The following is a 53,850-nucleotide window of genomic DNA, read 5'->3' on the forward strand; positions in this document are numbered from 1 at the left end:
GTTTCGTCTAGAGCGGTTTCGGCTACGTCCCGGGGTCTCCCTTCTCTCTGGGAAGTTTCTAGGTCGGAGGGAGGAACGGGGGGAACGGGGGATAGAAGCCCTTGGAATAGCTGCGCTTTTGGGCGTTCCCTCAGGGAGGGATCGACAGGAGGAACGCGGGAGGAACGGCTGCGGAAGCTGGTCCGATTGGCCTTCCGGCGCGCGCACGCCGATCTGTCCTCCGCCTTCGACAAAAAGGCTGCACCGAGCAGGCCAGTTAAGTCGAAATCGACTGCCTGCGCGTCGCAACCCCAAGCATTCCAATCGCTTAACCCCGCCGAGCGCAGCCGAGTAAGGGCGGCGTAAGGCTTGAACAGGAAAGGACACCACGAATGACCACCCTCCCGCTCGATCCCCTCGATTGGCTTGCCCGCGATCCCGACGAAGACCTTGGCGTGGACCTCCCCGACGGTCGCCGCCACGAATGGCCTGCGCTGTGGGACGACAACGGCGGTGCCGAGCTACGCCGCCGCGCCACCTTCGTTCGCCGCGTCCGGGATGATGCTGAGCTCCCCCGGGGCGTGACGCCACCCGCCGGTCGCCTCCTCGATGCCTTGGGCTTCCTCCCGGGCATTCCGCTCCCGGTCCTGCTCGATCTAGCCGATTGGGTCAACTATCGGCTGAGCCTCGCCATCGCCCACGGCGGCCCGATTCCGGAGGCCCCGCTGACCTTCCTACAGGAGCTGGGCGACCTCGCGAAGGTCTCGGCCAACAACATCCTCGAAACGGTCCCGACCGATGACCAAGGCTAAGCGCACCCTTGTCCTCGCGACCCGGGGCCGGGGCAACAAGCCCTCGACAGTCACCGCCCCGGGCCGGGAGTTCGCCGAGAAGATGCTTGCCAACGGCTGTTCGCGCGAGACTGTCGCCGCCACCCTCGGGCTGTCGTCCTCCGCCCTCAAGACCGCCGCCGACAACGATCCGCTCCTTGCCGAGGCGATGGCCCGGGGCGACGGGGCGCTAGAGACCGAGCTTGTCGGGCATCTTCTCCAGCACGCCCGCGAGGGAAACGTCACGGCAGCGATCTTCTTGTTGAAGGCCAAGCGCGGCTTCCGCGATAGCACGCCGGTCGAGCCGAAGGACGCACAACCGAACATCACCATCAATCTCCCCGGGGCAGCGTCGCCCGAGGATTACCGCCGGATGATCGACGTGACGCCCGATCCGACCCAGCAAAGGAACAAATCATGAACAAGCCGACTGCAATCCCGAAGAACATCGACGGCAAGCCGAAGCAGCCCCGAGTTCCGCAACCCGATCAGGAGGCCGCTGGGCTCGATGCCGAGGGCAACCAGACCTATCGGCGCAAGGCGTCGGCGATCCCCGGACCCCGCGCGGGCAAGTCCTCGGAGGACATCGTGAACGGGCAGAGGAGGGGGCGCACGTGAAAATCGCCCCGACGCAATACCAAGGCCAGGTGCTGGCCGTCCCGGAGACGTTCAATCTGTTCCTCGGCGGCGGTCGGGGCGGCGGCAAGTCCTATGGCGCGATGCTGCTCGTTCTCCGCCACGTCGAGCAATACAAGGATCGCGCCCGCCCGCTGATCGTCCGCGAGACCTACAAGGCCGCGTCCGAGCTGGCCGAGACGCTCCATATGTTGCTGGTCGCGGCGTATGGGCGGCGGGCGGTCCGCTATAACAAGGCCGACAACGTTTTTCGCCTCGCCAACGGGGCGGTGATCGAGGTCGGCCAGCTCGACGGTCCGACCGCATACAGCAAGTATCAGGGCCGGTCCTTCACGCTTCTTGTTGTCGATGAGATCGGGCTCCTGCCCAACCTCCGATACGTCAAGATGCTCCGGTCCAACCTCCGGGCGGCGGAGGGCGTGCCGCTGCGGGAGGTCCGCACGGCGAACCCGGGCGGCACGCAGCACGCGACCCTCGCCCGCGAGCACGTGAACCGCGCTCCGCCTTGGGCACCCTATGCGACCGAGGACGGCGAGACGTGGGTGAACGCGCCCAGCACCTACGTCGACAATCCGCACCTCGACGGCGACGCCTACCACCGACGGCTTCGGGCGGCGACGGCGGGCGACACCGAGCTGCTCCGGGCTTGGGTCGAGGGCGACTGGAACATTGCCCGGGGCGCGATGTTCGGCGACGTATGGGACCCGGAGGTGCACGTGCTGCCCGCCGACTTCCGCCCGCCGTTCCGCCTTCGGGGCCACCGCACTGCGTTGGGCGTGGACTGGGGTAGCTCAGCCCCGGCGGTCGCGCTGATCGGCGTCGAGACCTCGGGCGAAGATGGGCTGTTTCCGAAGGGCTCGCTGATCGTCCTCGATGAGATCCACACGGCGGACCCGGCGGACCTCAGCCAAGGTCTGCGCTGGCCTCCCGGGAAGCTCTGCGACTCGATCCGGGAGCGATGCGCCCACTGGAACATCCGCCCGCACGGCGTCGGCGACGATGCCGCCGGGCTCGATGAAAGCCTGCTCGCAGTCTTCCGCCGTGAGGGCGTCTACCTGACGCCGCCCCGCAAGGGTCCGGGCTCCCGGATCGCGGGCTGGCAGAGGCTTCGACAACGAATGCTCCACGCGGTCGAGCGGGACGGCCCGGGGCTCTACGTGACCGGGCGGTGCGGTCTCCTTTTGGAAACGCTGCCGACCCTCCCGCGCGATCCGAACCGGCCCGAGGACGTGGACACCGGCGCGAACGACCACGCCGCCGATGCCCTTCGCTACCTCGAAGGCTTCATCTCGACCTCCCGGCGCTACGGCTCCGGGCGGGTTGAAGGACACTTTGGTTGAAAGGAGAAGACCAATGACTGCACTTCCGATCCGGGCCGACGTGCCCATCAACATCCACCCCGACGTGCTGAGCCCTCTGGCGGAGGCGCTCGAAGCCAAGCCCGGGGCGCTTGCCTCGGCGCAACAAGCCCTCGGCGACGCCTACCGCTTTCTCGGCGCGGTCGAGGACGCGGAACGGGCGCTAGTGGCGCTGGCCGCCTCGGAAAGCCCCGCCCGCCGCCGCCAGACCCCGGACGGGCGGTCGGAGTATCTGGGCGACCTCCGGCTGGCCTCGAATGGGCTGCGGCAATTCTCGGGCCGCGAGGAGGAACTGGCCGAAGCCGCCGCCGTTCGCCTCGAAGCCGTCACAAAGCGGCTGGACGCAACGCGGGCCTCCCTACAGGAGACAGCCAACACCCTCGACAAGGCGGTGGACTTCGCCCTCACCGACGACAACCCGGCCACGCGGGCGCTCGCCGCCGAGGTCCGGGCCCACGTCAAGGGCCTACCTGCGAAGGAGAGGTTTGGCTTCCTGCAGAACGCCACCAAGGAGGGCGATCACGCGACTGTCGCGGCGGTCCTCGGCGGTCAGCCCTTCTTGTCTGGGCTCAAGACCGAGGAGTGGGCCCAGGTGCGGATCGCCGCCGCCCGGACCTTCGCCGCGAAGGCTGTGGCCGAGCGCGAGGCGGTGGGCAAACTCCTCGATGCTATCGACGGCGCGGGCAGCGCCGTGATCGCCCGCTTCCAGAAGGTGCAGGCAGGCAAGGACACGCCCCGGGCGAAGGCGAACCGCGAGCTTGCGGCGCTGAAAGGAGGCAAGGCATGAGCGGTTCGATCACGACATGGAAGAACGGGCGTGACCGATCCCGGGAGGCGGAGCGCCGCGCGGCTGAGGCAGCCCGTGAGCGGAACGCCCGAGAGCAGGACCGGCGGCTGGCGGAGAATGAGCGCGAGCTGGCGAAACTCACCGGCTACAGAGAGGCGACCGTCGCGCGGGCTCTCGCTGACGAGCGGCTGCGGGAGGCAGCGCGTGACACACTCCTCGCCCGCCGGGGCGGTCTGGCGGCGGAGTATCGGGACGGGCAGCCGGTCTTCTCGCCCAAGGCCGGGACCTCGATCCCGACCGACGGGGAGATTGATGCCGAGGTCCGCCGCCTGCTTGGGCTCCCGGAGGATGGCTGAGGAGGAGAACCCCAACAAGTGGGGCTACACGCCCGGGCCTCGGATGCCGGACGAAGCGGAGACGAAGCCGGGGGAGGCGAAGGAGCGGCGCTGTATGCGATGCCGCCGACCGTTCTGGTCGCAGCATCGAGGTGTCCGCCACTGCGATTACTGCCGCAGCAAGATCACCGAGGCTGCGGCGTGAGCGTCGCCCGAGGTCGAGACGGACGAAGGCCCCGGGGGATGAAACCCGGGGCCTTCTAGGGCGCGGCTCCCCGCACCCCACGGAGACCAGCGTGGGGATACTCTACCCTGCGTTGTGCTGGTCGGTCGAGGGCGAGTTATTGTTGCGCGAGCCTCTCCTCAAGGTCGGCGCTGAGCCTCAGGATTGTTTCGAGCTTCTCGTCCACTTCTGCGTCTTCCTGATCGCCGCACCACGGGGCGACGATAAAGGCGACCGAGTAGAAGAACTGGGACATGACCTCCCTCTGCGAGGCGCTACCTTCCTGCCTTTCCCGGATGAGCCACTGCGTCAGGTCCGCCATCGCGAAAGCCGGAATGTCGGCCTCGATGTTGCTCGGGGGATCGTACTCCCCCATGAACTTATGGGCCCGTTGCAGTTCCTCGATTAGGTGTTCCCAGTCGGGCTCTTCAAGTTCGGGCTCCGCCGAAACTGGGAACGGTATGATGTTGTCGAGCATGTCGCTCTCCTTGAGCTAACGCCGACCGCCGGGACGCACTTCGGGCGCACGCGGGATAAGTCGGCAGGTTTCAGGGGAGCGCGTCTTGGTGTTTACCGGCGATTTGTTGCGGGGGCTCGCCAACCCCACCTTCGGCGCACGATCTGGGTGCCACGCGGACGGCGGCGAGTCAATCGGGAGCCCAACGCTCCTCCATTCCCTCTTTTCGCTCTTTATGTTTGACAGAGAGGGAAAAGAGGAGCATATACCCTCCAGAGCTAATGGAGGAACCCATGACGATGCGAACAATTGAGATCGACTTCGAGGTGCACAAGGCAATCGAGCTTGAGCGTAGGGGCTTCGATGAGGCGCCGAACACGGCACTTCGCCGCCTGCTCGGGATCGCGCCCGCCGAGAACGAGGAGAGTATAGAGCCCGAGACGGTCGCCGCACCGTCGGCTGCCGGTCGCCCGTGGGTGGGCAAGGGGCACTCTACCGGACTGACGCTGCCGCACGGAACCGAGTTGCAGATGGACTACAACGGCCAGCGGTTCACGGGGCGCGTAGACAACGGCGCTCTTGTGTTCGAGGGACAGAGTTTCTCCAGCCCGTCGGGGGCTGCAGACGAGCTGTGCCGGACGAAGGATGGGCGGAAGACGAGCCTTAACGGCAAGGAGCTGATTAGCGCCCGCCTTCCGGGCGAGACGGATTGGGTGCTGCTGAAGGCACTGGAGCGGCGGCTGAAGGGGGCGACGTGATCGCCCCTCCGGACAAAGGAGGGGGTACGCTAGTGACGACCGAGTAAAAAGTGCTTGCAATGGAATTGGTGCATAATATCATGCACTCAGATCAATAGCGATAGTGGAATATTGAAATGAGTGATGAGGCGACGGAACCAGACCAAGAGTTCGCTGCTATGCAGGCCGTGTTCTCGGCCCTCAGCCCACTAGATGAGGGGGCGAGGCAGCGCGTCGTTGACTACGTGTCGTCTCGACTTGGTCTCGCTGCAACTGTCGCCCGAAAGTCGTCCTCGGGGAAGCAAGGCGTAATAGCCGATGAGGGATATGACGAAGTTGAGCAGGAGATGTCCGCTCAAGTCGGCGGATCGCCCCGGACGTTCGAGCATTTTGCTGAGGTGTTCGATGCCGTCGATCCGCAGACCGACCGCGACCGTGCTCTTGTCGCAGCCTATTGGCTCCAGACATCAACGGACGCGCCATCGGTCGATGGATTCAGTATTAACAAAGAGTTGAAGCATCTTGGTCACGGGCTTGGTAACGTCACCCGGGCGATCGATGGCCTAAAGGCGACGAAGCCCGCGCTAATGATCCAGTTGAAGAAAAGCGGCAAAAGCCAGCAGGCGCGCAAAGAGTACAAAGTTACGGCTGCCGGGGTGAAATACATTGAAGGAATCCTGAATGAAAAAGGATGAACTTTCTGCGGCGCTGAGCAGTCTCGTTGGCAACAAGTTGGCCGATGAGATCGCGGAGGATTTTGTTCGGCTTCGGGGCGATGCCTCCACCCGAACCCTCAGTACCTCCTCGGTGGGAAAGTTCGTGGAGTCCTTTGTCCAGTGCCTCCAGTATATGGCGACGGGAAAGTGGGATGAGAAACCGAGCGTTGACGCCTACCTCGATAAGGTCGCCGAAAACCAGCTGGCAATCCCGGAGGGGCTGCGTGTCTGCGCGCCACGGATGGCCCGGGCGATGTATACGTTGCGGAACAAAAGGAACATCGCCCACAAGAACCCGGTGGACGCGAACTCTCACGATCTGGTCACTGCCCATCAATGTGGGGCTTGGATCATGTCGGAGATGCTGCGCGAGGCGACTGGCTTGAGTATGGAGCAAGCCGGGGTGCTGGTCGGCCAAGTCCAGGCCCCGGTAGGCGTCTTGGTCGAGGAAATCGAGGGGGTTAGGTTGGTCCACGCGAGCGTCTCGATCAAGGAGGAGACGATCATTTTGCTGCACAGCCACTACCCTGAGAAGGTCGCCAAGTCGCAAATATTGGCGACTATGTCGGCCCGCAGTCCAAAGTCGGTTGGGAACGATTTGGCCGCCCTCGTCCGTGACAAAGTGATCTTTGGCAACCCGAAGGACGGATACCGCCTGACTCAGGAGGGAATGGTGCGCGCCGTTGGGCTGGTGAGGAAGCTGGCCGACTCGAAGCAGGCTGCCGCTTGAGTAGTGTAGGAAACGGGTAGATTCAGCGCATCCAACCCTTACGCGTCCCTTACTTGGCGTAAGGATTGGGCCGCGAAACCCTGCTAAGTCTTTGGAAAGATGGCTCCGGCGGTAGGGATCGAACCTACGACCAATTGATTAACAGTCAACTGCTCTACCGCTGAGCTACGCCGGAACACTGTGGGGGGCGATGTAGCAAAAGCGATTCCGCTCGTCCAGAGGGTTTCGGCAGAAAAGTTCCGCTTTCTGCCCTCAATCCGGCGTGACCCGTTCAAAGACCGCGCGCGCCGACAGCGCGCTTTTCGCAGAGACGCGATTTTTCTGAACCAGATCAACGAGATGGGCGAAGACGTTGCGTTCGGCCGCGGGCAGCAGGGCGGCGGGCGTGTCGGTATAGATGGTGCGGGTCAGCGTCGCGGCATCCGCCGGGCCGGCGGCCAGTGCGGCAAGGATCGCGGCCTCTCGACCGCGCCGGTGGCCGGTCAGCCAGTCGATGCGCGCCGCCGGGTCGGTCACCGGTGCGCCGTGGCCCGCGTGCAGGATGCGCAGCCGCTCGGCCCGAAGCCGGTCGCAGGAGGCCATGAAATCGGTCAGGTCGCCATCGGGGGGCGAGACCAGCGAACTGGCCCAGCCCATCACCAGGTCGCCGGAAAACCCGACATCGCCCCAGAGAAACGCCAGATGGTTGCCGAAATGCCCCGGCGTCCAGAGCGCGCGAATCTCCCACCCGTCGCCCTGCACGGTGTCGCCGTCGGCCAGCGCGATATCGGGGGCAAAGCCCGCATCCACCCCTTCGCCGCCACCGGCAAGGCCGTTGACCTCCAGCATCTCCATCACCGCGCTGCGGCCGGCGCGCGCGTTGCCATAGGCCAGAACCGGCGCGCCGGTGGCCTGCGCCAGTCCCCGCGCCAGCGGCGAATGGTCCAGGTGGGCATGGGTGACGAGGATATGGCTGACATGCTGGCCCGGCCCCACCGCGTCCAGAATCGCCTGCTGGTGGCCGGGGTCGTCCGGGCCCGGGTCGATCACCGCCAGCCCGGTTTCCCCGACCAGATAGGTGTTGGTGCCGCGCCACGTCATGGGCGAGGGATTCGGCGCCACGATCCGGCGCAAACCGGGCTCCAGGTCCTCGGCGGTGCCGGTGGGCGGGTCGAAATCTTCTGGCAGGTCCATGGCGCTTTCTCTTTCTTGCGGTCACGGCTAGGTTTAGCGCATGTCGTTCAAATGGCTCAAACCTTATATGCCTCGCGGGCTTTACGGCCGGGCCGCGCTGATCCTGGTGCTGCCGGTGGTCGTGGTGCAGCTTGTCGTGTCGGTGGTGTTCATCCAGCGCCATTTCGAGGACGTATCGGTGCAGATGGCGCAGGAGGTCGCGCGCCAGATCGAACTGTTGCAGGACCGGACCGATCCGCGGGAACGCGTGGCGCTGGCGCTGGCGCTCGATCTCGGGCTGCGGCCGGCGCAGCCCGGCAGCGTCGATGACAGCCGCGTCTGGTACGACCTGACGGCGGGCAACGTGATGCGCGCGCTTCATGCCGAACTGTCCACGCTGGACGCGGTGGAACTGCCCGATACCCGCCACGCCATCCTGACGCTGCGCCCGCCCGGGCAGCCGGCATTCGCGGTCACGCTGGACCGGTCGCGCCTGTCGGTGCGCAATCCGCACCAGCTTTTCGTGAACATGGTGTTCTTCGGCGGGCTGATGACGCTGATCGCCTTCATCTACCTGCGCAACCAGCTCCGCCCGATCAAGCGGCTGGCCCGCGCGGCCGAGGCGTTCGGGCGCGGCCGCCACGTCGCCTACAGCCCCTCGGGTGCGCTCGAGGTGCGGGCGGCGGGCAACGCCTTTCTCGACATGCGCGCCCGGATCGAGCGGCAGATGGAACAGCGCACGCTGATGCTGTCGGGGGTCAGCCACGACTTGCGCACGCCGCTGACCCGGCTGAAGCTGGGCCTGTCCTTCCTGGACGATGAAGAGCGCGAGCCGCTGGAACGCGATGTCGAGGAAATGCGCCGTATGATCGACGAGTTCCTGTCATTCGCCAAGGGCACGTCCGAGGGCGAGCCCGAGCCGACCGATCCCATCGCGCTGATCGGGGCGCTGGTGGCCGATCACCGGCGCGAGGGGCATGACGTGACGCTGGCGCTGACCGAAGGGCAGGGGACGGTGCCGCTCCGCCCGATGGCGATCCGGCGCGCGGTCGACAACCTGATCACCAATGCCGTGCGCTATGGCACGCGGGCCGAGCTGTCGGTCACGCTGTCCGACCGCTCGCTGCGCATCCGGGTCGAGGATGACGGCCCCGGCATCCCGCCCGAACAGCGCGGCGATGCGATCCGGCCCTTCACCCGGCTCGACACCGCGCGCAACCAGAACCTCGGTTCCGGCGTGGGGCTGGGGCTGGCCATCGCCGCCGATATCGCGCGCGTCCATGGCGGCGTGCTGCGTCTGGGCGAAAGCGAGCGACTGGGGGGCTTGCGCGCCGATATCGTCATCGCGCGCTGAGTGCGCGTGTTGGATCGCGCCACATAGATCTTCGATTGTCGACAGCGTTTTTTCGTTCTGTTGAGGATGGAGCGCCTGCGACCCGTGCCGGTCCGTCAGCGGACCTTCGCGCGATGTGCGGCGAAGGTCTGGATCGAGCCCTCATTGACCGATGCTGCGAGAATGAGACTATAGCTTGCTTCCCTCGATCCTGATCGTAGGCATCGCATGAATGTCAAAGTCATCAAGGCAGCGAACGTTTACAGCCCAGCCATGGAACGGTGTCACCCCGCGAGCTTGCTCGGAAGACGTCGGTGCGCTTGGACGGCGGAAAGGAAGGATGCCGCACGTCGGGCAAAAGTAGTCTTTGCCGGTAAAAGTTCCCCATTCATAGACGGTTAACTCACTCAGCGGTGTGACGATACGGACGCTTTTCTCAGGCACCCTGAAGATCAAGGCACCTCGCTTTCTGCAAACCGAACAATCACAGACCCGCACGTGATCGATGTCGGCAACTACTTCAAACCTCACACGACCGCAGTGGCATGCGCCTTGATAGCATTTTTCCATTGCCAAAGTTTGCACGAGCAACAGTGCCTTGGGAAGGTCAGATCTGTCCCGCACCGCCGCCGTTCCTGCATCGTGCAACGAAGAGCGGTGCTGGTGGGATGGAAAAACGTATGTCGAAAATGGAACGCTGACCGCTTTACAGGGGTGTCTGCGCGTTGATTTTGCGGTGTTTGTCCGCCTGCGATGGAAAATCCACGTGGCAGTTTTCACGCATTTGATCACCACGCTGACCGCGCGGTTCAGAGGAAAATGGTAGGCCCGGAGGGATTCGAACCCCCAACCAAGGCGTTATGAGCGCCCTGCTCTAACCATTGAGCTACAGGCCCGGCCTGCACCGTTCGTAGCAGGAAGCGGGCGGGGGTCAAGGCTTTGGCGTTGCCTTGGCGCGCGCGATGGATTACGCCGCGCGGGAATGGCAACAGGGGGGCGTCCCATGACCACCGGCAAGAACGGCATCACCTATGCGCAGGCGGGCGTCGATATCGACGCGGGCAACGAGCTGGTGGAGCGGATCAAGCCCGCCGCGAAACGCACCGCGCGGCCCGGCGTGATGGCGGGCCTGGGCGGGTTCGGCGCGCTGTTCGACCTGAAGGCCGCCGGGTATACCGACCCGGTGCTGGTGGCGGCAACCGACGGGGTGGGCACAAAGCTGCGCATCGCCATCGACACCGGCCATGTCGGCACGATCGGGATCGACCTCGTGGCGATGTGCGTGAACGACCTGGTGTGCCAGGGGGCCGAGCCGCTGTTCTTTCTCGATTACTTCGCCACCGGCAAGCTGGAGCTTGAGGCCGCGACCGATATCGTCAACGGCATCGCCAAGGGGTGCGAGCTGTCGGGCTGCGCGCTGATCGGCGGCGAGACGGCGGAAATGCCGGGCATGTATTCCGACGGCGATTTCGACCTGGCCGGGTTTGCCGTGGGCGCGATGGAGCGGGGGGCAGACCTGCCCGCCGGCGTGGGCGCGGGCGACGTGCTGCTGGGGCTGGCCTCGGACGGGGTGCATTCCAACGGCTACAGCCTTGTGCGCAAGCTGGTCGAGGTCTCGGGGCTGGGCTGGGACGCCGATTGCCCCTGGGGCGACGGCAGCCTTGGCGCGGCGCTGCTGGCGCCGACGCGGCTTTACGTGAAACAGGCGCTGGCGGCGGTGCGTTCGGGCGGGGTGCACGCGCTGGCCCATATCACCGGCGGCGGGCTGACCGAGAACCTGCCGCGCGTCCTGCCCGAGGGGCTGGGCGCCGAGATCGACCTGGACGCATGGGACCTGCCCGGCGTGTTCGGCTGGCTGATGCAGACCGGCGGCATGGCCGAGGCCGAGATGCTCAAGACCTTCAACTGCGGCGTGGGCATGGTTCTGGCGGTGGCCGGGGATCGCGCCGATGCGCTGGCCGCCGAACTGGCGGAGGCGGGCGAAACCGTCTATCGCCTTGGCCGCGTCGCAGAGGGCGCGGGCGTGCGCTATACGGGCGCGCTGAGGTGAGCAAACGCGTTGCGATCCTGATTTCCGGCGGCGGCTCGAACATGGTGCGGCTGGTGGAAAGCATGGTGGGCGATCACCCCGCGCGGCCCTGCCTGGTGCTGTCGAACGTGCCCGATGCGGGCGGGCTGGAGCGCGCGCGCGACATGGGCGTGCCGACCGCCGTCGTCAATCACCGCGACCACAAGGGCGACAGGGAAGGCTTTGAAACCGCGCTGATTTCCGAAATCGACCGGCATGATCCCGACATCATCGCGCTGGCCGGGTTCATGCGTATCCTGACGCCGCTTTTCATCGACCATTACGCCGGGCGGATGCTGAATATCCATCCCTCCCTTCTGCCGAAATATCGCGGGCTCGACACCCATGCCCGCGCTATCGCGGCGGGCGATGCGCAGGCCGGCTGCACCGTGCACGAGGTGACGGCGGAACTGGATGGCGGCCCGATCCTCGGGCAGGCGCGGGTTCCGATTGCGCCCGGCGATACGCCCGAAACCCTTGCCGCGCGCGTCCTGGTGCAGGAGCATCGCCTCTATCCGGCGGTGCTGCGCCGCTTTGCAACGGGCGACCGGACGCGGCTGGACCTGTAAGCGCGGGTTTTCATTTCCTTCTGTCTGTCCTATACCGCCCCATCACGATTGGCAGAGCGCGCACCCGCGCGCAGGAATTCCGAGCCGAAACTCATGAAAACCATTACGACCACCGAAGATCTCGCCGCGTTTTGCCACGCGGCCCGTGCGCATGATTACGTCACCATCGACACCGAGTTCCTGCGCGAACGCACCTATTATTCCAAACTGTGCCTGATCCAGCTTGCCGTTCCGGGCGAGGGGGAGGACAGCGCCGTTCTGGTCGATCCGATCGGGGGCGACCTGTCGCTTGAGCCGCTTTACGAACTGTTCCGCGATACCTCGGTGGTCAAGGTGTTTCACGCCGCGCGGCAGGATCTGGAAATCTTCTATGTCGACGCAAAGGTGTTTCCCGAACCGCTGTTCGATACGCAGGTGGCGGCGATGGTCTGCGGCTTCGGCGAGCAGGTGGGATATGAGACGCTGGTGCGTAAGATCGCGCGCGAAGGGCTGGACAAGTCCAGCCGCTTTACCGACTGGTCGCGCCGCCCGCTGAGCGAGGCGCAGAAAACCTATGCGCTGGCCGACGTGACCCATCTGCGCAAGATTTACGAATACCTTGCCGCCGAGCTTGAAAAACGCGGGCGCGCGAAATGGGTGGCCGAAGAGCTGACGCTGCTGACCAATCCCGAAACCTACGAATCGCGCCCCTCCGAGGCGTGGCAGCGCATCAAGACGCGCACGCATTCGGGCAAGTTCCTGGCCATCGTGCGCGAACTCGCCCGCTTTCGCGAGGCTTATGCCCAGTCCCGCGACATCCCGCGCAGCCGGGTGTTCAAGGACGACGCGCTGGTCGAACTGGCCTCGACCAAGCCGCGCTCGATGAACGATCTGGGCAAGTCGCGGCTGCTTCTGCGCGAGGCCCGCAAGGGCGAGATCGCCGAGGGTATCCTGGCCGCCATCGAGGCCGGCGTAAGCTGCCCGCCCGAGGATCTGCCGCAATTGCCGAAATCGCGCGAGAAACTGCAGGTGAACCCGGCGCTGGCCGACCTGTTGCGCGTGCTGCTGAAGGCCAAGACCGAAACCAGCGGCGTCGCGCCCAAGCTGATCGCCTCGGCTGCCGATCTGGACGCGCTGGCCGCCGGGCAGCGTGACGTGCAGGCGTTGCATGGCTGGCGGCGCGAGGTGTTCGGCGCCGATGCCGAACGGCTGTGCGAGGGCAGGATCGCGCTGGCCGCGAAGGGCCAGAACATCCGTATCGTCGAACTGGGCTGAGGCGCGGCGCGCGCTAGCGGCGGCTTTCGCGGGCGTTGCGCGCGGCGCTGACGCGGATGCGGCGGATGCCCGCAAGGTCCTGATCGGTCAGATGCGTGGCCACCACGACCGGGCGGGGCAGGCGGATCGTGCTCTGCGTCAGCTCGGGGAACTCGCCCTGCAATTCGAAATGCAGCTCGTCCGGGCGTTCGGTCTGCACCGGCACCAGACGGATATCATAGGCATCGGCGCGCTGCGCGATCCCTTCGACCCGGATGATGGCGCCATCCGCGACACGTTCGATCCGCAACTCGGTCACCTGGTCCAGCTTCTGCCCGAGATAGACCGTCTCGTCCCGGCGGAACATGTTGGTGCGGCGTTGCGGGATCAGCGGGTTGGCCGCGCCGGTCGAGTCCGGGTCGACATCGGCCGGCACCTCGCGGCTGCCGCCAAACCAGTTGAACGGGTTCATCCGCGACTCGCGGATCGCGCCGCAGGCGCTCAGCGTCATCGAAAGGACCAGTAGGGCCACGAGGGGTCTGCGCATGGGTTTGCCTATCCTTGCCTTGCCTGCCGGTTTAGAGCATCGGCGGCGGGTTGAAAAGACGCAACACCTCTGGACCTTTGGCCGCCCGCGCCTTACCTCGTGGTCGGGGCGTGCAACAAGGGGGCATCATGGCAACCGAGGCATTCGAGAGCATCGTCGAGGATTTCGAATTCCTTGAGGACTGGGAAGACCGCTATCGCCACGTGATCGAACTGGGAAGGGCGATGGCGCCGCTGGACGACGCGCTCAAGGTGCCGGCGACCAAGGTGGATGGCTGCGCCAGCCAGGTCTGGCTGCATATCGCGCCCGAGGGCGGAAGGTTCCATTTCGACGGCGACAGCGACGCGATGATCGTGCGCGGGCTGATCGCGGTGCTGCGCGCGCTTTACAACGGCGTGCCGGTGGACCGGGTGCCGGCAATCGACGCGCAGGGCGAACTGGCGCGGCTGGAGTTGCAGGACCACCTGTCCTCGCAACGCTCGAACGGGGTGAAGGCGATGATCCAGCGGATTCGCGAAACCGCGGCGGCCGCGGCCTAACCCGCCCGCGCGCGGTAATGGTTCAGCACATAGACCCGGATGGCCGACCCAAGCCCGGTGCCGGGGTCGCGCGCTGCATCAATTTCGGCTGCCAACACGTTTATCGGTAATGATTTTTCCTGCGCGATGGCGCGAAATGCCTGCCAGAACTCCTCCTCGAGCGACACGCTGGTGCGGTGCCCTTGCAGGGTGAGCGAGCGTTTGACGGGCCGGCCGCTCATTCGTCGCGCTTGTGGCCGTCGATCAGGCTGCGGGCGCGGTCGGCCTCGGCCTTGTCGCGGGCCTTTTCCGTCTTCGTGCGGCCGAATTTCACCGCGTTCTCGTCGGCCTGCGCCGTCTTGCGGGTCTTGTCGCGCGCCTTGCGGGCCTTGTTGAGGTTCACGATCTGGCTCATGGCCGCAGCATGATCCGAAACGCCGCCTGCGTCCAGTGCCGGGGCGGTGTCGCACCGCCCCGGACACCCGGATCAGTCCTTCGGCCCGATCATCTGCTCGGGGCGCACAACCGCATCGAAGGTTTCCGCGTCCACGAAACCGAGCGCGATCGCCTCTTCCTTCAGCGTGGTGCCGTTCTTGTGCGCGGTCTTGGCGACCTTGGTGGCGTTGTCGTAGCCGATGGTCGGCGCCAGCGCCGTGACCAGCATCAGCGATTCCGTCATCAGCTTTTCGATGCGCGGGCCGTTGGCCTCGATCCCCAGCAGCATTCGTTCGGTAAAGCTGTCGGCGGCATCCCCCAGAAGCTGGATGGATTGCAGCAGGTTATAGGCCATCATCGGGTTATAGACGTTCAGCTCGAAATGGCCCTGGCTGCCTGCGAACTTGATCGCCGCGTCATTGCCCATCACGTGCGCCGCGACCTGCGTCAGCGCCTCGGCCTGCGTCGGGTTCACCTTGCCCGGCATGATGGACGAGCCCGGCTCGTTTTCCGGCAGGATCAGCTCGCCCAGACCCGAGCGCGGGCCCGAGCCGAGGAAACGGATGTCGTTGGCGATCTTGTAGCAGCTTCCCGCCACCGTCGCGATGGCGCCCGACATGAACACCATCGCGTCATGGGCGGCCAGCGCCTCGAACTTGTTGGGCGCGGTGACGAAGGGCAGGCCGGTGATTTCGGCCATGTTGGCGGCGACGGTCTCGCCCCAGCCCTTTTTCGTGTTCAGCCCGGTGCCGACCGCGGTGCCGCCCTGCGCCAGCTCGTAAATGCCGGGCAGGGTGGCCTTGATGCGGTCGATCCCCTGCCGGACCTGGTGGGCATAGCCGGAAAATTCCTGCCCCAGCGTCAGCGGCGTGGCATCCTGCGTATGGGTGCGGCCGATCTTGATGATGTCTCTGAACTCATCCGATTTCTGCTCAAGCCCGGCCAGCAGCTTTTCCAGTCCCGGCAGCAGCACGTCGCGCACGCTCATCGCGGTGGCGATATGCATGGCCGTGGGGAAGGTGTCGTTCGACGACTGGCCCATGTTGCAGTGGTCGTTCGGGTGCACCGGGTCTTTCGAGCCGATGGTGCCGCCCAGGATCTCGATCGCGCGGTTGGCGATCACCTCGTTGGCGTTCATGTTCGACTGCGTGCCCGACCCGGTCTGCCACACGACCAGCGGGAAATTGTCGTCGAACCTGCCCTCGATCACCTCGCCCGCGGCCTGGATGATGGCATCGGCCAGTTTCGCATCCAGCGCGCCCGACGCCTTGTTGGCCTGCGCGCAGGCTTTCTTGATGACGCCAAGCGCCCGCACGATGGCGATGGGCTGCTTTTCCCAGCCGATGGGAAAGTTCATCACGCTGCGCTGGGTCTGGGCGCCCCAGTACTTGTCTGCGGGCACTTCGAGCGGGCCGAAGCTGTCGGTTTCGGTGCGGGTCTGGGTCATGGAAAGGCTCTCCTCAGCGGTTCGGGTGTCTCATACCTGACCGGGCGGAAAGATCAATGATGTATACAGTGGGATACCGCGATCAGTGCTTGCGGAAACTGTCCAGGCTCACGACCTCGGCATCGTGACGCTCTTCCTCGGCCTCGGCCAGTTCGGTGCCGTCGGGCGGCTCGGGGTCGTCATCCTCGCCATCGCTGTGGGAATCGAAGCGCAGCCCGAATTCCACCGACGGATCGACGAAGGTCTGGATCGCGTCATAGGGGATGAACAGCGGCTCGGGGCTGTCGCCGAAATTCAGCGTGACGGCAAAGCCCTCCTCGCCCACGTCCAGCCCGTCGAACCAGTGCTGTATCACCACCGTCATTTCCTGCGGATACCGGTCGCGCAGCCAGTCGGCGAGCTGTGCATCGGGGTGGGTGGTGTCGAAGGTGATGAAGAAGTGATGCGCGCCGGGCAGTCCGTTTTCCTGCACCTCCAGCAACACCTCCTGAATGAGACCGCGCATGGCGCGGTGCATCAGCTTGCCATAGTCGATGGGTGCGGACATTCGGAAGTCACCTTGGTTACTGTGGCGATCATAGGGGATTCGGGACGAAACGAAAGGGGGTGCGCGCAATCGCGCCGCGCTCAGATCAGGGCGGGTGCAAGCCCCGCCAGCGCCATCGCCCCCAGCACCGCCGGCAGCGGCAGCCGCGCCGGCAAAAGCAGCACCGCGGCCAGCGCCGTCAGCGCCAGCGCGGTGGGGTTCAGGCTGTGCCAGACGGGCAGCGGCCCCAGCGCGGTTGCAACGATCCGGCCGAACAGCACATGCAGCGCGAACCAGACCGACAGCGACAGGATTACGCCGACAACGGCGGCGGTGATCGCCTTGAGCGCACCGGACAGGCGCGGCAGCGCGGCCAGCCATTCGATATAGGGCGCCCCGGCGAATATCCACAGGAAACAGGGCGCGAATGTCATCCACAGCGTGACCAGCCCCGCCGCAACCGCCATGCCCGGGCCCCCCGCGCCGTGACCGGCAAGGATACCGGCGAATTCCGTCACAAGGATCAGCGGCCCCGGCGTGGTTTCCGCCAGCCCCAGCGCGTCGATCATCTGCGCGGTGGACAGCCAGCCATACTCGGTGACGATGGTCTGGGTCATGTAGGCCAGAACCGCGTAGGCCCCGCCGAAGGTAACCACCGCCAGTTGCGAGAAGAACAGCGCGATTTCGGTCAGAAACCGCGCGCCCGTCGCCCAGAGCAGGGCCAGCGGCGCCAGCCACACCGCGCCCCAGACCGCCACCGTCCGCAGGGTGTTCGACAGGGGCACGCGGGCCGGGGGCGGGGCCTTGGCCTCGGTCGAGGTCAGGTAACCCCACAGCGCGGCGCATCCGACGATCAGCGGAAAGGGCAGGCCCAGCGAAAAGATACCCAGGAAGGCGCCCGCCGCCAGCACCCAGGCGCTGCGCCGCGTCAGCGTCCGGCGCGAGAGCGTCACCAGCGCGTTCAGCACCACCACCAGGACCGTCGCCTTGATGCCCAGGAACAGCGCCTGTGCCCAGTCCTGCGCGCCGAAGCGGATGTAAAGCGCGGCCAGCGCCGCGATCACCAGCGCGCCGGGCAGCAGGAACAACCCGCCCGCGATCAGCCCGCCGGGCACGCCGCGCAGCCGCCAGCCGGCATAGGTGGCCAGTTGCATCGCCTCGGGGCCGGGCAGCATCATGCAGAATGACAGCGCGCGCAAAAAGCGGTCTTCGTCCAGCCAGTCGCGGGTTTCCACCAGCTCGCGGTGCATCAGCGCGATCTGTGCCGCCGGGCCGCCGAAGGACAGGATGCCGATCCGTCCGAAGACGCGGGCAAGCTCGGGCAGGGCGGGGGCGGGCGGCATGGCGGGCCTCCGGGCGGGGCGCTCAGGCGTTTTCCAGCGCCGCGATGATGGGCGAGAACTCTGCGGCACTCAGGCTGGCCCCGCCGACCAGCGCGCCGTCCACGTTCGACACGGCAAAGACCGTGGCGGCATTGTCGGGCTTGACCGAGCCACCATAAAGCAGCCGTGCCGACCGGCCCACGCCCGCGCCGAACCGCCGCTCCAGCCGCGCGCGGATGAAATCATGCACCTCGCCGATCTGGTCGGGGGTGGGGATGCGACCGGTGCCGATGGCCCAGATCGGTTCATAGGCGATCACAAGGTTCTCGCCGGTCGCGGTATCGGGCACCGAGGCCGACACTTGCCCGCCGATGATGTCCAGCGTGTTCAGCGCCTCGCGCTGTGCCAGGCTTTCGCCGACGCAGATCACCGCCATCAGCCCCGCCGCGTGGGCGGCGCGCGCCTTGGCGCGGACGCATTCGCTGTCTTCCTCGTGATCCTCGCGGCGTTCGGAATGGCCCAGGATCACCGCCCGCGCCCCTGCATCGGCCAGTTGCGCGGCGGCGATGTCGCCGGTATGCGCGCCGCCGGTTTCAGCATGGCAATCCTGCCCGCCGATCGTCAGCGGATGGTCCCGCACCATTGCGGCGGCGGGGTGGATCAGCGTGGCCGGCGGGCAGAGCAGCAGATCGACGGATGGGTCGGGATGGGCGGATATCAACGCTTCGATCTGTTCCAGATCGGCCAGCGTGCCGTTCATCTTCCAGTTGCCTGCCGCCAGCTTGCGTCGCATTCCCGCCTCCAACTCGTTGTCGCGGAGGCTTTAGCAGGCAAGCGGCACGGTGCCTAGCCCCGGGAGGCGGCGGTCAGCCCTGCTGCTCGGCGCTGAGCGCGTCGATATCCTTGAACTTGATCGACTCGCCGCAGCCGCAGGCGTCTTCGACATTGGGGTTGTTGAAGCGGAACCCCGATTCCAGCAACGACACCTCATAGTCGATCTCGGTGCCGAACAGGAACATCTGCGCCATCGGCGCGATCATCACGCGCGCGCCGTCCTGTTCGACCACCTCGTCGCTGGGATCGACCTGGTCGGCGTAATCCATCGTGTATTCCATGCCCGCGCAGCCGCCTTTCTTGAGGCCGATGCGCAGGCCCTTGTGGCCGTCACGCTCCATCAGCCTGCGGATCTGGGCCGCGGCGCGGTCGGTTATGGTGACGGCTTGCTTGCCGGGGATCGAGAACATGGGCGCGCTCCTTTGCTTGCCCTGAATCTAGGGCAGGAGGGCCGCGATCTCAAGCCGGGGCAGAAGGTTCAGCCATCCGGCCGTCGCGTAACTGACCGCGATCGCCCATCCGAACGAGGCCAGCGTGCCGATGATCACATATTCCGCGGTGCGCTGGTCGCGGGTTGCGGTGCCGAACCGCAGGATGGATTTCGCCGCGACAAGGAACCCCACGCCCAGCGGCTGACCCAGCAGGATCAGCAGGAAGATCAGCCCGCGTTCCAGCATCCCGATCAGCCGCCCGCCATCGCGCAGCCCGTTATTGCGGATACGCGCGCCGTGCGGGCGCATCAGCAGGCCCACGGCATATTGCCCGGCGGTGACGGTGACGATCCCTCCGGCGGCCAGCGCCATCAGCGGCAACATCCAGTCGTGGCCGGAATAAATGCCGCCTTGCCAGAGGGTTGGGGCGTAAAGCGACACCAGAAGGATGGTCAGGATATGCACCGCCTGGTCGGACAGGAAGCCGCCGATGCGGGTGAACCCACCATAGACCTTGATCGCGTCGATGGCAAAATGCACCGCCGCGAGCGCCAGCAGTTCCGGCGCGGCGATCCGGCCCGTTGCCGCCTGCGCGCAGATCAGCACGATCGCGCCATGCAGCAGCAGGACGCCGGGATTGCGCTTGTTGCGGATGATATAGCCGGTCTGGAACACGAAATCCGCCAGCACATGCGCGAACAGCAGGGCGGTGAAACTGGCGATCATGCGTGCATCCCGGAGTTGACCTCAGGCCGTATCCTGCGCAGGGAATTCGATCATGGCAAGGGCGTCGTCCAGCGCGGGAAACCCGGCGCTGTGCAGCGCCTTGTCGACCGCCTGCCGGGTCACGCCGGTTTCGGCCGCGACGGCGACGCGGGTGCGGTCGCGCGGCCAGAGCATGTGATGCACCGCACGGGCCTGCGCCACGGTCCAGCCCTGCGCGATATGGTCGGCCAGCCGCGTGGCCGCGCCCAGCGCGCCGCCCGCCGCATGGGCGATCAGCGCCCCCTTCATCGCGTCAAGCCCGTGGCCCGAGGCGATAAAGGCCGGCCCCGATGCCGCGTTCAGGTCGCCCCCGACGGGCAGGGTGGCCGGCCCGGTGGCGATGCTGATGCGCGAGCGCAGCCCGTCGTGATGGCTGACCAGCCCGGCCTGCAGAAACAGCGCCGCGCGCAGCGCGAGGTCGGGCTGGTGCAGCACGATCTGCCAGCCATCGCCCCGGTTGCGGGTAAAGCGGGTGGCGGATGCGGGAGAGTGCCATCCGGCGATGGCACCGGAAAATATTTCGAGGTTTTCCAATGCTTTGGACAGCATTGTTGGGGTCAACCCCGAAGACTGGACAAGATCGCCGGTAAGGACTGCGACATCACTCATGTGGGCAGCCTATCGTTGCTGCGCCAAATTGCAACCAAAATCGGTTGCCATATAAAAATGCAACCCTAAAAGGTTGCTTTCGAATCACATGAAGCCCAGTTCCAGCCGCGCCTCGTCCGACATCATGTCCATGCCCCAGATCGGCTCCCACGTCAGTTCGACATCGACCTGCTTGACCCCTTCGATGGGTTCGACCGCATCGGCGACCCAGCCGGGCATGTCGCCCGCCACCGGGCAGCCGGGGGCGGTCAGCGTCATGGTGATGTTCACGGCGTTCTCGTCATCGACCTCGATCGTGTAGATCAGGCCGAGATCGTAGATATTCACCGGAATCTCGGGGTCGAAAACCGATCGGCAGGCTTCGACGATCTTCTCGTAAAGCGGATGATCGGTGCTGGAGGGCCGGATCAGAGGTGTGCCTTCGAGCGGTTCTGCGGTATCGGTCATGGACATGCCCTGGCTGGATAGCGGTGTATTTCCTGACCGAACATATAGGAAATGGATGCGCCGAGGTCCAGTGCAGACCGGGCAGGCGCGGCATCACGTCCTGATGCCGATATTTCCGTCCCGTTCCGCGGCAAGCCGGCCTTCGTCCATGAAATGCCCGATCATCACCTCGGTCGCCATCTCGTAGGCCTGCTCCAGCGGCAGCTCCATATGCGCCTTGAGCGCGGCCTTGCCCGCGCGGATGGGGCCGGGGTTGCGGCTGGCCAGCGTGGCGGCGAATTCCATGACGGTGGCCTCCAGCGCCTCGGGCGCCAGTACCCGCGTCACCAGCCCGGCACGCAACGCCCAGCCGGCATCCAGCGCCTCGCCCGACAGCGCCAGCTCCATCACGTGCCGATAGGTTACCGCGCGCGATACCGCCACGGCGGGCGTGGTGCAGAAGCCGCCATTGCGCACGCCGGGCAGGCAGAACGTCGCGCGGTCCGAGGCAAACACCATGTCGCAGGAGGCGGCCAGTTGCAGCCCGGCGGCGGTGGCGATGCCATCGACCATCGCGATGGTGGGCTTGGGGTGGTTGGCCAGCCGCAGCATCATCCGCGCGCAGGCCCCGAACAGGTCGGTCAGGAACGCGTGGCCCTTGTCGTCATCGGCGCGGTGGCGGGCGATTTCCTTGAGGTCATGCCCGGCGCAAAAGATATGCCCCGGCCCCTCGATCATCAGAACCCGCGTGTCGGGATCGTCGGCGGCGGCATCCAGCGCCTCATGCAGCGCGGCGATCATCGCCGAGGACAGCGGATGCGCGGGCATCCGGCCCAACGTGATCCGGCGCACGCCCTGGGTGACGCTGCCGGTGACGAGCGGTTCTTGCGGCATCTGGTTCATGGCGGTTCCTCCCGCGTCGATACTGCCCCGCGCGGGGCCGTGCGGCAAGCCTTGGCTTTTGCCCCCGCGCGGGCATAGAAGGGCGCAAACCGCGATATGAGGCCCCGATGACCGGCGTGACATTCGAACTGAAGGCAACCGACGGGCGCGCGCGCACCGGCGTGATCCGCACCACGCGCGGCGATATCCGCACGCCGGCCTTCATGCCGGTGGGCACGGCGGCAACGGTCAAGGCGATGATGCCCGAAAGCGTGGCGGCGACCGGCGCCGACATCCTGCTGGGCAACACCTATCACCTGATGCTGCGCCCCGGCGCGGAACGCATCGCGCGGCTGGGCGGGCTGCACCGCTTCATGAACTGGGAAAAGCCGATCCTGACCGACAGCGGCGGGTTCCAGGTGATGAGCCTGGCGGACCTGCGCAAGCTGACGGAAAAGGGCGTGACCTTCCGCAGCCATGTGGACGGCTCGAAACACGAACTGACGCCGGAACGCTCGATGGAGATCCAGCGGCTGCTGGGCAGCGACATCGTGATGTGTTTCGACGAATGCCCCGCGCTTCCCGCCGACCGCGCGCGCATCGAGGAGTCGATGCGTCTGTCGATGCGGTGGGCGGCGCGCTCGAAAGCGGCGTTCGGCGACCGCCCCGGCCACGCGCTGTTCGGCATCCAGCAGGGCGGGCTGGAACCCGACCTGCGCGAGGAATCGGCCAAGGCCCTGCGTGATATCGGTTTCGACGGCTACGCCATCGGCGGGCTGGCCGTGGGCGAGGGGCAGGAGGCGATGTTCGCCTGTCTCGATTACGCGCCCGACATGCTGCCCAACGACAAGCCGCGTTACCTGATGGGGGTGGGCAAGCCCGACGATATCCTGGGCGCGGTGAAACGCGGCGTCGACATGATGGATTGCGTGCTGCCCTCGCGCTCGGGGCGCACCGGGCAGGCCTGGACGCGTCGGGGCCAGGTCAACATCAAGAATGCCCGCCACGCCGACGATCCGCGCCCGCTGGACGCGGAGTGCACCTGCCCGGCCTGCCGCAACTATTCGCGCGCCTACCTGCATCACGTGTTCCGCGCGGGCGAGATGATTTCGGGAATGCTGCTGACCTGGCACAACCTGCATTATTATCAGGAGCTTATGGCGGGGATGCGCGCGGCGATCGCGGAAGGCCGGTTCGACGCGTGGGAGGGTGAATTCCACGCGCAGCGCGCCGAGGGGGATATTGCCCCGCTTTGACGCGCCTCTCTTTGGACGCAATTTTTTCCTGGAATGGATGGGCGCGCGGGCGGCCACCCCGGTCAGGGTTTCCTGACTCGGGAAAGGCGGTGCCGGTGTGCTATGGTACTGCCATTCCACAAGGTTTTGATCCAATGCATTTCGCTATCATTTTCATCTGCTTCGCCTCGGTCGGGCTGATCGCGGCATTCGGTCTGGGGTAAATTCACCCATCGCCGGATTGCACGCTTGCCCCCGGATCGACGCGCGGGCAAGTTAGGTCAACGCCAGACGGGTATATGGTTGAAACCGGGGTCCCGGTGCCCCAGATATACCCCAGAAACCCGAAGGGGACGGGCACGCTGCCGAAATCGGGGCCTGAACCGTCCGCCGCTTGAAAAGGACCGAGCATGCAAGAGCTGAACTCCTCTTATCCCGTACTGCCGCTGCGCGACATCGTGGTTTTCCCCCACATGATCGTGCCGCTTTTCGTGGGGCGGGAAAAATCCGTGCGTGCGCTGGAAGAGGTGATGGCCGACGACAAGCAGATCCTGCTGTCCAGCCAGATCGACGCCGCCGCCGACGACCCCGATGCCGACGGCATCTATCGCAGCGGCGTGCTGGCCAACGTGCTGCAACTGCTGAAACTGCCCGACGGCACCGTCAAGGTGCTGGTCGAGGGGCAAAGCCGCGTGCGGATCACCGAATTCCTTGAAAACGACTCGTTCTTCGAGGCGCGCGCCGAGGCGCTGGAGGAAGAACAGGGCGACCAGGCCGTGATCGAGGCGCTGCTGCGTTCGACCGCCGAGGAATTCGAACGCTACGCCAAGGTGAAAAAGAACATCCCCGAAGAGGCGCTTGTCTCGGTGTCGGAAACCTCCGAGGCCGACAAGCTGGCCGACCTGATCGCCGGGCACCTGGGCATCGAGGTGGAACAGAAGCAGGAGCTTCTGGAAACCCTCAGCGTGAGCGAGCGGCTGGAAAAGATCTATGGCCTGATGCAGGGCGAAATCAGCGTTCTGCAGGTCGAGAAGAAGATCAAGACCCGCGTCAAGTCACAGATGGAGAAAACCCAGCGCGAATATTACCTGAATGAGCAGATGAAGGCCATTCAGAAGGAGCTGGGCGACGGCGAGGAAGGCGAGGGCGAAATCGCCGAGCTGGAAGAGCGGATCGCCGGGACCAAGCTGTCGAAAGAGGCCCGTGAAAAGGCCGATGCCGAGCTGAAAAAGCTCAGGAACATGAGCCCGATGAGCGCCGAAGCGACAGTGGTGCGCAACTACCTCGACTGGATGCTGTCGATCCCGTGGAACGTGAAAAGCCGCACCAAGAAGGATCTGTCGAAGGCGCAGGAGATCCTGGATACCGATCATTACGGCCTTGAAAAGGTCAAGGAACGGATCGTGGAATACCTGGCCGTGCAGCAACGCTCGAAAAAGCTGAAGGGCCCGATCATGTGCCTTGTCGGCCCGCCGGGCGTGGGCAAGACGTCGCTGGGCAAGTCGGTGGCCCGCGCCACGGGGCGCGAGTTCATCCGCATCAGCCTGGGTGGTGTGCGCGACGAATCCGAGATTCGCGGCCACCGCCGGACCTATATCGGCTCGATGCCGGGCAAGATCATCCAGGCGATGAAAAAGGCCAAGACGAACAACCCGCTGATCCTGCTCGATGAAATCGACAAGATGGGGCAGGATTTCCGCGGCGACCCGGCAAGCGCGATGCTCGAGGTGCTGGACCCCGAACAGAACTCGACCTTCGTCGACCACTATCTCGAGGTCGAATACGACCTGTCGAACGTGATGTTCCTGACCACGGCGAACTCCTACAACATGCCGGGGCCGCTGCTGGACCGGATGGAGATCATTCCGCTGGCCGGCTACACCGAGGACGAAAAGCGCGAGATCGCCAGGCAGCACCTCGTGCCCAAGCAGATCAGGAACCACGGGCTGCGGAAAAACGAGTTCTCGATCAGCGACGACGCGCTGGACGAGATGATCCGCCGCTACACCCGCGAGGCGGGCGTGCGGAACCTGGAGCGTGAGCTGGCCAAGGTGGCGCGCAAGGCGATCACCCGGATCGTCAAGGGCGAGGTCAAGTCGGTCGAGGTGACCGCCGGGAACCTCGACGACTACCTGGGCGTCAAGAAGTTCCGCTACGGCCTGGCCGAGAAAGAGGACCAGGTCGGCGTCGTGACCGGGCTGGCCTATACCTCCGTCGGCGGCGACCTGCTGCAGATCGAGGCATTGCGCCTGCCGGGCAAGGGCCGGATGAAGACCACCGGCAAGCTGGGCGACGTGATGAAGGAATCGATCGACGCGGCCAGCAGCTATGTCCGGTCGATCGCGCCCCAGATCGGTGTCAAACCGCCGCGCATGGACCAGTGGGACATCCACGTTCACGTGCCCGATGGCGCCACGCCCAAGGACGGGCCCAGCGCCGGTCTGGCAATGGTGACGGCCATCGTGTCGACGCTGACCCAGATTCCCGTCCGCAAGGATATCGCCATGACCGGCGAGGTGACGTTGCGCGGCAACGCCACCGCAATCGGCGGGCTCAAGGAAAAACTGCTGGCGGCCTTGCGGGGCGGCATCACCACGGTGCTGATCCCGGAAGAGAACGAAAAGGACCTGGCCGAGATCCCCGACAACGTGAAGGAAGGGCTCAACATCATCCCCGTCACCCATGTCAGCGAGGTGCTGGAGCGCGCGCTTGTGCGTCAGCCGGAACCGATTGAATGGAACGAAGCCGCCGAAGAGGCCGCCGCCGCCAAGGCCGCGGCGCAGGGGGCAGGCGACGGGCAGGGTGCCGTCGCGCATTAAGCGCAGGCCATGCCCCGGAAAACACCAAAGGCGCGCCCCCCGTGGCGCGCCTTTTTGCGTCGGCTGCCGCATGAAAAGGCACCGCGCATCGCGGTTGATGTGAAAGCGGCACATGTCCCGCGACTGTTTATCCTTTCGTTAACTCATGGGTAGAGTCGGGCGCGGTTTCGCGCTAGGATGTTGACAGAGCAGAAACAATTACAGGGCAGTATCCCCATGGCCAGCACGACGCGCCGTACCGCGACGAAACCGGCAACCAAGACGACCGCCAAGCGCAGCACCACGCGCAAATCCACGGCAAAGGCCCCGGCGGAGACCGCGAAGAAATCCACGGCCAAACCCGCCACCGCCGCCTCGGCCACGCCGCTCGCTGCAGACAGCGCCGCCAAGGCTGCCGCCGTCGCCTCGGTCGAGAAAGCCGCGCCGAAACCCACGGTAATCACCAGCGAGGCCCCGGCGCTGAGCGCGCCCGAGATGAAGAAGAAGGAACTGATCGAGGCGGTCGTCGCCCGCTCGGGCATCAAGAAAAAGGATGCCAAGCCGGTGGTCGAGGCGATGCTTGCGATCCTTGGCGAAGAACTGGGCAACGGGCGCGAGATGAACCTCAACCCGCTTGGCAAGGTCAAGATCAACCGCATCAAGAAACTGGCCAAGGGCCGCGTGGTGATGTGCAAGCTGCGCCAGAACGAGCAGCAGGAAAATGCCGGCAAAGACCCCCTTGCGAAGGCCGCCGAGTGAGGCTAAAAGCCCCCGCACCGGGTGATTAGCTCAGTGGTAGAGCGCTTCGTTCACATCGAAGATGTCAGGAGTTCGAATCTCTTATCACCCACCAGGATTTCGGGCGCGCGGGGCAACCCTGCGCGCCTTTTTCGTTGCGAAAGGACGTAAGCGATGCCGCCGTTCCCGCCACTCTACCTGCTGCGCCATGGCCAGACCGACTGGAACCGCGACGGCCGCGTGCAGGGGCAGATGGAATCGGACCTGACCGATCTGGGCCGCGCGCAGGCGGCCCGGCAGGGTGAGATACTCAAGGCGCTGGACCTGCCGCCGGGCATTGCCGCCTGTGCCTCGCCCCTGCGGCGCACGCGCCAGACCGCCGATATTGCCCTTGGCGCGGCGGGGCTGGTGCCACGGTTTGACGCACGGCTGAAAGAGGTGCATCTGGGCCGGTGGGAGGGACAGCTTTATGCCGATCTCGCGCGCGCCGAGCCTGCGGTGTTCGACGGCAACTCGGTCCTGCGGATCTGCCTGTCGGGGCCGGGCGAGGGCGCCGATACCCTGCGCGCCCGCATCGCCGCCTTCCTGGACGATCTGACCGGACCCGCCGTGGTGGTCAGCCACGGCGTCGCGCTCAGCGTTCTGCGGGGGATCGTCCTGAACGCCGGGATGGATGAAATGGAGGCGATGAGCCGCGATCAGGGCGTCGTGTGGGAGCTGCGCGACGGGCGCGAGATCACCCACCGCTGACGCTTTTCCCGGCATTCGTGCCTGACCTGCCACTACCCGCTTGCAAGGCGCGCGCGCATTGGCTACATCCGGCCGGGTCGGGTGATTAGCTCAGTTGGTAGAGCGCTTCGTTTACACCGAAGATGTCGGGAGTTCGAGTCTCTCATCACCCACCAGTTTCCCCTTTGAATCACCGGCTTTCGCTTGCTGCGCGCGGGATTGCGGGCTAGGCGAAAGGCGACTTGCCACGGAGCGCAGCCATGCCCGGTTTCACCCGCTATGCCGTCTACTACCTGCCGCCGCCCGGTCCGCTGGCGACCTTCGGCGCGCATTGGCTGGGCTGGGACGTGCAGGCGGGCAGGGCGGTCGCGCAGCCCGATGTGCCGGGGATCGACAGGATCACCGGACAGCCCCGGAAATACGGGTTTCACGCGACGCTGAAACCGCCGTTCCGGCTGGCGCCGGGGGGCGACGCCGCCGCGCTCGGGGCGGCGCTCGACGTGCTGACCGCGCGGATGACCCCGGCGCTGTGCGACGGGTTGCAGGCCGACAGGCTGGGCCGGTTCCTGGCGCTGCGCCCGGTGGGGGGCGTGGCGGCGATCGCGGGCGTGGCGGCGGGGATCGTCGAAGGGCTCGACCATTTTCGCGCGCCGCCCGACCGCGATGAGCTGGCCCGCCGCCGCAAAGCCCGGCTGACGCCCGCGCAGGACGCGCTGCTGACGCGCTGGGGCTATCCTTACGTGATGGAAGAGTTCCGCTTTCACATGACGCTGACCGGCCCGCTGGCCCGCGACGAGGCGGACACGGTCAGGGCGCATCTGGACGCACGGCTGCCGGAACTGCCCGCGCCCTTCGTCCTCGACCAGGTGGCGCTGGTGGGCGAGCAGGCGGATGGCATGTTCCGCGAAATCTCCCGCTTTTTCCTGCGCGGCTGAGACTCGCAAACGATATATCTTGCCAAACATAACGAATCCGTGTGAATTGCCTGCATGAGCGATCCGCACCCATCCCCGGCACCCGCGCCGCGCCTGCATGTCAAGGTCATCTTCGGCGACCGGCTGATCCTTGGGCCGGGCAAGGCCGACCTGTTGGAACATATCCGCGAAACCGGCTCGATCTCGGCGGCCGGCCGTGCCATGTCGATGAGTTACAAGCGCGCCTGGGGCCTTGTGGAAGAGATGAACACGGCTTTTCAGAAGCCGCTGGTCGTCTCGGCCCGGGGTGGCGCGCAGGGCGGCGGCGCGCATCTTACCGACGCCGGCGAGGCCGTCCTGACGCATTTCCGAAAGCTTCAGGACATCATGGCTGAGGCCGGCGCCGCCCGTGTCGGGGCGCTTCAATCCATGTTGGGGGATATATCCGATGAAAAATAACGTATGGGCCGCGGCGCTGCTGTGCCTTGCCTCTGCGATCCCGGCCCGGGCCGAGGATCAGCAGGTCACCGTCTTTGCCGCCGCCAGCCTGACCACGGCCCTGACCGAGATCGGCGACCGGTTCGGGGCAGAAACCGGGATCGACGTGGTGCTGTCCTTTGCCGGGTCCTCGGCGCTGGCGCGGCAGATCGAGTCCGGGGCGCCCGCCGATATCTTCATCTCGGCCAATCCCGGCTGGATGGACCGGATCGAAGAAAGCGGGCTGGTCGAACCGGGCAGCCGCCGCGACCTGCTGCGCAACGCGCTGGTGCTGGTGGCGCATGATGCCGCGACGCCCGCCGTCACGCTGGATGGCGACACCGACCTGGCGGCGATGCTGGGGCAGGGGCGGCTGGCCATGGCGCTGGTCGATGCGGTGCCCGCGGGCATCTACGGCAAGGCCGCGCTGACCTCGCTGGGCCTGTGGGACAGGATCGAGCCGCAGGTAGCGCAGGCCGACAACGTGCGCGCCGCGCTGGCGCTGGTGGCCACGGGCGCCGCGCCGCTGGGGATCGTCTATGCCACCGATGCCGTGGCCGAGCCGCGCGTCACCGTGATCGCGCAGTTCCCCGGCGACAGCCACCCGCCGATCCTCTATCCCGTGGCCGACCTGACGACCCGCGACACTGCCGCCGAGGATGCCTTTCTCACCTATCTGGGCAGCGACGCGGCGCGCGCCGTGTTCGGGGCGCAGGGATTCGGCGTGATCGGTGAGTAACCTGCTGGCCAACTGGCTCGGCCCCGAGGAATGGCGCGCGGTCGCGCTGTCGCTGCAGGTGTCGTTCTGGGCGGTGGCGGCCAGCCTGCCGCCGGGCCTGTTCATCGCCTATGCGCTGGCGCGCTGGCGTTTCCCGGGCAAGCAGTTGCTGAACGGGCTGGTGCACCTGCCGCTGATCCTGCCGCCGGTGGTCACCGGCTATATCCTGCTGCTGGGGCTCAATCCCAACGCGCCGTTGGGCCGGGCGCTGGCCGAAATCGGCATCGTCTTCGCCTTCAGCTGGACCGGCGCGGCGCTGGCGGCGGCGGTCATGGCCTTTCCGCTGATGGTGCGCGCCATCCGGCTGGCGATCGAGGCGGTGGACCCGAAGCTGGAACAGGCCGCCGCCACGCTGGGGGCCGCGCCGGTCTGGGTGTTCCTGACCGTGACCCTGCCGATGGTTCTGCCGGGGATCGTGGCGGGCGCGATCCTGGCCTTTGCCAAGGCGATGGGCGAATTCGGCGCCACGATCACCTTCGTGTCGAACATCCCCGGCCAGACCCGCACGATCCCATCGGCCATCTATGCCTTTTTGCAGGTGCCGGGCGGTGAAAACGCCGCGATGAAGCTGGTGCTGGTCTCGGTCACGGTGGCGATGGCGGCGCTTTTGCTGTCGGAATGGGTGGGCCGGCGCGTGGCCGCAAGGGTGGGCGGGCGCGATGCTTGAGGTGTCGCTGACCCACCGTTTCGAGGGCATCGCACTCGATATCGGGTTTCAGGCCCCCGCCGGGCTGACCGTGCTGTTCGGCCGGTCGGGGTCGGGCAAGACCACGATCGTCAACGCGGTGGCCGGTCTGCTGCGCCCCGACGCGGGCCGCATCGTGGTGGACGACCGCGTCCTGCTGGACAGCGCGCGCGGCATCCACCTGCCGCCGCATCGCCGGCAGCTTGGCTATATCTTCCAGGAGGGGCGGCTGTTTCCCCACCTGACCGTGCGGCAGAACCTGAAATTCGGCGCGTGGTTTTCCGCCCGCACGCCCCCGCGGGCCGAGTTCGACCGGGTGGTCGGCATGCTGGGCATCGGCCCGCTGCTGGACCGCCGGCCCGGCGCGCTGTCGGGGGGCGAGAAACAGCGGGTGGCGATCGGCCGTGCGCTGCTGTCGGCGCCGCGCCTGATCCTCGCGGACGAGCCGCTGGCCGCGCTCGACGCGCCCCGCAAGGCCGAGATCCTGCCCTATTTCGAACGGCTGCGGGACGAGGCGGCGGTGCCGATCCTCTATGTCAGCCATTCGGCGTCCGAGGTGGCGCGGCTGGCCACGACCGTCGTTGCGCTGGAGACCGGGCAGGTCATCCGGCAGGGCCCGGCGGCCGAGGTGCTGGGCGACCCCTCCGTCCTGCCCGCCGGCGCGCGCGAGGCCGGCGCGGTCCTGAGCGCGCGCATCGCCGCGCAGCACGAGGACGGGCTGACCGAGCTTGACGCCGGCGGCCACCCGCTGTTCCTGCCGCGCATCGCGGGCGATACCGGCACGCCGGTGCGGCTGCGCATCGCCGCGCATGACGTGATCCTGTCGCGCGAGCGTCCCGTTGGGCTGTCCTCGCTGAACATCCTGCCGGGAACGGTGGCCGAACTGCGCGCGGGCGAGGGCCCCGGCGCGATGGTGGCGCTCGACACGCCGGCGGGCCGGGTTCTGGCGCGCATCACCCGCCGTTCGGCCAGTGCGCTGGAACTGGCGCCGGGGCAGAGCTGCCACGCCATCGTGAAATCGGTGGCGGTCGCCCCGGACGATATCGGGGGGAGGTGAGGGGCGCTTTCACGACAGTCGAATGCTGCACCCTGCCCGGAACAGCCGCGAAGCGGCCCGGGCATCGCGCGGCCGCCCCCCGGCCGGGCGATTGGCTGCCGCAGGTGCCACGGTCTGAAGGAGGATGTGGCTGGACGATAAAGTGGCAGTAACAACCGTCGGATCGCCCGACCGCGGCCATGCGATGCCCTCTATTGCGATCCGTTCGAAGGGTCGAAAAAATCCCCAACCGCCCCTTGACCTTCCCGTGACTGGAAGCCCTATCTGGAGCTGGAATGATAAAGGGGATTACCGATGCCATTCCAGGCGACACTCGAAATCGACAAGATGAATTGCGGCGGCTGCGCGGCGCGGGTCGACCGCGCCCTGGCCGCGCAGGATGGCGTCAGCGACGTCAGCGTCAACCTCGCGGGCGAATCCGCGCATCTGGTGCTGGACGATACCGCGCGGCTGGGCCAGGTGGCCGCCGCGCTGGACAAGGCCGGCTATCCCGCGCGGCAGGACGAACTGACGCTGCAGATCGCCGGCATGAATTGCGGCTCTTGCGTGGGGCGGGTCGAACACGCGCTGGCCGCAGTGCCGGGTGTGCTTGACGTGTCGGTCAACCTGGCCTCGGAAACCGCGCATCTGCGTTATCTCAGGGGGGTGACGGATATCGCGGCGCTCCTGTCCGCCGCCGAGGCGGCGGGCTATCCCGCCACGCTGCCCGAAACCGACCAATCCGAAAGCCGCACCGCCCGCAAGGCGCAGGAGGCCCGGCTGCTGGCCCGCGACACCGCGATCGCCGGGGCGCTGACCCTGCCGGTCTTCGTGCTGGCGATGGGGGCGCATACGATCCCCGCCTTCCATCACTGGATCGAGGCCACCATCGGCACGCAGGCAAGCTGGCTGATCCAGTTCGTGCTGACCACGCTGGTGCTGGTCTGGCCGGGGCGGCGGTTCTACCGCATCGGCGTGCCCGCGCTGCTGAAGGGCGCGCCCGACATGAACAGCCTTGTGGCGCTGGGAACGGCGGCGGCCTATCTCTATTCGCTGGTCGCCACCTTCGCGCCGGGCCTGCTGCCGGCCGAGAACCGCGCCGTCTATTACGAGGCCGCGGCGGTAATCGTGACGCTGATCCTGCTGGGCCGCTGGCTGGAAGCGCGGGCCAAGGGCCGCACCGGCGCGGCGATCCAGTCGCTTCTCGACATGCAGGAACGCACCGCGCGGGTGGAGCGCGACGGCACCGTGACCGAGATCGCCGCCGAGGCGTTGCAGATCGGCGATATCGTCGTGGTGCGCCCGGGCGAACGGCTGCCCACCGATGGCGAGGTGCTGGATGGCAAGACCCGGATCGACGAAAGCATGCTGACCGGCGAACCCGTCCCGGTCGAGAAATCCGCCGGCGACCCGGTGACCGGCGGCACAGTCAACGGCGCCGGCACCCTGCGGTTCCGCGCCACCGCCGTGGGCGGCGATACCACGCTGGCGCAGATCATCCGCATGGTCGAGGATGCGCAGGGCGCCAAGCTGCCGATCCAGGGGCTGGTGGACCGTATCACGCTGTGGTTCGTGCCCGCCGTGATGGCGGCGGCGGCGCTGACGGTGCTGGTCTGGCTGGTATTCGGCCCCGATCCGGCGCTGACGCTGGCGCTGGTCGCCGGGGTGTCGGTGCTGATCATCGCCTGCCCCTGCGCGATGGGGCTGGCCACGCCCACCTCGATCATGGTGGGGATGGGCCGCGCGGCGCAGATGGGCGTGCTGTTCCGCAAGGGCGACGCGCTGCAGCAACTGGGCAACGTGCGGATCGTCGCGCTGGACAAGACCGGCACGGTGACCGAGGGCCGCCCCGAACTGACCGAGCTGGAGCTTGCGCCGGGCTTTGCCCGCGCCGATGTGCTGGCGAAACTGGCCGCGGTCGAGGCGCGGTCCGAGCATCCCATCGCGCAGGCGATCACCCGCGCCGCGCAGGCCGAAGGGGTGCAGGACAAGGCGCAGATGGCCGATTTCGACTCGATCACCGGCTACGGCGTGCGCGCCACGGTCGATGGCGCGACGGTGCTGGTCGGCGCGGACCGCCTGATGACGCGCGAGGGGATCGACCTCAAGGCGCATGCCGAAACCGCCGCCGCGCTGGCGGGCGAGGGGCGCAGCGCGCTGTTCGCCGCCATCGACGGGCAGATCGCCGCGGTGATCGGCGTGGCCGATCCGGTCAAACGCTCCAGCCGCGCGGCGATCGCGGCGCTGCACGCGCAGGGGCTGAAGGTGGCGATGATCACCGGCGACCGCGCGGAAACCGCGCAGGCCATCGCCCGGCAGACCGGCATCGACCACGTGATCGCGGGGGTTCTGCCCGACGGCAAGGTCGCGGCCATCGACGAGCTGCGCAAGGGCGGCAGGCTGGCCTTTGTCGGCGACGGCATCAACGACGCCCCGGCGCTGGCGCAGGCCGATGTGGGCATCGCCATCGGCAGCGGCACCGATGTCGCCATCGAGGCGGCGGACGTGGTGCTGATGTCGGGCGACCTGCGCGGCGTGGTCAACGCGCTTGCGGTGTCGCGCCGCACCATGGCGAACATCCGGCAAAACCTGTTCTGGGCCTTCGGCTACAACGTCGCGCTGATCCCGGTGGCGGCGGGTGTCCTCTATCCCGCCACGGGGCTTTTGCTGTCGCCGATGCTGGCGGCGGGGGCGATGGCGCTGTCCTCGGTCTTCGTGCTGTCGAACGCGCTGCGCCTGCGCAACATCCGCCCCGCGATGGACGAACGCGCCGGGGTGCAACCGGCCGCGCCCCGCGCACAGCCGCAGCCGACCCCGGCCGAATAAGGAGAGCGCCATGAATATCGGAGAGGTCGCCCGACGCTCCGGGCTGCCGGCCAAGACGATCCGCTATTACGAAGAGATCGGCCTGATCCGCCCGCGCCGCAGCGACAACGGCTATCGCAGCTTTGCCGGAACCGACCTGCACAAGCTGGCCTTTATCGGCCGCGCCCGCGCGCTGGGGTTCACCATCGAGGAGTGCCGCACATTGCTGGCGCTTTACGAGGACGAAACCCGCGAAAGCGCCGAGGTCAAGCGCGTGGCGCAGGATCACCTGCGCCATATCGACGAAAAGATCGCCGAGTTGCAGGACATGCGCGCCACGCTGTCCCACCTGGTGCGGGCCTGCGCGGGCGACGACCGCCCCGATTGCCCCATCCTCCGGGGGCTGGCCGACCCGGAAACCGCCGGATAACGAAAAGGCCCCCCGGGATCGCTCCCGGGGGGCCTTGTTTTTCGCTATCGCTCAGGCTCAGGCCGCCAGGTCGAACCGGTCGGCGTTCATCACCTTGGTCCAGGCCGCGACGAAATCGCTGACGAATTTCTCCTGGCCATCGTCCTGGGCATAGACCTCGGCATAGGCCCGCAGGACCGAGTTCGAGCCGAACACCAGGTCGGCGCGGGTGGCCGTCCATTTCGTCTTGCCCGAGGCGCGATCCGCGATCTCGTAGAGGTTCGCCTCCTTCGGCACCCAGCTGTTGGCCATGTCGGTCAGGTTGACGAAGAAATCGGTCGTCAGCGCGCCCGCACGGTCGGTAAAGACACCGTGCCCGGTGCCGCCGTGGTTGGTGCCCATGGCCCGCATCCCGCCGACCAGAACCGTCATCTCCCTGGCGGTCAGGCCCAGCAGTTGCGCCCGGTCGAGCATCAGCTCTTCGGCGGAAACGACGTAGTCCTGCTTCATCCAGTTACGGAAACCGTCTGCGACGGGCTCCAGCCACTTGAACGAATCGGCATCGGTCATCTCGTCGGTGGCATCGCCACGACCCGGCGCGAAGGGCACCGTGATGTCGAAACCGGCGGCCTTGGCGGCCTGTTCGATCCCGACATTACCGGCCAGAACGATCACGTCCGCGACGCTGGCGCCGGTTTCCGCCGCGATCGGCTCAAGCACGGCCAGGACCTTTTGCAGCCGGGCCGGTTCGTTGCCTTCCCAGTCCTTCTGCGGGGCCAGCCGGATGCGCGCGCCATTGGCGCCGCCGCGCATGTCCGAGCCGCGGAAGGTGCGCGCGCTGTCCCACGCGGTTGCGACCATCTCGGCCACCGGCAGGCCGGCAGCGGCGATCTTCGCCTTCACCGCGTCCACGTCATAGCCGGTCGAACCGGCGGGAACCGGGTCCTGCCAGATCAGGTCTTCCTGCGGCACTTCCGGTCCGATCCAGCGCGCCTTGGGCCCCATGTCGCGATGGGTCAGCTTGAACCAGGCGCGGGCGAAGGTGTCGTTGAAATACTCGGGATCGGCCATGAACTTCTGGCAGATTTCCTTGTAGGCCGGATCGAAACGCATCGCCATGTCGGCATCGGTCATGATCGGGTTGTGGCGCTTGGACGGGTCGGTGGTGTCCACCGGCTTGTCCTCTTCCCTGATGTTCACGGGCTCCCACTGCCAGGCGCCGGCGGGCGATTTCTGCAACCACCAGTCATAACCGAACAGCAGGTCGAAATAGCCCATGTCGAACACGGTGGGGTGGGTGGTCCAGGCCCCCTCGATGCCCGAGGTCACGGCATTGGTGGCCTTGCCGCCCATCGCCGGGTTGTTCCAGCCAAGGCCCTGCATTTCCAGCCCCGCGGCTTCGGGCTCGGCCCCCAGCAGCGCGGCGTCGCCATTGCCATGGGTCTTGCCGACGGTGTGGCCGCCCGCGGTCAGCGCGGCGGTTTCCTCGTCGTTCATCGCCATCCGGGCAAAGGTTTCGCGCACCTGCTGGCCGGTCTTGATCGGATCGGGCTGGCCGTTCACCCCCTCGGGGTTTACGTAGATCAGGCCCATCTGCACCGCGGCCAGCGGGTTTTCCATCGTATCGGGCTTTTCGACATCGCCATAGCGTTCGTCGGACGGCGCCAGCCATTCCTTTTCCGCGCCCCAGTAGGTGTCTTTCTCGGGGTGCCAGATATCCTCGCGGCCGAAGGCGAAGCCATAGGTCTTGAGGCCCATGGATTCATAGGCGACGTTGCCGGCCAGGATGATCAGGTCGGCCCAGCTGATGCTGTTGCCGTATTTCTTCTTGATCGGCCACAGCAGGCGGCGGGCCTTGTCGAGGTTGGCGTTGTCGGGCCAGCTGTTCAGCGGTGCGAAACGCTGGTTGCCGGTGCCGCCGCCGCCACGGCCGTCGGCCACGCGGTACGACCCCGCGGCGTGCCATGCCATGCGGATCATCAGGCCGCCGTAATGGCCCCAGTCGGCCGGCCACCAGTCCTGGCTGTCGGTCATCAGCGCGGTCAGGTCTTTCTTCAGCGCGTCGACATCCAGCTTTTCCAGTTCCTTGCGATAGTCGAAATCCGGGTCCATCGGGTTGGTCTTGGAATCGTGCTGGTGCAGGATGTCGAGGTTCAGGGCGTTGGGCCACCAGTCCATGACCCCCGCTCCCGTTTCGGTGTTGCCTCCGTGCATTACAGGGCATTTGCCCGTCGGCATGTCGTTCCCGTCCATCTGGCTCTCCTTTGCTCAAGTGTATCGGTGACAGGTTTGGAGTAAGCCGGCAGATGACCCGCGCCGCAATGCGACCCGTTCGCCCCCGATTCCTCCTCGCTCCGGCGAAACTTTAGCATCATTCTAAATAAGAAAGAATTTGGATTTACCTATTGTTGTGATAATCAGGGGTTATGATCGGATTGACCATGAAACACCTGCGATACTTCGCGGCCCTGTCCCGTCACCGCCATTTCGGCAGGGCGGCGCAGGCCTGTGCGATCTCGCAGCCCGCCCTGTCTGTGCAGATGAAAGAGCTTGAGGCGATCCTGGGCGCACCGCTGATCGAACGCAGCGCGCGCCAGATCCGCCTGACCCGCCTGGGCGAGGCGCTGGCCGAACGGGCCGAGGATATCCTGCGCGCCGTGGACGAGATCGAGGACCTGGCCCGCAGCGCCCATGACATGATGGCCGGGCGGCTGCGGATCGGGGTGATTCCGACGATCGCGCCCTACCTGCTGCCGGCGCTGATCAAGCACCTGTCGCAACGGTTTCCGGGGCTCGACCTGCGCCCGCGCGAGGCGGTGACCCAGACCCTGATACAGGAGCTTCTGGATATGCGGCTGGACATGGGCATCGTCGCCCTGCCGGTCTCGGAACCCGCGCTGCACGAAGAGGTGCTTTTCGACGAGGAATTCATGCTGGTGCGCCCCGACACCGATGCCGACAAGCCCGTGCCGCGCGCCGAAACCCTGCGCGAGATGCGCCTGCTGCTGCTGGAAGAGGGGCATTGCTTCCGCGACCAGGCGCTGTCGTTCTGCAATATCGGGCAGGCCACGCCGCGCGACCTGATGGAGGGCAGCACGCTGGCGACGCTGGTGCAGATGGTGGGGGTGGGCATCGGCGTGACGCTGATCCCCGAAATGGCGGTCGCCACCGAAACCTCCTCGGCCGCGGTTTCGGTGGCACGGCTGCCCGAACCGCGCCCCAAACGCCGCATCGGCATGGTCTGGCGCAAGACCTCGCCGCTGGCCCCGCACCTGGCCGGGATCGCCGCGGCGCTGCGCGCGATGCACGACACGGGCGAGATCGGCGGCCGGATGGCGGCCTAACCCGGCGGCTGGCTGCGGCTCAGGATCACCGGGCAGCGCGCGGCGTCGATCAGCGCGCGCAGGGCGGCGGGGCCGGGCAGGGGATCGGCACCGAGGTCGAGGACGACCGCCGCCGCCGGTATCCGCGCAAGCCGGGCCAGCAGTTGCGCGTCATTCGGCAGCGTCGCGGTCTCGGTGCCCAGCGACCGCGCGATATCGCCGGCAAACCGCGCGGTTTCGGGGCTGGCGCCCCCGGCGCCCGCAACCAGCACGACGCGCCCCGGCAGCCGGTGCAGCAACCGGCAGCCCAGGATCACCACGTCCCAGCTTTCGGTGAACCGCGCGATGCGCCCGATCTCTTCGGGCTGGTCCTGGAACACCCAGCGGCGGCTGCGCGCCACGGCGGCCAGGCGCGCGCGGAACTGCGTCGCCTCGCGCGCGGGCCAGCCGGCCGACGGGGTGTCGGGCGCGGGCAGCAGCGCACCGCCCGGCGTGACAAGGCGCTGCCGGGCAAGCCGGGGGATCGCGCCGATATCGGCCGCGCGCAGCAGCAGCCCACCGAGCTCGGTCATGTCCCTGTCCGGCAGGCGTTCGACAAGGCGCAGCGCGGCCTCGGCATCGGCCAGGCTTTCCGCGCCGATCAGGATTCGCAGGCCGGTGCCGCGCGTGGTCATAGCTGCCCCCCGGTGCCGTCCGGGCGGCGCATGAAATCGCGCCGGGCCTCGGCAAAGCCGCGCAGCCGGGCCTCGACCCGCGCGTTGACCGACCCCTCGGGAAAGGCGCCCTTATCGTCGCGCTGTCCGGCCTCGACCCCGGTCAGCAAGGCGATCCCTTCGTCGATATGGGCCACCGGGATCACCCGGAACTGCCCGTCGCGCACCGCCGCGACCACCTCGTCGGCCAGCATCAGGTGCTCGACATTGGCCTGCGGTATCAGCACGCCCTGCGTGCCGGTCAGCCCGCGCGCGCGGCAGGTTTCGAAGAACCCTTCGATCTTTTCGTTGACCCCGCCGATGGCCTGCACCTCGCCCGCCTGGTTGACCGACCCGGTGACCGCAAGCCCCTGGTCGATCGGCACCCCGGACAGCGCCGACAGCAGCGCGTAAAGCTCCGCCGACGAGGCGCTGTCGCCGTCGACGCCGCCATAGCTTTGTTCGAACACCAGGCTGGCATGGAGCGAGAACGGCACGTCGCGCGCATAGAGCGCGGTCAGGTAGCCCGAGAGGATCATCACCCCCTTGGAATGGAGCGGGCCGCCCAGGTCCACCTCGCGTTCGATATCGACCAGCTTGCCCGCGCCCATCCGCACCCGCGCGGTGATGCGCGAGGGGCGGCCGAAGCTGTAGTTTCCCAGCCCGATCACCGACAGCCCGTTGATCTGCCCGACCTTCGCGCCCCCGGTGTCGATCAGGACGGTGCGGCGGGCGATCGCCTCTTGCATACGGTCCCTGATGCGGCCGGCGCGGCGATCCTGCGCGCGGCTGGCGCGGTCGATATCCTCGGCCTCGACATGGGGCGCGTCGCGGGTTCCGGCGTAATGCGCGGCCTCTTTCAGCAGATCGCCGATCTGGCCCAGGCGCAGCGACAGGCGGGTGTTGTCCTCGGCCCGCCGGGCGGCCTCGTCGATGACGCGGGCGACGCCCCCGGCGGTGATCGGGCGCAGCCCCTCGCGCCGGGCATAGGCGCCGATCAGCCGGGCATAAAGCGTGTTGGTATCGTCGTCGCGCGCCACCGATTCCTCGAAATCGGCCTGCAGCTTGAACAGGTCCGCGAAATCGGGGTCGAGCATCACCAGCAGCGCATGCAGCCGCCGGTCGCCGATCAGCACGACCCGCAGGTTCAGCGGGATCGGGTCGGGATCGAGCGAGGTGGTGGACATCAGGCTCATCCGCTCGGCCAGCGAGGTGATGTTGACCGAACATGTCTTGAGGCATTGCTTGAGCGCCTCCCACGCGTAGGGTTCCGACAGCACCTGCCGCGCCTCGATCATCAGGAAGCCGCCATTGGCGCGGTGCAGCGCGCCGGGCTTGATCATGGTGAAATTGGTGACCAGCGAGCCCATCTGCGACACATGTTCGATCCGGCCCACAAGGCGGTCCAGCGTCGGGTCATGCTCGGTTTCGACGGGCGCGCCCATGCCGTTTTCGCCCGCGTGCGACACCATCACGTTGACCGCGTAGCGATCGAAGGCCGGGTCTTCGTGGAACTTGCGCAGCGGGCCGGGAAAGCCCCCGTCGGCACCCTGCGCCGCGGCCTGCAGGAACAGCGCGGCATGGGCGATGATGTCCTGCTGTACGGCTTCGATATGGCGGGCGACGCTGTCGATGGCGCGCAGTTCGGCGTCGAACTCCTCGATCCGGGACGAGACGGTGCGGCTGGCGGTTTCGGCGTTCAGCTTCTCGATCCGCCTGGCATGGGCGCGTTCCAGCTTGGGCGCCTGGCGCAGCACCTCGGCCAGTTCCTCCTGCAGGCGGGCGATTTTCTCTTCGATTTCGCCCTGTTCCTGTTCGGGCAGCTTGTCGAAATCCTCGGTCTTCAGAACCTCGCCGTCGCGCAGCGCGGTCAGCATGAAACCCATCGGCGTGCGCATCAGCGCAACGCCCTCGGATTTGGCGCGGTCGGCGAAATCGCTCATCGCGCCTTCCTGTTTTTCGCCGTATTCCTGGTCGATGGCGCGGCGGCGGGTCTGGTAGTCGTCGGAGTCGAAGGCCGCGGGCAGGTCGCGGGCCAAGTCGTTCACCAGGTCCTGCATCGCCTGGCGCAGCCGTGGCGCGATGCCCGGCGGCAGCGACAGCGCGCGCGGTTTGTGCGGCGCGTCGAAATTGTTGACATAGACCCAGTCGGAGGGCAGGGCGCGCTGCGCCGCCTGCGCGCGCAGCAGCCGTTCGCTGGCCGCGTGGCGGCCGGTGCCGCTGGGGCCCAGCACGAACAGGTTGAAATCGCGGTGCGGCACCTCGGCCGAAAGGCGAATCGCCTCGAGTGCGCGATCCTGCCCGATCAGGTCGCTGTCATCGGGCAGTTCGTCGGTGGTGCGAAAGGGCAGCGTGGCCGGATCGCAGCGCGGGCGCAGCTTTTCGGGCGGCAGATCGGGCATGGCGGTTTCTTTCTTGCGACAATCCTATGGGTATGTAGCAGAAAACCCCGGTGGGGCACATGCGGGGTTCGATACCTTGTCCAAATGTCGCGGGGCGCCGCCGCCCGCGGCCGCGCGTTCAGGCGCTTTCGGCGATGGGCGGGACGGCGTCGTGATAGGCCATGTACCCGCGCCGGATCGCGATCTGGTCGGCGATGAATTTCGCATCGTGCCACACCCCCCAGATAAAGGACGATCCCCGCCGCGATTGCCACGGCAGGCCGACGAAATAGACGCCCGGCACCTTTGACACCCCGCGCTGGTGGATCGGGCGGCCCCTGTCGTCGAAACTATCGACGTCGAGCCAGCCATAGTCCAGCGCATATCCGGTGGCCCAAAGGATCGTGGAGACGCCGGCCTGCGCCAGGTCGAGCGTGCGCAGCGGGTCGGTGACGCAGGCCGGATCGGGCGGGATCATCCGCGCCTGCGGCTCGGGCGGCAGGTCGAGCCCGTTCTCAGTGATATAGGCATCGGCCTCGTCCAGCACCGACAGGTAATTCTCGTCGCCCTTGCGCAGGTTCCCGGCCAGGTCGGGGGCGAAGTGCATGACGCCGTCCTGACACCCCTCGGTCATGCCGACAAGGGTCATGCCCCGGTTGGCCAGCGCGCGGAATTCCACGGTCTTGCCGCCATCCGCGCCGCTGACCGCAATGGTCACATGCTCGGTGCCCGGACCGGGCGTTTCGGCGTTCCACATGCCCAGCACGCCCAGCCACCAGACGAAATCACGCCCGCGATAGCGGCGCGGCGGGCGGTCATGCGGCCCGACCGACAGGTAAACCTGCCGCCCGGCGCGCATCAGTTCCTCGGCGATCTGCACGCCGGACGAGCCCGCGCCGACCACCAGAACCGCGCCTTCGGGCAGTTGGGCGGGGTTGCGGTAGGCGTTGGAATGCAGCTGCATGACGGGCGCATCCGCCGGCACGATGGGCGGGATCACCGGGCGCTGGAACGGGCCGGTCGCGGCGACGATGGCCTGTGCCTCGATGGCCCCGGCCGAGGTTTCGGCCCGGAACCCCGCGCGGCCGGACAGCTGCGTCACGCGCGTCACCTCGACCCCGCAGCGGATGGGTGCGCCGATCCGGGCGGCGTAATCGACGAAATAATCGGCCACGGCATCTTTATCCGCAAAATCCTCGCCGCCGCAGGAAAATTCCATGTTGGGAAAGCGGTCATGCCAGGCCGGGCCGTTCGCCACCAGCGAATCCCACCGCTCCGACCGCCAGCGTTCGGCGATCCGGGCGCGCTCCAGCACCAGATGCGGAATGCCCTGCGCGCCGAGGTGTTCGCTCATCGCGATCCCGGCCTGCCCGCCGCCGATGACGAGCGTGTGTGTCTGTTCCATCGCGTGTATCCCTTGCCCTGTTCAAAACCAGCCTAGGCGAGGGGGCGGGTTTGTCCAAACACGCAAATGACAAAGCCCTGCTTGGGTTCTTGCTAATCTCTGTTAGCCTTGCGCTAAGCAGGGCTGAGGCAGTCCCTGCTTTCCACCCTGCGGCAAAATACCGATCCTGCAAGCGACAGGACGATCAACAGGAGATGCGACATGGCCAGGGATATTCCTGACGATGGCAGTATGGACGGGCTGCGCGCTGCCGCGACCGCGCAGTTCGAAACCGCGCGCGCGATGCCGCCCGGGGTTTACACCTCGGACAGCTTTCTTGCGCTCGAAATGGAACATATCTTCGGCCAGGAGTGGTTTTGCGTCGGCCGGTCCAGCGCGCTGTCGGAACCGGGCGACTACCTGACCTGCGACCTTGCCGGGCAGCCGGTGATGGTGCTGCGCGACAATGACGGGCAATTGCGCGCGCAGTCGAATGTCTGCCTGCATCGCATGTCCACCCTGCTGCAGGGGCGGGGCCATGCGCGCCGGATCGTCTGCCCCTACCACGCCTGGACCTACAACCTGGACGGATCGCTGCGCGGCGCGCCCGCGATGTCGCGTAACAGCGGGTTCTGCAAGGACAATTATCGCCTGCCGCAGGTCCGGTGCGAGGAATGGCTTGGCTGGGTCTTCGTCTCGCTCAACCCCGAGGCGGCGCCGGTGGCCGACGCGCTGTCCGCGCTGGAGGAGATGATCGCGGGCTACGACATGGCGCGCTATACCGAGTCGTTCTTCGAGGAACATGTCTGGGACACCAACTGGAAGGTGCTGGCCGAGAATTTCATGGAAAGCTACCACCTGCCGGTCTGCCATGCCGGCACCATCGGCGGGCTGTCCAAGCTGGACGAGATGATCTGCCCGCCGGGGCACGCGGCGTTCAACTATCACACCATCCTGAAGGACGAGAGCCTGCGCATTGCCTGCGCCCACCCGTCGAACGACCGGCTGCAGGGCGACGAGCGGCGCATGACCTACCTGATCGCGATCTACCCGTCGCTGCTGATCACGCTGACGCCGGGGTATTTCTGGTATCTGTCGCTGCTGCCCAAGGGGCCGGGGCAGGTGCATATCCGGTTCGGCGGCGGCATGTCCGACGATTTCGCGGGCGATGCGGATGCGGCGGAAAACTTCACCCGGTTGAAAACCCTGCTGGACGAGGTGAATGTCGAGGATCGCGGCTGCACCGAAAAGGTGTATCGCGGGCTGTCCTCGCCGCTGGCGCAGGCCGGGCACCTGTCGCACCTGGAACGGCCGAATTACGATTTCGCCCGCTACCTGCTCAGCCGGGTCGAGGCCGGGCAGGACGCGGCATAAGGGGCAGGTCATGACACATCACAGGATACGCAAGTTCAACACGCGCGACACCTATCCCGAGCAGAAGCTGGACAACGACCTTGCGCAGGCGGTCGTCACCTCGGGCGGGCGCATCGTCTGGATGCGCGGGCAATGCCCGCAGGACCTGGACACGGCGGTGAATATCGACAGCCACGATCCGGTCGAACAGACCCACAAGGTGATGCAGAACATCCGCCAGCTTATCGAAGAGGCGGGCGGCGAGATGGCGCATCTGGTCAAGGTCGTGGTCTATATCACCGACGTGCGCCACCGCGAGGCGGTCTATCGCACGATGGGGGAATATATCCGCGGCGTGCACCCGGTGTCGACCGGGCTGGTGGTGCAGGCGCTGGCGCGGCCCGACTGGCTGGTCGAGATCGACGCCACCGCCGTAATCCCCGACTGACGCGGCCGAGGAGAAAAAGATGACGTTTTCACTGGTGGCGCGTTGCGAGAAGACGGGGATGTTCGGGGTGGCGATTTCCTCGTCCTCTCCGGCGGTTGCGGCGCGCTGCGCCTATGCGCGGGCGGGCGTGGGGGCGGTCGCCTCGCAGAACGTGACGGACCCGACGCTGGGGCCGCTGGCGCTGGACCTGATGGCACAGGGTATGAGCGCCGCGCAGGCGGTGGACGAGGTCAGGCGGCAGGGGAAATTCATCGAGTACCGGCAGGTTCTGGCGGTGGACGGGCAGGGGCGCACGGCCATCCATTCGGGGCCGAACTCACTGGGCATCTGGACGCAGGCGCAGGGGGCGAACGTGGCCTCGGGCGGGAACCTGCTGGCAAATGACGGGGTGCCGCAGGCCATCGTCGACGGGTTCCTGGGGGCAACGGGCCATCTGGGCGACCGGCTGATCGCGGCGCTGCGCGCGGGGCTGGCGGCGGGGGGCGAGGCCGGGCCGGTGCATTCGGCGGGCATGATGCTGGTCGACCGTGTGCCCTGGCCGGTGGCCGATCTGCGCTGCGACTGGACCGAAGATTGCCCGGTCGGGGCGGTGGCCACCGCATGGGACATCTACAAGCCGCAGCTTGAGGCATATGTGCAGCGCGCGCTCGATCCGCGGGCGGCGCCGTCCTATGGCGTTCCGGGCGACGCATAGGCCGGCTTGCCAACCCGGCGCGGCGCGGTCACTCTGGTATGGACGGGACTGCGCGCGAGGTCGGGACATGCTGAGGTATACCCTTCGGCAGCTGGAATATTTCGTGGCCGTGGGCGAGGCGGGCAGCATCGCCCGCGCCGCCGAGCGGATCAACGTGTCGTCGCCGTCGATCTCGGCCGCGATCACCCAGCTTGAGCAGGAATTCGGCCTGCCGCTGTTTGTGCGCCAGCACGCGCAGGGCCTGTCGCTGACGCAGGCCGGGCGGCAGATGCTGGACCAGGCCCGCACCGTGCTGCGTGAGGCGGGCGCGATGATGGATATCGCCGGCGACATCGCGGGCACGGTGCGCGGCCCGATGTCGGTGGGTTGCCTTGTCACCTTTGCCCAGATCGTCCTGCCGGCGCTGCGCCGCGGGTTCGAGGCGGTCTTTCCCGACATTCGCCTGCGCCAGCACGAGCTGAACCAGCTTGAGATCTTCAGCGCGCTGCGCCGGTCCGAGATCGACCTGGCGCTGACCTATGACCTGTCCCTGCCGTCGGACCTGAAATTCGAGCCGCTGCTGAGCCTGCCGCCCTTTGCCCTGCTGGACGAGGGGCACCCGCTGGCCGGGCGGCGGGAGGTGACGGTCGAGGATCTGAAGGAATATCCGATGGTCCTGCTGGACCTGCCGCTGAGCGCGGATTACTTCCTGTCCTTCTTCGACGGGATCGGCGCCCGCCCGCGCGTGGCCGAGCGCACCCGCGACATGGCGGTGATGCGCAGCCTCGTGGCCAACGGGTTCGGTTATTCCATTGCCAATGTGCGCCCGCTCAACACCCTGTCGCCCGATGGCAAGCCGTTGCGCTTTGTCCCGATCCGGGGCGCGCCCCGGCCGATGCAGATGGGGCTTTTGATGGCGCGGGACGCGGGCAAGTCGAACGCGGTGCGCGCCTTTGGCCAGCATTGCCGCGAGGCGGTGCAGGGCGGCGCGCTGCCGGGGATCGGCGGGATCGTGGTCACGGAACGGTCCTGACGGCATCGGGATATTGGGGGACGCATGGCGGAAACGCTCGACATACTCGACCGGCTGATCGGTTTCGACACGGTCAGCGCGCGGTCGAACCTGGGCCTTGTGGATTTCACCGGCGATTTCCTGCGCCAGCGCGGCTTTGCCGTGACCCGCGTCACCGATCCCGGCGGCGACAAGGCGGGGCTGTTCGCATCGCTGGGGCCGCCCGGTGCCGGGGTGCTGTTATCCGCGCATAGCGACGTGGTGCCGGTGGCGGGGCAGGACTGGACCCGCGCGCCGTTCCGCCTGACCGCCGAAGGCGAGCGCCTTTACGGGCGCGGCACCACGGATATGAAGGGGTTTCTGGCCGCGATGCTGTCCGCCGCCGACCGCGCCAGCCGCGCGCCGCTGAAGGAACCGCTGAAGCTGGCGATCTCTTACGACGAAGAGGTCGGCTGCCTTGGCATCGCGCGGATGATCGGCGCGCTGGAGCCCGCCATCGGCCTGCCGCGCGCCTGTATCGTGGGGGAACCCACGAACATGCAGGTAGCGACCGGCCACAAGGGCAAGCAGGCGCTGCGCGTTCTGTTCCACGGGCAGGCCGGGCATTCGGCGTTGGCGCCGCGCTTCGTCAATGCGCTGCATCCGGCGGCCGACATGGTGCAGGCGATGCGCGAGTTGCAGCGCGACCTGGAAGAGAGCGGCGCCCGCGATGCGGCCTATGACATTCCGTTCAGCACGGTGCATGTCGGGCGGCTGACGGGGGGCGAGGCGCTCAACATCGTGCCGGACCGGGCGGAATTGCTGATCGAGTTCCGCCACCTGGCCGGGGACGACCCGACGGGGATAAGGCAGCGGATCGAGGGGGCGGCACGGCGGATCACCCATGCGCATGGTGCCGGCGCGGCGGTCGGGATCTCGGAAATCGCCGCCTATCCCGGCCTTGCCACGCCCGAAACCGACGCTTTCGTGGCTGAAGTGCAGGCACTGGCGGGCACGACGGGCACCACCAGCGTGGCCTTCGGCACCGAGGCGGGGTTCTTCGACGCGCTTGGCATTCCCAGTGTCGTCTGCGGCCCCGGCTCGATGGAGGGGCAGGGCCACAAGCCCGACGAATACATCACGCGCGATCAACTGGCGGCGTGTGACGCAATGCTGCGGCGGCTGGTGGCGCGGATGTGCTGACCCGCCGCGTTACCGTGCGACAAGCGCGGGCAGGTGCGCCGCAAGCGTATCGAAGGCATCGAAGGCAAAGGTTTTCGGCAGTTCCGCGACCGGGGTCTTGCGATACCCGCGGGTGAACAGGGCAAACGGAATCCGCGCGCGTTGGGCGGTTTCGGCATCCACCTCGCTGTCGCCCACGTAAAGCAGCCGTTCGGTTCCCAGCGCGTCGAACGCCGCCTGCAACGGGGCGGGGTTCGGTTTTTTGACCGGCAGGCTGTCGCCGCCGATCACCACGTCGAAAAAGCCTGTCAGCTCCAGCGCATCGAGGATCTGCATCGACGGGGCACGGAACTTGTTGGTGCACAGGCCAAGGCGATATCCGCACGCCTTCAGATCGGCAAGGCACGACCTGACCCCCGGATAGGGCGTGGACAGATCGGCGGGATGGGCGGTGTAATGGGCCAGCATCGTGGCGGTCATCTCGTCCTGCCGCGCGTCGGGAATGTCGCGCGCCTGCCTGACCAGCCGCACGAGATGGGGGATGCCGTTGCCGACGAAACCGATGATCGTGGCCAGGTCCAGCGGCGCCTCGCCGCAATCGGCCAGCATCCGGTTGGCGGCGGCGTGAATATCGGGCGCGCTGTCGATCAGCGTGCCGTCGAGGTCGAAAACGATTGCGCCTGTCATTGTGCTTTCCATTTTATCGAACATCCCATCGAGGGCACCTGGTCGCGCGGGCCCCGGCCGGTTTCGGCCACCATGCGCATCGCCTCGAACAACTCGCGCCGCGCGTCCGGCGGGGCCGGGTTCCTGCCCGAGGCATCCAGCCGCCCGCGATATTGCAGCCCTCCGCTGGCGTCGAGGCCGAAGAAATCCGGCGTGCAGGCGGCCCCCCAGGCCCGCGCGACCTGCTGGGTTTCGTCATGCAGGTAGGGAAAGGCAAATCCTTTCTCCCGCGCCATTTCCGCCATCTGTTCGAAACCGTCGGCGGGATAGGCCGCGGCATCGTTGGAACAGATCGCCGCAACGCCGGTGCCCAACGCCTGCAGGTCGCGGGCGTCGCGCAGGATGCGATCCAGCACCGCCAGCACATAGGGGCAATGGTTGCAGATGAACATGACCAGCGTGCCCTTCGGCCCGGCGATATCGCTCAGGCCATATGTCCGGCCATCGGTGGCGGGCAGGGTGAAATCCGGGGCTTTCCAGCCGAAATCGCAGACAGGGGGCGTGACGGCCATGACGGCTCCTTTCCTTCAGGCGGGGTGCGGGTGGGCGGCCAGCCGTGCGATGCCTGCCAGCCCGCCCAGATGCGAAACCGTGTCCAGCACGGCCAGCGCGCCGTCGACGTCGAATATCAGCGCCTCAGGCCGCATTCGCCGCCTCGCGGATGGCGCGGATATTGTCGCCATAGGGCGCGGGATTGTCGACCGACCCGCCCCGGAACACCGCCGAGCCCGCCACCAGCACATCCGCCCCCGCCGCGCGCGCAAGGGGCGCGGTGCCGGGATCGACGCCGCCGTCGATCTCGATATGCACGGGGCGGTCACCGATCATGGCGCGCAGGGCGCGGATCTTGGCCGTCATGTCGATGAAGGACTGCCCGCCATAGCCGGGGTTCACCGTCATCACGCAAACCAGATCGGTCAGGTCCAGCAGATGCGCCACCGCGTCGGCCGGGGTGCCGGGGTTCAGCGCGACACCGGCCTTCATCCCCGCGTCGCGAATGGCCTGCAGCGTGCGGTGGATATGCGGCCCGGCCTCGACATGGGCGGTCAGGATATCGGCGCCCGCATCGGCGAAGGCGTCGATATACGGGTCCACCGGCGCGATCATCAGGTGCACGTCCATCACCGTCTTGACATGGCGGCGGAACGCCTTGACCGCGGGCGGCCCGAAGGTGAGGTTGGGCACGAAATGCCCGTCCATCACATCCACATGCACCCAGTCGGCGCCCTGCGCCTCGATCGCCTGTATCTCGCGCCCGAAATCGGCGAAATCGGCGGACAGGATCGACGGGGCGATCTTTACGCTGCGATCAAAGGGCATGGGCGAACCTCCTGAATTCGGGCGCGGCGGTCAGACCGCCAGCGCCCCGTCGCTGTAACGTCTGGCCATCGCATCCAGATCGAGCGGCGTGATCTTCGATGCGTTGCCGGCGGTGCCGAAGCGTTCGAACCGGTCGAGGCACAGCTTTTCCATCTCGTCCATCGCCGGGAGCATGAACTTGCGGGGATCGAACTCGGTCTTCTTTTCCATTGCCACCTTGCGGAACTGCCCGGTGATCGCCATGCGGTTGTCGGTGTCGATATTCACCTTGCGCACGCCCGAGCGGATGCCGCGCTCGATCTCGTCGACGGGAACGCCATAGGTCTGGGGCATCTCGCCACCATACTCGTTGATCAGGTCCTGCAGGTATTGCGGCACCGAGGATGAGCCGTGCATGACAAGGTGCACATTGGGGATCTTGGCGTGGATCGCTTCGATCCGGCTGATGGCCAGGATGTCGCCGGTGGGCTTGCGGCTGAACTTGTAGGCGCCGTGGCTGGTGCCGCAGGCGATGGCCAGCGCGTCGACCTGCGTCTTGGCCACGAAATCCTTTGCCTGGTCGGGATCGGTCAGCAATTGCTCGGCCGTGAGCTTGCCCTCGGCGCCCGATCCGTCCTCTTCCCCCGCCTCGCCGGTTTCGAGCGAACCCAGAACGCCCAGCTCGCCCTCGACCGAGGCGCCGACCCAATGCGCCATGCGGCTGACGCGTTCGGTAATATCCACGTTGTAATCGTAGGAGGCAGGCGTTTTCATGTCGGCCTCGAGCGAACCGTCCATCATCACGCTGGTGAACCCGTGCCGGATCGCCGACAGGCAGGTCTGTTCGTTGTTGCCGTGGTCCTGGTGCATGCAAAGCGGGATATGCGGATACATCTCGGCCAATGCCTGGATCATGTGGCGCAGCATGATGTCGCCGGCATAGGAGCGCGCGCCGCGGCTGGCCTGCATGATGACGGGCGAATCGCATTTCGCCGCCGCCTTCATGATGGCAAGGCCCTGTTCCATGTTGTTGATGTTGAACGCCGGCACGCCATAGCCGTGTTCGGCCGCATGATCGAGCAGTTGACGAAGGGTGATAAGAGCCATGTAAACCTCTCAGGCCGCTTCGGCCGCGCCCTGCAGCGCCGCCACGCCGGGGAGCGTCCTGCCCTCCAGCCATTCCAGGAACGCCCCTCCGGCGGAGGAGACATAGGTGAAGTCGTGGGCAACGTCCGCCGCGTTCAGGGCCGCGACCGTATCGCCGCCCCCCGCGACGGACACCGCCAATCCCTGTCGTGTCAGATCGGCGGCGGTCTGTGCAAGCAGTATGGTGGATTGATCGAAAGGTTGCATCTCGAAAGCGCCCAGCGGGCCGTTCCACAGGATCGTGTTGCAATCGGCCAGCAGCGACTGGAACCGCGCCAGCGCGCGCGGCCCGGCATCGAGGATCATCGCATCCTCGGGGCAGGCATCGGCCGGCACGATGTCATAACGCGCGTTGGGTGCGAAATCGCAGGCGGCCACCACGTCCCCGGGCAGGTGCAATTCGCAGCCCGCGTCGCGGGCCAGCGCCCGGATCTCGCCCACGGTGGCGACCTGGTCGGCCTCGTGCAGCGATTTCCCCATCGGCGCGCCATCGGCATAAAGGAAGGTGTTGGCCATGCCGCCGCCGACGATCACGTGATCGACCCGCGCCACGAGGTTTTTCAGCACCGCGATCTTGGTCGACACTTTCGATCCGCCGACGATGGCCACCGATGGCCGTTTCGGCGCGTCGAGCGCGGTGGCGAGCGCGGTCAGCTCCTCCTGCATCAGCGGGCCGGCAAAGGCGGGCAGCAGGCGGGCGATGGCCTCGGTCGAGGCATGGGCGCGGTGCGCGCAGGAAAACGCGTCGTTGACATAGATATCGCCCAGCCGCGCCAGCGCCATGGCGAAGGCGCGGTCATTCGCGGTTTCACCCGCGTGAAAGCGCAGGTTCTCGCACAGCAGCGCCTGACCGGTCCGCAAGGCCCGCGCCTGTGCCTCAGCCGTCTTGCCGATGCAGGGTTCGGCAAACCCGACCCCGACACCCAGCGCCCGCGACAGCGCAGGGCGCAGCGCATCGACGGAATAGAGCGGGTCCACCGATCCACCTTCGGGTCGCCCGAAATGCGTGAGGATGACCAGCCGCGCGCCCCGGTCGAGCAGCGGGCGCATCCCACCGGCAAAGCGGGCGATGCGGGTGGCATCGGTGATCCGGCCGTTTTCCATCGGCACGTTCAGATCGGCCCGCACCAGCAGGCGCTTGCCGGTCACGTCGGCATCCATGATCGAAGGGATCGGCATCACAGCAGCCCCCGCGCGGTGTCGGCCACGGCCTGCGGCGTGATGCCGAAATGGGCGTAAAGCGCCTCGGCCGGGGCCGATGCGCCGAACCCGTCCATGCCCACAAACCCGTCCTCTGGGCGCAGAACGGCGTCCCATCCCATGCGGATCGCGGCCTCGACGCCGACGCGCGGGGCGTCGCCCAACACGGTTTGGCGATAGTCCGCATCCTGCTGCGCGAACAGCTCGAACGAGGGCGCCGACACCACGGCGGCCCTGATACCCTCATCCGCCAGCCTGTCCGCCGCCGACATGGCGATCTCCACCTCCGACCCGGTGGCGATCAGCGTCACGTCGCGCGCGCCATCGGTGTCGCGCAGCACATAGGCGCCGCCGGCCGACAGGTTTTCGCCCGCCGCCTTGCGCAGCGCGGGCAGGCCCTGCCGCGACAGCGCCAGCAGCACCGGCGTTTCACGCGCGGCCAGCGCGATTTCCCACGCTTCGGCGGTTTCCATCGCGTCGCAGGGGCGCAGCACCGTCAGGTTCGGGATCGCGCGGAGCGAGGCCAGCGTTTCCACCGGCTGGTGGGTCGGCCCGTCCTCGCCCAGCCCGATACTGTCATGGGTCATGACGAAGACGCCCGGCACCCGCACCAGCGCGGCCAGCCGGATCGCCGGGCGGGCGTAATCGGCGAAGACAAGAAAGGTGCCGCCATAGGGACGGAACAGGCCCGACAGGGCGATGCCGTTCATCGCGGCGGACATGCCGAATTCGCGGATGCCGTAATGGATGTAGCGGCCAGCGAAATCCCCGGGCGTCACCGGTTGCAGCCCCTTGGTCTGCGTCAGGTTCGATCCCGTCAGGTCGGCCGAGCCGCCGATGGTGAAGGGCAGGGCGGCATTCACCACCTCCAGCGCCATCTGGCTGGCCTTGCGGGTGGCGAGTTTTGGCTGTTCGGCAGCCAGTTGCGCCTTGTATTCCGCCATCGCCCGGGTCAGGGGCGCGCAATCCTGCGCCAGGTGCGCCGCGAATTCTGCCCGGCAGGGCGCGGTTTCAAGCTGCCTGTCCCATGCCGCCCGCGCCATCGCCCCGCGCGCCGCGATGCGGTGCCAGGCGTCATAGACATCCTCGGGGATTTCGAAGGGCGGATGCGCCCATCCCAGCGCCTTGCGGGCCTCGGCGATTTCCGCATCGCCCAGCGGGGCGCCATGCACGTCATGGCCGCCCTGCTTGTTGGGGGCGCCGTATCCGATCACGGTGCGGCAGGCGATCAGGGTCGGGCGGGGATCGGCGCGCGCGACTTGCACCGCCTGCGCGATCCGGTCGGTGTCATGCCCGTCCGCCGACAGCACATGCCAGCCCGCCGCCGCGAAACGCGCCTTCTGGTCGGTTGAGGTCGACAGGTCGGTATCGCCGTCGATGGTGATCCGGTTGTCGTCCCACAGCACGATCAGGTGGCCGAGGCCCAGATGCCCGGCCATGTCGATCGCCTCGTGGCTGACGCCCTCCATCAGGCAGCCGTCGCCCGCGATCACATAGGTGAAGTGGTCGATCAGATCGCCGAACCGCGCGTTTCCCATCCGTTCCGACAGCGCCATGCCCAGGGCGGTGGCGATCCCCTGTCCCAGCGGGCCGGCCGTCACCTCGATCCCCCTGGCGTGGCCGTATTCCGGGTGGCCCGCCGTGCGGCTGCCCATCTGGCGAAAGGCGCGGATCTGGTCCATGCCCATGTCGTCATAGCCCAGCAGGTGATGGATCGCGTAAAGCAGCATCGAGCCATGCCCCGCCGACAAAACGAAGCGGTCGCGGTTGGGCCAGTCTGGCGCGGCGGGGTCGAGCGTGATGAAACGGTTGAACAGCACGGTGGCCACGTCGGCCATGCCCATCGGCATACCGGGATGACCGGAATTGGCGGCCTGCACGGCATCCATCGCCAGCGCGCGGATCGCGTTGGCCATCCGGCGTTCATCGGCCTGTGTCATCCGGGCGGTCATGGCAAATCTCCGTCAGCTGCGCGCCTTGCGCGCGGTTGTCACAAGCCGTTCGATCAGCGGGGTCAGGATCAGCTGCATCGCCAGGTCCAGCTTGTTGCCCGGGATCACGATCGAATTCGCCCGGCTCATCCATGAGCCATGGATCATCGAGGTGAGATAGGGAAAGTCGATGCCGCGCGGATTGCGGAACCGGATCACGATCAGGCTTTCGTCTGGGGTGGGTATCCAGCGCGCCACGAACGGGTTCGAGGTGTCCACCATCGGCACGCGCTGGAAATTGATGTCGGTTTCGGTGAATTGCGGGCAGATGCAATGCACATAGGCGTGCATCCGGCGCAGGATCGTATCGGTCACCGCCTCGGTCGAATAGCCGCGCGATTCCCGGTCGCGGTGGATCTTCTGTATCCATTCCAGGTTGATCACCGGCACCACCCCGATCTTGAGGTCCGCCAGCGCGGGCAGGTTGACCTGGTCGTTCACGACCGAGCCGTGCAGCCCCTCGTAGAACAGCAGGTCCGAGCCTTCGGGAAACGGCGCCCATGCGGTGAATTCGCCGGGCGGCACGCCGGTTTTCTCCGCCTCTTCGGCGTCATGCACATAGGTCCGCGTGC

The 53,850-nt window shown here is 66.9% G+C and carries 57 protein-coding genes and 4 tRNA genes (1 of these 61 only partly in view); 33 read left to right on the plus strand and 28 right to left on the minus strand.

The features are described 5' to 3' along the window. Nucleotides 1-371 precede the first annotated feature (371 nt). The 6 genes from F3H87_RS14410 to F3H87_RS14435 are packed head-to-tail and all read left to right on the plus strand — an operon-like array spanning nucleotide 372 to nucleotide 3,946. Nucleotides 372-791 carry a hypothetical protein gene (locus F3H87_RS14410; RefSeq protein ID WP_149787591.1) on the plus strand — a complete coding sequence of 140 codons (420 nt, stop codon included), beginning with the start codon at nucleotides 372-374 and terminating at the stop codon, nucleotides 789-791. Further along, nucleotides 778-1,230, plus strand: a complete 453-nt coding sequence (locus F3H87_RS14415; protein ID WP_149787592.1) for a hypothetical protein — start codon at nucleotides 778-780, stop codon at nucleotides 1,228-1,230. Before F3H87_RS14410 ends, F3H87_RS14415 begins: the two co-directional genes overlap by 14 nt. Next, entirely contained in the window at nucleotides 1,227-1,427 is a 201-nt protein-coding gene (locus F3H87_RS14420; protein WP_149787593.1) for a hypothetical protein, read from the plus strand. Before F3H87_RS14415 ends, F3H87_RS14420 begins: the two co-directional genes overlap by 4 nt. Then, nucleotides 1,424-2,785, plus strand: coding sequence for a phage terminase large subunit (locus F3H87_RS14425; RefSeq protein ID WP_149787594.1), 1,362 nt, complete (start codon nucleotides 1,424-1,426; stop codon nucleotides 2,783-2,785). The genes F3H87_RS14420 and F3H87_RS14425 overlap by 4 nt, the downstream gene beginning before the upstream one ends. Nucleotides 2,786-2,798: 13 nt before the next feature. Continuing rightward, a complete protein-coding gene (locus F3H87_RS14430; protein ID WP_149787595.1) occupies nucleotides 2,799-3,590 on the plus strand; it encodes a hypothetical protein in 792 nt (263 codons plus the stop codon). Continuing rightward, nucleotides 3,587-3,946 (plus strand): hypothetical protein, encoded by a 360-nt coding sequence (locus F3H87_RS14435; protein ID WP_149787596.1) that lies wholly within the window; start codon nucleotides 3,587-3,589, stop codon nucleotides 3,944-3,946. Before F3H87_RS14430 ends, F3H87_RS14435 begins: the two co-directional genes overlap by 4 nt. A 320-nt stretch (nucleotides 3,947-4,266) precedes the next feature. Here F3H87_RS14435 and F3H87_RS14440 read toward each other — a convergent pair whose 3' ends face one another. Next, complete coding sequence (locus F3H87_RS14440; protein WP_149787597.1) at nucleotides 4,267-4,626, minus strand: hypothetical protein; 360 nt, start codon at nucleotides 4,624-4,626, stop codon at nucleotides 4,267-4,269. A gap of 272 nt (nucleotides 4,627-4,898) precedes the next feature. Here F3H87_RS14440 and F3H87_RS14445 point away from each other — a divergent pair, with 272 nt between their 5' ends. The 3 genes from F3H87_RS14445 to F3H87_RS14455 all read left to right on the plus strand — a co-directional run bounded on the left by F3H87_RS14445 (nucleotide 4,899) and on the right by F3H87_RS14455 (nucleotide 6,788). Further along, on the plus strand, nucleotides 4,899-5,363 hold the full coding sequence (locus tag F3H87_RS14445) for a hypothetical protein (RefSeq protein ID WP_149787598.1): 465 nt from the start codon (nucleotides 4,899-4,901) through the stop codon (nucleotides 5,361-5,363). A 116-nt stretch (nucleotides 5,364-5,479) separates the two neighbouring features. After that, complete coding sequence (locus F3H87_RS14450; RefSeq protein ID WP_149787599.1) at nucleotides 5,480-6,037, plus strand: hypothetical protein; 558 nt, start codon at nucleotides 5,480-5,482, stop codon at nucleotides 6,035-6,037. Next, entirely contained in the window at nucleotides 6,024-6,788 is a 765-nt protein-coding gene (locus F3H87_RS14455; protein WP_149787600.1) for a hypothetical protein, read from the plus strand. The genes F3H87_RS14450 and F3H87_RS14455 overlap by 14 nt, the downstream gene beginning before the upstream one ends. 100 nt (nucleotides 6,789-6,888) lie before the next feature. Here F3H87_RS14455 and F3H87_RS14460 read toward each other — a convergent pair. Both F3H87_RS14460 and F3H87_RS14465 read right to left on the minus strand, forming a co-directional pair. Next, a tRNA-Asn gene (locus F3H87_RS14460) sits at nucleotides 6,889-6,963 on the minus strand. Nucleotides 6,964-7,040: 77 nt separating this feature from the next. Beyond that, nucleotides 7,041-7,961, minus strand: a complete 921-nt coding sequence (locus F3H87_RS14465) for an MBL fold metallo-hydrolase (protein ID WP_149787601.1) — start codon at nucleotides 7,959-7,961, stop codon at nucleotides 7,041-7,043. A 40-nt stretch (nucleotides 7,962-8,001) separates the two neighbouring features. On the opposite strand from F3H87_RS14465, the gene F3H87_RS14470 reads away from it, so the two are divergent. Then, the gene (locus F3H87_RS14470; protein WP_149787602.1) at nucleotides 8,002-9,294 is read left to right on the plus strand and encodes an ATP-binding protein; all 1,293 of its coding nucleotides are present in this window, start codon (nucleotides 8,002-8,004) and stop codon (nucleotides 9,292-9,294) included. A 168-nt stretch (nucleotides 9,295-9,462) separates the two neighbouring features. Here the strand turns inward: F3H87_RS14470 and F3H87_RS22205 are convergent, their stop codons facing one another. After that, entirely contained in the window at nucleotides 9,463-9,843 is a 381-nt protein-coding gene (locus F3H87_RS22205; RefSeq protein ID WP_149787693.1) for a GFA family protein, read from the minus strand. Nucleotides 9,844-10,093: 250 nt separating this feature from the next. After that, nucleotides 10,094-10,169, minus strand: a tRNA-Ile gene (locus F3H87_RS14480). A gap of 107 nt (nucleotides 10,170-10,276) precedes the next feature. On the opposite strand from F3H87_RS14480, the gene purM reads away from it, so the two are divergent. From purM to rnd, 3 genes are all read left to right on the plus strand, one after another. Then, nucleotides 10,277-11,323: a phosphoribosylformylglycinamidine cyclo-ligase gene (gene purM, locus F3H87_RS14485; protein WP_149787603.1), complete on the plus strand. Its 1,047-nt coding sequence runs from the start codon at nucleotides 10,277-10,279 to the stop codon at nucleotides 11,321-11,323. Further along, entirely contained in the window at nucleotides 11,320-11,910 is a 591-nt protein-coding gene (gene purN, locus F3H87_RS14490; RefSeq protein WP_149787604.1) for a phosphoribosylglycinamide formyltransferase, read from the plus strand. The genes purM and purN overlap by 4 nt, the downstream gene beginning before the upstream one ends. 93 nt (nucleotides 11,911-12,003) lie before the next feature. After that, nucleotides 12,004-13,164 carry a ribonuclease D gene (gene rnd, locus F3H87_RS14495; RefSeq protein WP_149787605.1) on the plus strand — a complete coding sequence of 387 codons (1,161 nt, stop codon included), beginning with the start codon at nucleotides 12,004-12,006 and terminating at the stop codon, nucleotides 13,162-13,164. Nucleotides 13,165-13,177: 13 nt separating this feature from the next. Here the strand turns inward: rnd and F3H87_RS14500 are convergent, their stop codons facing one another. Continuing rightward, complete coding sequence (locus F3H87_RS14500; RefSeq protein ID WP_149787606.1) at nucleotides 13,178-13,690, minus strand: hypothetical protein; 513 nt, start codon at nucleotides 13,688-13,690, stop codon at nucleotides 13,178-13,180. A 128-nt stretch (nucleotides 13,691-13,818) separates the two neighbouring features. On the opposite strand from F3H87_RS14500, the gene F3H87_RS14505 reads away from it, so the two are divergent. Next, on the plus strand, nucleotides 13,819-14,229 hold the full coding sequence (locus tag F3H87_RS14505) for a SufE family protein (RefSeq protein ID WP_149787607.1): 411 nt from the start codon (nucleotides 13,819-13,821) through the stop codon (nucleotides 14,227-14,229). On the opposite strand, the gene F3H87_RS14510 is transcribed toward F3H87_RS14505, so the two are convergent. From F3H87_RS14510 to F3H87_RS14560, 11 genes are all read right to left on the minus strand, one after another. Beyond that, nucleotides 14,226-14,450: a ribbon-helix-helix domain-containing protein gene (locus F3H87_RS14510; RefSeq protein WP_149787608.1), complete on the minus strand. Its 225-nt coding sequence runs from the start codon at nucleotides 14,448-14,450 to the stop codon at nucleotides 14,226-14,228. The genes F3H87_RS14505 and F3H87_RS14510 overlap by 4 nt on opposite strands. Next, nucleotides 14,447-14,623, minus strand: a complete 177-nt coding sequence (locus F3H87_RS14515) for a DUF4169 family protein (protein ID WP_149787609.1) — start codon at nucleotides 14,621-14,623, stop codon at nucleotides 14,447-14,449. The genes F3H87_RS14510 and F3H87_RS14515 overlap by 4 nt, the downstream gene beginning before the upstream one ends. A 72-nt stretch (nucleotides 14,624-14,695) precedes the next feature. Continuing rightward, a complete protein-coding gene (gene fumC, locus F3H87_RS14520) occupies nucleotides 14,696-16,090 on the minus strand; it encodes a class II fumarate hydratase (RefSeq protein ID WP_149787610.1) in 1,395 nt (464 codons plus the stop codon). Nucleotides 16,091-16,172: 82 nt separating this feature from the next. Then, on the minus strand, nucleotides 16,173-16,637 hold the full coding sequence (locus tag F3H87_RS14525; RefSeq protein ID WP_149787611.1) for an SspB family protein: 465 nt from the start codon (nucleotides 16,635-16,637) through the stop codon (nucleotides 16,173-16,175). Between the two features lie 80 nt (nucleotides 16,638-16,717). Next, the gene (chrA, locus tag F3H87_RS14530; protein WP_149787612.1) at nucleotides 16,718-17,959 is read right to left on the minus strand and encodes a chromate efflux transporter; all 1,242 of its coding nucleotides are present in this window, start codon (nucleotides 17,957-17,959) and stop codon (nucleotides 16,718-16,720) included. Between the two features lie 22 nt (nucleotides 17,960-17,981). Then, nucleotides 17,982-18,731 carry a triose-phosphate isomerase gene (gene tpiA / locus F3H87_RS14535; RefSeq protein WP_149787613.1) on the minus strand — a complete coding sequence of 250 codons (750 nt, stop codon included), beginning with the start codon at nucleotides 18,729-18,731 and terminating at the stop codon, nucleotides 17,982-17,984. Between the two features lie 73 nt (nucleotides 18,732-18,804). Continuing rightward, the gene (locus F3H87_RS14540; RefSeq protein WP_149787614.1) at nucleotides 18,805-19,182 is read right to left on the minus strand and encodes a HesB/IscA family protein; all 378 of its coding nucleotides are present in this window, start codon (nucleotides 19,180-19,182) and stop codon (nucleotides 18,805-18,807) included. 27 nt (nucleotides 19,183-19,209) lie between these two features. Beyond that, entirely contained in the window at nucleotides 19,210-19,929 is a 720-nt protein-coding gene (locus F3H87_RS14545; protein ID WP_149787615.1) for a DUF3307 domain-containing protein, read from the minus strand. 21 nt (nucleotides 19,930-19,950) lie between these two features. Next, complete coding sequence (locus F3H87_RS14550) at nucleotides 19,951-20,577, minus strand: MarR family transcriptional regulator (protein WP_149787616.1); 627 nt, start codon at nucleotides 20,575-20,577, stop codon at nucleotides 19,951-19,953. 84 nt (nucleotides 20,578-20,661) lie between these two features. After that, the gene (locus F3H87_RS14555) at nucleotides 20,662-21,024 is read right to left on the minus strand and encodes an SUF system Fe-S cluster assembly protein (protein ID WP_149787617.1); all 363 of its coding nucleotides are present in this window, start codon (nucleotides 21,022-21,024) and stop codon (nucleotides 20,662-20,664) included. 93 nt (nucleotides 21,025-21,117) lie between these two features. Further along, nucleotides 21,118-21,906 carry an enoyl-CoA hydratase-related protein gene (locus F3H87_RS14560; protein ID WP_149787618.1) on the minus strand — a complete coding sequence of 263 codons (789 nt, stop codon included), beginning with the start codon at nucleotides 21,904-21,906 and terminating at the stop codon, nucleotides 21,118-21,120. Between the two features lie 107 nt (nucleotides 21,907-22,013). Here F3H87_RS14560 and tgt point away from each other — a divergent pair, with 107 nt between their 5' ends. The 13 genes from tgt to cueR all read left to right on the plus strand — a co-directional run bounded on the left by tgt (nucleotide 22,014) and on the right by cueR (nucleotide 34,510). After that, nucleotides 22,014-23,141: a tRNA guanosine(34) transglycosylase Tgt gene (gene tgt / locus F3H87_RS14565; RefSeq protein ID WP_149787619.1), complete on the plus strand. Its 1,128-nt coding sequence runs from the start codon at nucleotides 22,014-22,016 to the stop codon at nucleotides 23,139-23,141. Between the two features lie 389 nt (nucleotides 23,142-23,530). After that, on the plus strand, nucleotides 23,531-25,939 hold the full coding sequence (gene lon / locus F3H87_RS14570; protein WP_149787620.1) for an endopeptidase La: 2,409 nt from the start codon (nucleotides 23,531-23,533) through the stop codon (nucleotides 25,937-25,939). 216 nt (nucleotides 25,940-26,155) lie between these two features. Further along, nucleotides 26,156-26,677: an HU family DNA-binding protein gene (locus tag F3H87_RS21985; RefSeq protein ID WP_223228075.1), complete on the plus strand. Its 522-nt coding sequence runs from the start codon at nucleotides 26,156-26,158 to the stop codon at nucleotides 26,675-26,677. Nucleotides 26,678-26,696: 19 nt separating this feature from the next. Beyond that, a tRNA-Val gene (locus F3H87_RS14580) sits at nucleotides 26,697-26,771 on the plus strand. A gap of 59 nt (nucleotides 26,772-26,830) precedes the next feature. Further along, nucleotides 26,831-27,406, plus strand: a complete 576-nt coding sequence (locus tag F3H87_RS14585) for a histidine phosphatase family protein (protein ID WP_149787621.1) — start codon at nucleotides 26,831-26,833, stop codon at nucleotides 27,404-27,406. Between the two features lie 79 nt (nucleotides 27,407-27,485). Then, nucleotides 27,486-27,561, plus strand: a tRNA-Val gene (locus F3H87_RS14590). Between the two features lie 84 nt (nucleotides 27,562-27,645). Next, nucleotides 27,646-28,320, plus strand: a complete 675-nt coding sequence (locus F3H87_RS14595; protein WP_149787622.1) for a DUF1045 domain-containing protein — start codon at nucleotides 27,646-27,648, stop codon at nucleotides 28,318-28,320. A 54-nt stretch (nucleotides 28,321-28,374) separates the two neighbouring features. Then, nucleotides 28,375-28,758 carry a winged helix-turn-helix domain-containing protein gene (locus F3H87_RS14600; RefSeq protein WP_149787623.1) on the plus strand — a complete coding sequence of 128 codons (384 nt, stop codon included), beginning with the start codon at nucleotides 28,375-28,377 and terminating at the stop codon, nucleotides 28,756-28,758. Then, nucleotides 28,748-29,515 carry a molybdate ABC transporter substrate-binding protein gene (modA, locus tag F3H87_RS14605; protein ID WP_149787624.1) on the plus strand — a complete coding sequence of 256 codons (768 nt, stop codon included), beginning with the start codon at nucleotides 28,748-28,750 and terminating at the stop codon, nucleotides 29,513-29,515. Before F3H87_RS14600 ends, modA begins: the two co-directional genes overlap by 11 nt. 4 nt (nucleotides 29,516-29,519) lie before the next feature. Continuing rightward, complete coding sequence (gene modB / locus F3H87_RS14610; protein ID WP_149787695.1) at nucleotides 29,520-30,221, plus strand: molybdate ABC transporter permease subunit; 702 nt, start codon at nucleotides 29,520-29,522, stop codon at nucleotides 30,219-30,221. Continuing rightward, on the plus strand, nucleotides 30,214-31,296 hold the full coding sequence (modC, locus tag F3H87_RS14615) for a molybdenum ABC transporter ATP-binding protein (RefSeq protein ID WP_149787625.1): 1,083 nt from the start codon (nucleotides 30,214-30,216) through the stop codon (nucleotides 31,294-31,296). Before modB ends, modC begins: the two co-directional genes overlap by 8 nt. 294 nt (nucleotides 31,297-31,590) lie before the next feature. Then, the gene (locus tag F3H87_RS14620; RefSeq protein WP_149787626.1) at nucleotides 31,591-34,101 is read left to right on the plus strand and encodes a heavy metal translocating P-type ATPase; all 2,511 of its coding nucleotides are present in this window, start codon (nucleotides 31,591-31,593) and stop codon (nucleotides 34,099-34,101) included. Between the two features lie 10 nt (nucleotides 34,102-34,111). Continuing rightward, complete coding sequence (gene cueR, locus F3H87_RS14625; protein ID WP_149787627.1) at nucleotides 34,112-34,510, plus strand: Cu(I)-responsive transcriptional regulator; 399 nt, start codon at nucleotides 34,112-34,114, stop codon at nucleotides 34,508-34,510. A 57-nt stretch (nucleotides 34,511-34,567) separates the two neighbouring features. Here the strand turns inward: cueR and katG are convergent, their stop codons facing one another. Beyond that, on the minus strand, nucleotides 34,568-36,742 hold the full coding sequence (katG, locus tag F3H87_RS14630; RefSeq protein WP_149787628.1) for a catalase/peroxidase HPI: 2,175 nt from the start codon (nucleotides 36,740-36,742) through the stop codon (nucleotides 34,568-34,570). Between the two features lie 173 nt (nucleotides 36,743-36,915). On the opposite strand from katG, the gene F3H87_RS14635 reads away from it, so the two are divergent. Next, nucleotides 36,916-37,833 carry a hydrogen peroxide-inducible genes activator gene (locus F3H87_RS14635; RefSeq protein ID WP_149787629.1) on the plus strand — a complete coding sequence of 306 codons (918 nt, stop codon included), beginning with the start codon at nucleotides 36,916-36,918 and terminating at the stop codon, nucleotides 37,831-37,833. Here F3H87_RS14635 and F3H87_RS14640 read toward each other — a convergent pair. The 3 genes from F3H87_RS14640 to F3H87_RS14650 form a co-directional block, all read right to left on the minus strand. Further along, nucleotides 37,830-38,486 carry a hypothetical protein gene (locus tag F3H87_RS14640; protein WP_149787630.1) on the minus strand — a complete coding sequence of 219 codons (657 nt, stop codon included), beginning with the start codon at nucleotides 38,484-38,486 and terminating at the stop codon, nucleotides 37,830-37,832. The two genes, F3H87_RS14635 and F3H87_RS14640, sit on opposite strands and share 4 nt — an antisense overlap. Continuing rightward, nucleotides 38,483-40,906 carry a Lon protease family protein gene (locus F3H87_RS14645; RefSeq protein WP_149787631.1) on the minus strand — a complete coding sequence of 808 codons (2,424 nt, stop codon included), beginning with the start codon at nucleotides 40,904-40,906 and terminating at the stop codon, nucleotides 38,483-38,485. The genes F3H87_RS14640 and F3H87_RS14645 overlap by 4 nt, the downstream gene beginning before the upstream one ends. 118 nt (nucleotides 40,907-41,024) lie before the next feature. After that, nucleotides 41,025-42,290, minus strand: coding sequence for a flavin-containing monooxygenase (locus tag F3H87_RS14650; protein WP_149787632.1), 1,266 nt, complete (start codon nucleotides 42,288-42,290; stop codon nucleotides 41,025-41,027). Between the two features lie 231 nt (nucleotides 42,291-42,521). On the opposite strand from F3H87_RS14650, the gene F3H87_RS14655 reads away from it, so the two are divergent. From F3H87_RS14655 to argE, 5 genes are all read left to right on the plus strand, one after another. Beyond that, entirely contained in the window at nucleotides 42,522-43,643 is a 1,122-nt protein-coding gene (locus F3H87_RS14655; RefSeq protein WP_149787696.1) for an aromatic ring-hydroxylating oxygenase subunit alpha, read from the plus strand. Nucleotides 43,644-43,653: 10 nt separating this feature from the next. Beyond that, nucleotides 43,654-44,070 carry a RidA family protein gene (locus F3H87_RS14660; protein WP_149787633.1) on the plus strand — a complete coding sequence of 139 codons (417 nt, stop codon included), beginning with the start codon at nucleotides 43,654-43,656 and terminating at the stop codon, nucleotides 44,068-44,070. A gap of 19 nt (nucleotides 44,071-44,089) precedes the next feature. Further along, nucleotides 44,090-44,764: a DUF1028 domain-containing protein gene (locus F3H87_RS14665; protein WP_149787634.1), complete on the plus strand. Its 675-nt coding sequence runs from the start codon at nucleotides 44,090-44,092 to the stop codon at nucleotides 44,762-44,764. Nucleotides 44,765-44,831: 67 nt separating this feature from the next. Beyond that, nucleotides 44,832-45,776: a LysR family transcriptional regulator gene (locus F3H87_RS14670; protein ID WP_149787635.1), complete on the plus strand. Its 945-nt coding sequence runs from the start codon at nucleotides 44,832-44,834 to the stop codon at nucleotides 45,774-45,776. 24 nt (nucleotides 45,777-45,800) lie between these two features. Next, entirely contained in the window at nucleotides 45,801-46,937 is a 1,137-nt protein-coding gene (gene argE / locus F3H87_RS14675; RefSeq protein WP_149787636.1) for an acetylornithine deacetylase, read from the plus strand. Between the two features lie 9 nt (nucleotides 46,938-46,946). On the opposite strand, the gene gph is transcribed toward argE, so the two are convergent. The 7 genes from gph to F3H87_RS14710 form a co-directional block, all read right to left on the minus strand. Continuing rightward, nucleotides 46,947-47,603: a phosphoglycolate phosphatase gene (gene gph / locus F3H87_RS14680; RefSeq protein WP_149787637.1), complete on the minus strand. Its 657-nt coding sequence runs from the start codon at nucleotides 47,601-47,603 to the stop codon at nucleotides 46,947-46,949. Next, on the minus strand, nucleotides 47,600-48,154 hold the full coding sequence (locus F3H87_RS14685; RefSeq protein ID WP_149787638.1) for a thioredoxin family protein: 555 nt from the start codon (nucleotides 48,152-48,154) through the stop codon (nucleotides 47,600-47,602). The genes gph and F3H87_RS14685 overlap by 4 nt, the downstream gene beginning before the upstream one ends. A 124-nt stretch (nucleotides 48,155-48,278) precedes the next feature. Next, nucleotides 48,279-48,962 (minus strand): ribulose-phosphate 3-epimerase, encoded by a 684-nt coding sequence (gene rpe, locus F3H87_RS14690; protein ID WP_149787639.1) that lies wholly within the window; start codon nucleotides 48,960-48,962, stop codon nucleotides 48,279-48,281. Between the two features lie 30 nt (nucleotides 48,963-48,992). Beyond that, nucleotides 48,993-50,048 (minus strand): class II fructose-bisphosphate aldolase, encoded by a 1,056-nt coding sequence (gene fba, locus F3H87_RS14695; protein ID WP_149787640.1) that lies wholly within the window; start codon nucleotides 50,046-50,048, stop codon nucleotides 48,993-48,995. Between the two features lie 9 nt (nucleotides 50,049-50,057). Beyond that, nucleotides 50,058-51,266, minus strand: a complete 1,209-nt coding sequence (locus F3H87_RS14700; protein WP_149787641.1) for a phosphoglycerate kinase — start codon at nucleotides 51,264-51,266, stop codon at nucleotides 50,058-50,060. Beyond that, a complete protein-coding gene (tkt, locus tag F3H87_RS14705; RefSeq protein WP_223228076.1) occupies nucleotides 51,266-53,239 on the minus strand; it encodes a transketolase in 1,974 nt (657 codons plus the stop codon). The genes F3H87_RS14700 and tkt overlap by 1 nt, the downstream gene beginning before the upstream one ends. A 12-nt stretch (nucleotides 53,240-53,251) precedes the next feature. Then, a protein-coding gene (locus F3H87_RS14710; RefSeq protein WP_149787642.1) for a phosphoribulokinase crosses the window boundary here: on the minus strand, nucleotides 53,252-53,850 show its 3' portion. It continues 280 nt past the right edge of the window; 599 of the gene's 879 nt are visible here — the last part of the coding sequence; its start codon lies off the right edge, out of view — the gene reads right to left on this strand; its stop codon occupies nucleotides 53,252-53,254.

The organism is Lutimaribacter pacificus, from assembly GCF_900142185.1.
Lineage (GTDB): Bacteria > Pseudomonadota > Alphaproteobacteria > Rhodobacterales > Rhodobacteraceae > Lutimaribacter > Lutimaribacter pacificus.

Excerpts from the sequence above, each read along its gene's own strand:
- F3H87_RS14545 (WP_149787615.1), bottom strand. The coding sequence starts at position 19,929 with ATGATCGCCAGTTTCACCGCCCTGCTGTTCGCGCATGTGCTGGCGGAT.
- F3H87_RS14595 (WP_149787622.1), top strand. The coding sequence starts at position 27,646 with ATGCCCGGTTTCACCCGCTATGCCGTCTACTACCTGCCGCCGCCCGGT.
- F3H87_RS14645 (WP_149787631.1), bottom strand. The coding sequence starts at position 40,906 with ATGCCCGATCTGCCGCCCGAAAAGCTGCGCCCGCGCTGCGATCCGGCC.
- tkt (WP_223228076.1), bottom strand. The coding sequence starts at position 53,239 with ATGACCGCCCGGATGACACAGGCCGATGAACGCCGGATGGCCAACGCG.
- F3H87_RS22205 (WP_149787693.1), bottom strand. The coding sequence starts at position 9,843 with ATGGAAAAATGCTATCAAGGCGCATGCCACTGCGGTCGTGTGAGGTTT.
- F3H87_RS14420 (WP_149787593.1), top strand. The coding sequence starts at position 1,227 with ATGAACAAGCCGACTGCAATCCCGAAGAACATCGACGGCAAGCCGAAG.
- F3H87_RS14415 (WP_149787592.1), top strand. The coding sequence starts at position 778 with ATGACCAAGGCTAAGCGCACCCTTGTCCTCGCGACCCGGGGCCGGGGC.
- F3H87_RS14560 (WP_149787618.1), bottom strand. The coding sequence starts at position 21,906 with ATGAACCAGATGCCGCAAGAACCGCTCGTCACCGGCAGCGTCACCCAG.
- F3H87_RS14650 (WP_149787632.1), bottom strand. The coding sequence starts at position 42,290 with ATGGAACAGACACACACGCTCGTCATCGGCGGCGGGCAGGCCGGGATC.
- F3H87_RS14525 (WP_149787611.1), bottom strand. The coding sequence starts at position 16,637 with ATGTCCGCACCCATCGACTATGGCAAGCTGATGCACCGCGCCATGCGC.
- lon (WP_149787620.1), top strand. The coding sequence starts at position 23,531 with ATGCAAGAGCTGAACTCCTCTTATCCCGTACTGCCGCTGCGCGACATC.
- gph (WP_149787637.1), bottom strand. The coding sequence starts at position 47,603 with ATGACAGGCGCAATCGTTTTCGACCTCGACGGCACGCTGATCGACAGC.
- tpiA (WP_149787613.1), bottom strand. The coding sequence starts at position 18,731 with ATGCGACGCAAGCTGGCGGCAGGCAACTGGAAGATGAACGGCACGCTG.
- F3H87_RS14410 (WP_149787591.1), top strand. The coding sequence starts at position 372 with ATGACCACCCTCCCGCTCGATCCCCTCGATTGGCTTGCCCGCGATCCC.
- F3H87_RS14435 (WP_149787596.1), top strand. The coding sequence starts at position 3,587 with ATGAGCGGTTCGATCACGACATGGAAGAACGGGCGTGACCGATCCCGG.
- F3H87_RS14510 (WP_149787608.1), bottom strand. The coding sequence starts at position 14,450 with ATGAGCGGCCGGCCCGTCAAACGCTCGCTCACCCTGCAAGGGCACCGC.
- F3H87_RS14470 (WP_149787602.1), top strand. The coding sequence starts at position 8,002 with ATGTCGTTCAAATGGCTCAAACCTTATATGCCTCGCGGGCTTTACGGC.
- F3H87_RS14555 (WP_149787617.1), bottom strand. The coding sequence starts at position 21,024 with ATGACCGATACCGCAGAACCGCTCGAAGGCACACCTCTGATCCGGCCC.
- F3H87_RS14655 (WP_149787696.1), top strand. The coding sequence starts at position 42,522 with ATGGACGGGCTGCGCGCTGCCGCGACCGCGCAGTTCGAAACCGCGCGC.
- fba (WP_149787640.1), bottom strand. The coding sequence starts at position 50,048 with ATGGCTCTTATCACCCTTCGTCAACTGCTCGATCATGCGGCCGAACAC.
- F3H87_RS14660 (WP_149787633.1), top strand. The coding sequence starts at position 43,654 with ATGACACATCACAGGATACGCAAGTTCAACACGCGCGACACCTATCCC.
- F3H87_RS14540 (WP_149787614.1), bottom strand. The coding sequence starts at position 19,182 with ATGTTCTCGATCCCCGGCAAGCAAGCCGTCACCATAACCGACCGCGCC.
- F3H87_RS14440 (WP_149787597.1), bottom strand. The coding sequence starts at position 4,626 with ATGCTCGACAACATCATACCGTTCCCAGTTTCGGCGGAGCCCGAACTT.
- F3H87_RS14445 (WP_149787598.1), top strand. The coding sequence starts at position 4,899 with ATGACGATGCGAACAATTGAGATCGACTTCGAGGTGCACAAGGCAATC.
- katG (WP_149787628.1), bottom strand. The coding sequence starts at position 36,742 with ATGGACGGGAACGACATGCCGACGGGCAAATGCCCTGTAATGCACGGA.
- F3H87_RS14500 (WP_149787606.1), bottom strand. The coding sequence starts at position 13,690 with ATGCGCAGACCCCTCGTGGCCCTACTGGTCCTTTCGATGACGCTGAGC.
- F3H87_RS21985 (WP_223228075.1), top strand. The coding sequence starts at position 26,156 with ATGGCCAGCACGACGCGCCGTACCGCGACGAAACCGGCAACCAAGACG.
- F3H87_RS14635 (WP_149787629.1), top strand. The coding sequence starts at position 36,916 with ATGATCGGATTGACCATGAAACACCTGCGATACTTCGCGGCCCTGTCC.
- F3H87_RS14455 (WP_149787600.1), top strand. The coding sequence starts at position 6,024 with ATGAAAAAGGATGAACTTTCTGCGGCGCTGAGCAGTCTCGTTGGCAAC.
- F3H87_RS14505 (WP_149787607.1), top strand. The coding sequence starts at position 13,819 with ATGGCAACCGAGGCATTCGAGAGCATCGTCGAGGATTTCGAATTCCTT.
- F3H87_RS14450 (WP_149787599.1), top strand. The coding sequence starts at position 5,480 with ATGAGTGATGAGGCGACGGAACCAGACCAAGAGTTCGCTGCTATGCAG.
- F3H87_RS14465 (WP_149787601.1), bottom strand. The coding sequence starts at position 7,961 with ATGGACCTGCCAGAAGATTTCGACCCGCCCACCGGCACCGCCGAGGAC.
- purM (WP_149787603.1), top strand. The coding sequence starts at position 10,277 with ATGACCACCGGCAAGAACGGCATCACCTATGCGCAGGCGGGCGTCGAT.
- fumC (WP_149787610.1), bottom strand. The coding sequence starts at position 16,090 with ATGACCCAGACCCGCACCGAAACCGACAGCTTCGGCCCGCTCGAAGTG.
- F3H87_RS14640 (WP_149787630.1), bottom strand. The coding sequence starts at position 38,486 with ATGACCACGCGCGGCACCGGCCTGCGAATCCTGATCGGCGCGGAAAGC.
- chrA (WP_149787612.1), bottom strand. The coding sequence starts at position 17,959 with ATGCCGCCCGCCCCCGCCCTGCCCGAGCTTGCCCGCGTCTTCGGACGG.
- F3H87_RS14665 (WP_149787634.1), top strand. The coding sequence starts at position 44,090 with ATGACGTTTTCACTGGTGGCGCGTTGCGAGAAGACGGGGATGTTCGGG.
- cueR (WP_149787627.1), top strand. The coding sequence starts at position 34,112 with ATGAATATCGGAGAGGTCGCCCGACGCTCCGGGCTGCCGGCCAAGACG.
- F3H87_RS14430 (WP_149787595.1), top strand. The coding sequence starts at position 2,799 with ATGACTGCACTTCCGATCCGGGCCGACGTGCCCATCAACATCCACCCC.
- rnd (WP_149787605.1), top strand. The coding sequence starts at position 12,004 with ATGAAAACCATTACGACCACCGAAGATCTCGCCGCGTTTTGCCACGCG.
- F3H87_RS14670 (WP_149787635.1), top strand. The coding sequence starts at position 44,832 with ATGCTGAGGTATACCCTTCGGCAGCTGGAATATTTCGTGGCCGTGGGC.
- F3H87_RS14700 (WP_149787641.1), bottom strand. The coding sequence starts at position 51,266 with ATGCCGATCCCTTCGATCATGGATGCCGACGTGACCGGCAAGCGCCTG.
- tgt (WP_149787619.1), top strand. The coding sequence starts at position 22,014 with ATGACCGGCGTGACATTCGAACTGAAGGCAACCGACGGGCGCGCGCGC.
- rpe (WP_149787639.1), bottom strand. The coding sequence starts at position 48,962 with ATGCCCTTTGATCGCAGCGTAAAGATCGCCCCGTCGATCCTGTCCGCC.
- F3H87_RS14550 (WP_149787616.1), bottom strand. The coding sequence starts at position 20,577 with ATGAGTGATGTCGCAGTCCTTACCGGCGATCTTGTCCAGTCTTCGGGG.
- modA (WP_149787624.1), top strand. The coding sequence starts at position 28,748 with ATGAAAAATAACGTATGGGCCGCGGCGCTGCTGTGCCTTGCCTCTGCG.
- F3H87_RS14515 (WP_149787609.1), bottom strand. The coding sequence starts at position 14,623 with ATGAGCCAGATCGTGAACCTCAACAAGGCCCGCAAGGCGCGCGACAAG.
- F3H87_RS14600 (WP_149787623.1), top strand. The coding sequence starts at position 28,375 with ATGAGCGATCCGCACCCATCCCCGGCACCCGCGCCGCGCCTGCATGTC.
- F3H87_RS14585 (WP_149787621.1), top strand. The coding sequence starts at position 26,831 with ATGCCGCCGTTCCCGCCACTCTACCTGCTGCGCCATGGCCAGACCGAC.
- argE (WP_149787636.1), top strand. The coding sequence starts at position 45,801 with ATGGCGGAAACGCTCGACATACTCGACCGGCTGATCGGTTTCGACACG.
- modC (WP_149787625.1), top strand. The coding sequence starts at position 30,214 with ATGCTTGAGGTGTCGCTGACCCACCGTTTCGAGGGCATCGCACTCGAT.
- F3H87_RS14620 (WP_149787626.1), top strand. The coding sequence starts at position 31,591 with ATGCCATTCCAGGCGACACTCGAAATCGACAAGATGAATTGCGGCGGC.
- F3H87_RS14685 (WP_149787638.1), bottom strand. The coding sequence starts at position 48,154 with ATGGCCGTCACGCCCCCTGTCTGCGATTTCGGCTGGAAAGCCCCGGAT.